Annotated in this window: 48 protein-coding genes, 3 tRNA genes, 1 other RNA gene and 1 pseudogene; 36 read left to right on the top strand and 17 right to left on the bottom strand. The window is 67.5% G+C overall.

The window, feature by feature from the left end; translation table 11 throughout:
* Nucleotides 1-271: 271 nt before the first annotated feature.
* On the top strand, nt 272-757 hold the full coding sequence (locus tag M0G41_RS17560) for a hypothetical protein (protein WP_248211432.1): 486 nt from the start codon (nt 272-274) through the stop codon (nt 755-757).
* 295 nt (nt 758-1,052) lie between these two features.
* On the opposite strand, the gene M0G41_RS17555 is transcribed toward M0G41_RS17560, so the two are convergent.
* On the bottom strand, nt 1,053-2,111 hold the full coding sequence (locus M0G41_RS17555) for an IS110 family RNA-guided transposase (RefSeq protein ID WP_248211431.1): 1,059 nt from the start codon (nt 2,109-2,111) through the stop codon (nt 1,053-1,055).
* A 187-nt stretch (nt 2,112-2,298) separates the two neighbouring features.
* On the opposite strand from M0G41_RS17555, the gene M0G41_RS17550 reads away from it, so the two are divergent.
* From M0G41_RS17550 to M0G41_RS17510, 9 genes and pseudogenes are all read left to right on the top strand, one after another.
* Nucleotides 2,299-2,739, top strand: a complete 441-nt coding sequence (locus M0G41_RS17550; protein ID WP_248211428.1) for a hypothetical protein — start codon at nt 2,299-2,301, stop codon at nt 2,737-2,739.
* Nucleotides 2,740-2,854: 115 nt separating this feature from the next.
* On the top strand, nt 2,855-3,298 hold the full coding sequence (locus M0G41_RS17545) for a hypothetical protein (protein WP_248211426.1): 444 nt from the start codon (nt 2,855-2,857) through the stop codon (nt 3,296-3,298).
* 88 nt (nt 3,299-3,386) lie between these two features.
* Nucleotides 3,387-3,899, top strand: a complete 513-nt coding sequence (locus M0G41_RS17540; protein WP_248211423.1) for a DUF6438 domain-containing protein — start codon at nt 3,387-3,389, stop codon at nt 3,897-3,899.
* Between the two features lie 117 nt (nt 3,900-4,016).
* Nucleotides 4,017-4,382 (top strand): hypothetical protein, encoded by a 366-nt coding sequence (locus M0G41_RS17535; RefSeq protein WP_248211422.1) that lies wholly within the window; start codon nt 4,017-4,019, stop codon nt 4,380-4,382.
* Nucleotides 4,383-4,507: 125 nt separating this feature from the next.
* Nucleotides 4,508-4,867 carry a hypothetical protein gene (locus M0G41_RS17530; RefSeq protein ID WP_248211419.1) on the top strand — a complete coding sequence of 120 codons (360 nt, stop codon included), beginning with the start codon at nt 4,508-4,510 and terminating at the stop codon, nt 4,865-4,867.
* 368 nt (nt 4,868-5,235) lie between these two features.
* Nucleotides 5,236-5,874: pseudogene (locus tag M0G41_RS17525) on the top strand (class I SAM-dependent methyltransferase); the annotation flags it as partial.
* Between the two features lie 552 nt (nt 5,875-6,426).
* Nucleotides 6,427-6,789, top strand: coding sequence for a hypothetical protein (locus M0G41_RS17520; RefSeq protein WP_248211416.1), 363 nt, complete (start codon nt 6,427-6,429; stop codon nt 6,787-6,789).
* Between the two features lie 437 nt (nt 6,790-7,226).
* A tRNA-Thr gene (locus M0G41_RS17515) sits at nt 7,227-7,302 on the top strand.
* Between the two features lie 512 nt (nt 7,303-7,814).
* A complete protein-coding gene (locus M0G41_RS17510) occupies nt 7,815-8,267 on the top strand; it encodes a helix-turn-helix transcriptional regulator (protein ID WP_248211414.1) in 453 nt (150 codons plus the stop codon).
* A 496-nt stretch (nt 8,268-8,763) separates the two neighbouring features.
* On the opposite strand, the gene M0G41_RS17505 is transcribed toward M0G41_RS17510, so the two are convergent.
* Nucleotides 8,764-9,357: an OmpA family protein gene (locus M0G41_RS17505; RefSeq protein ID WP_248211411.1), complete on the bottom strand. Its 594-nt coding sequence runs from the start codon at nt 9,355-9,357 to the stop codon at nt 8,764-8,766.
* Between the two features lie 342 nt (nt 9,358-9,699).
* Here M0G41_RS17505 and M0G41_RS17500 point away from each other — a divergent pair, with 342 nt between their 5' ends.
* Genes M0G41_RS17500 through M0G41_RS17490 form a run of 3 tightly spaced genes read left to right on the top strand, consistent with a single transcriptional unit; the run spans nt 9,700 to nt 10,898 of the window.
* Nucleotides 9,700-9,840, top strand: coding sequence for an entericidin A/B family lipoprotein (locus tag M0G41_RS17500; RefSeq protein WP_425511275.1), 141 nt, complete (start codon nt 9,700-9,702; stop codon nt 9,838-9,840).
* Between the two features lie 28 nt (nt 9,841-9,868).
* On the top strand, nt 9,869-10,327 hold the full coding sequence (locus tag M0G41_RS17495; RefSeq protein ID WP_248211410.1) for a hemerythrin domain-containing protein: 459 nt from the start codon (nt 9,869-9,871) through the stop codon (nt 10,325-10,327).
* A gap of 37 nt (nt 10,328-10,364) precedes the next feature.
* Nucleotides 10,365-10,898: a hypothetical protein gene (locus M0G41_RS17490; protein ID WP_248211407.1), complete on the top strand. Its 534-nt coding sequence runs from the start codon at nt 10,365-10,367 to the stop codon at nt 10,896-10,898.
* Nucleotides 10,899-11,237: 339 nt separating this feature from the next.
* On the opposite strand, the gene M0G41_RS17485 is transcribed toward M0G41_RS17490, so the two are convergent.
* The 5 genes from M0G41_RS17485 to dnaX all read right to left on the bottom strand — a co-directional run bounded on the left by M0G41_RS17485 (nt 11,238) and on the right by dnaX (nt 15,157).
* Nucleotides 11,238-11,831, bottom strand: a complete 594-nt coding sequence (locus tag M0G41_RS17485; RefSeq protein ID WP_425511276.1) for a GNAT family N-acetyltransferase — start codon at nt 11,829-11,831, stop codon at nt 11,238-11,240.
* Complete coding sequence (locus tag M0G41_RS17480; protein ID WP_248211402.1) at nt 11,828-12,172, bottom strand: histidine triad nucleotide-binding protein; 345 nt, start codon at nt 12,170-12,172, stop codon at nt 11,828-11,830. Before M0G41_RS17480 ends, M0G41_RS17485 begins: the two co-directional genes overlap by 4 nt.
* Nucleotides 12,173-12,201: 29 nt before the next feature.
* Nucleotides 12,202-12,804: a recombination mediator RecR gene (recR, locus tag M0G41_RS17475; RefSeq protein ID WP_248211401.1), complete on the bottom strand. Its 603-nt coding sequence runs from the start codon at nt 12,802-12,804 to the stop codon at nt 12,202-12,204.
* Between the two features lie 222 nt (nt 12,805-13,026).
* Nucleotides 13,027-13,347, bottom strand: coding sequence for a YbaB/EbfC family nucleoid-associated protein (locus tag M0G41_RS17470; RefSeq protein ID WP_248211400.1), 321 nt, complete (start codon nt 13,345-13,347; stop codon nt 13,027-13,029).
* A 28-nt stretch (nt 13,348-13,375) separates the two neighbouring features.
* Nucleotides 13,376-15,157, bottom strand: a complete 1,782-nt coding sequence (gene dnaX, locus M0G41_RS17465; protein ID WP_248211399.1) for a DNA polymerase III subunit gamma/tau — start codon at nt 15,155-15,157, stop codon at nt 13,376-13,378.
* 191 nt (nt 15,158-15,348) lie between these two features.
* Between dnaX and M0G41_RS17460 the strand changes: the two genes are divergently transcribed.
* Nucleotides 15,349-15,441 (top strand) — tRNA-Ser (locus tag M0G41_RS17460).
* Between the two features lie 41 nt (nt 15,442-15,482).
* Nucleotides 15,483-15,579: signal recognition particle sRNA small type (ffs, locus tag M0G41_RS17455), an RNA gene on the top strand.
* A gap of 540 nt (nt 15,580-16,119) precedes the next feature.
* Here ffs and M0G41_RS17450 read toward each other — a convergent pair.
* Nucleotides 16,120-17,517, bottom strand: a complete 1,398-nt coding sequence (locus tag M0G41_RS17450) for a PhoH family protein (RefSeq protein ID WP_248211439.1) — start codon at nt 17,515-17,517, stop codon at nt 16,120-16,122.
* Nucleotides 17,518-17,724: 207 nt separating this feature from the next.
* The gene (locus M0G41_RS17445; protein WP_248211398.1) at nt 17,725-18,285 is read right to left on the bottom strand and encodes a glycine cleavage system transcriptional repressor; all 561 of its coding nucleotides are present in this window, start codon (nt 18,283-18,285) and stop codon (nt 17,725-17,727) included.
* Nucleotides 18,286-18,435: 150 nt separating this feature from the next.
* Between M0G41_RS17445 and dapA the strand changes: the two genes are divergently transcribed.
* Together dapA and M0G41_RS17435 are read left to right on the top strand one after the other, a co-directional pair.
* Complete coding sequence (gene dapA, locus M0G41_RS17440) at nt 18,436-19,314, top strand: 4-hydroxy-tetrahydrodipicolinate synthase (RefSeq protein WP_248211395.1); 879 nt, start codon at nt 18,436-18,438, stop codon at nt 19,312-19,314.
* Nucleotides 19,315-19,335: 21 nt separating this feature from the next.
* The gene (locus M0G41_RS17435) at nt 19,336-19,827 is read left to right on the top strand and encodes a hypothetical protein (protein ID WP_248211394.1); all 492 of its coding nucleotides are present in this window, start codon (nt 19,336-19,338) and stop codon (nt 19,825-19,827) included.
* A gap of 164 nt (nt 19,828-19,991) precedes the next feature.
* Here M0G41_RS17435 and fdxA read toward each other — a convergent pair whose 3' ends face one another.
* Entirely contained in the window at nt 19,992-20,315 is a 324-nt protein-coding gene (gene fdxA, locus M0G41_RS17430) for a ferredoxin FdxA (RefSeq protein WP_248211393.1), read from the bottom strand.
* Between the two features lie 27 nt (nt 20,316-20,342).
* Nucleotides 20,343-20,418 (bottom strand) — tRNA-Glu (locus M0G41_RS17425).
* Between the two features lie 64 nt (nt 20,419-20,482).
* On the opposite strand from M0G41_RS17425, the gene pcnB reads away from it, so the two are divergent.
* The 6 genes from pcnB (at nt 20,483) to M0G41_RS17395 (ending at nt 26,315) form a co-directional block, all read left to right on the top strand.
* Complete coding sequence (gene pcnB, locus M0G41_RS17420; protein WP_425511274.1) at nt 20,483-21,850, top strand: polynucleotide adenylyltransferase PcnB; 1,368 nt, start codon at nt 20,483-20,485, stop codon at nt 21,848-21,850.
* A 6-nt stretch (nt 21,851-21,856) separates the two neighbouring features.
* On the top strand, nt 21,857-22,336 hold the full coding sequence (gene folK / locus M0G41_RS17415; RefSeq protein WP_248211392.1) for a 2-amino-4-hydroxy-6-hydroxymethyldihydropteridine diphosphokinase: 480 nt from the start codon (nt 21,857-21,859) through the stop codon (nt 22,334-22,336).
* A 24-nt stretch (nt 22,337-22,360) separates the two neighbouring features.
* On the top strand, nt 22,361-23,185 hold the full coding sequence (gene panB / locus M0G41_RS17410; RefSeq protein WP_248211391.1) for a 3-methyl-2-oxobutanoate hydroxymethyltransferase: 825 nt from the start codon (nt 22,361-22,363) through the stop codon (nt 23,183-23,185).
* Nucleotides 23,178-24,053, top strand: a complete 876-nt coding sequence (panC, locus tag M0G41_RS17405; RefSeq protein WP_248211390.1) for a pantoate--beta-alanine ligase — start codon at nt 23,178-23,180, stop codon at nt 24,051-24,053. Before panB ends, panC begins: the two co-directional genes overlap by 8 nt.
* Nucleotides 24,054-24,323: 270 nt before the next feature.
* A complete protein-coding gene (gene pgi, locus M0G41_RS17400; RefSeq protein WP_248211388.1) occupies nt 24,324-25,844 on the top strand; it encodes a glucose-6-phosphate isomerase in 1,521 nt (506 codons plus the stop codon).
* 177 nt (nt 25,845-26,021) lie between these two features.
* Nucleotides 26,022-26,315 (top strand): hypothetical protein, encoded by a 294-nt coding sequence (locus M0G41_RS17395; protein WP_248211386.1) that lies wholly within the window; start codon nt 26,022-26,024, stop codon nt 26,313-26,315.
* 3 nt (nt 26,316-26,318) lie between these two features.
* Here M0G41_RS17395 and queG read toward each other — a convergent pair whose 3' ends face one another.
* Nucleotides 26,319-27,428: a tRNA epoxyqueuosine(34) reductase QueG gene (queG, locus tag M0G41_RS17390; RefSeq protein WP_248211385.1), complete on the bottom strand. Its 1,110-nt coding sequence runs from the start codon at nt 27,426-27,428 to the stop codon at nt 26,319-26,321.
* On the opposite strand from queG, the gene M0G41_RS17385 reads away from it, so the two are divergent.
* The 3 genes from M0G41_RS17385 to M0G41_RS17375 all read left to right on the top strand — a co-directional run bounded on the left by M0G41_RS17385 (nt 27,427) and on the right by M0G41_RS17375 (nt 30,815).
* Nucleotides 27,427-28,905: an NAD(P)H-hydrate dehydratase gene (locus tag M0G41_RS17385; protein ID WP_248211384.1), complete on the top strand. Its 1,479-nt coding sequence runs from the start codon at nt 27,427-27,429 to the stop codon at nt 28,903-28,905. The genes queG and M0G41_RS17385 overlap by 2 nt on opposite strands.
* Complete coding sequence (gene tsaE, locus M0G41_RS17380; RefSeq protein WP_425511273.1) at nt 28,902-29,396, top strand: tRNA (adenosine(37)-N6)-threonylcarbamoyltransferase complex ATPase subunit type 1 TsaE; 495 nt, start codon at nt 28,902-28,904, stop codon at nt 29,394-29,396. Before M0G41_RS17385 ends, tsaE begins: the two co-directional genes overlap by 4 nt.
* Before the next feature lie 120 nt (nt 29,397-29,516).
* Nucleotides 29,517-30,815, top strand: coding sequence for an N-acetylmuramoyl-L-alanine amidase (locus tag M0G41_RS17375; RefSeq protein WP_248211383.1), 1,299 nt, complete (start codon nt 29,517-29,519; stop codon nt 30,813-30,815).
* A gap of 802 nt (nt 30,816-31,617) precedes the next feature.
* Here the strand turns inward: M0G41_RS17375 and M0G41_RS17370 are convergent.
* Together M0G41_RS17370 and M0G41_RS17365 are read right to left on the bottom strand one after the other, a co-directional pair.
* The gene (locus M0G41_RS17370; RefSeq protein ID WP_248211382.1) at nt 31,618-32,988 is read right to left on the bottom strand and encodes an ABC transporter permease; all 1,371 of its coding nucleotides are present in this window, start codon (nt 32,986-32,988) and stop codon (nt 31,618-31,620) included.
* On the bottom strand, nt 32,985-33,911 hold the full coding sequence (locus tag M0G41_RS17365) for an ABC transporter ATP-binding protein (RefSeq protein ID WP_248211381.1): 927 nt from the start codon (nt 33,909-33,911) through the stop codon (nt 32,985-32,987). The genes M0G41_RS17370 and M0G41_RS17365 overlap by 4 nt, the downstream gene beginning before the upstream one ends.
* 325 nt (nt 33,912-34,236) lie before the next feature.
* Here M0G41_RS17365 and M0G41_RS17360 point away from each other — a divergent pair, with 325 nt between their 5' ends.
* Nucleotides 34,237-34,932: a nitroreductase family protein gene (locus tag M0G41_RS17360; RefSeq protein WP_248211380.1), complete on the top strand. Its 696-nt coding sequence runs from the start codon at nt 34,237-34,239 to the stop codon at nt 34,930-34,932.
* 787 nt (nt 34,933-35,719) lie between these two features.
* Here the strand turns inward: M0G41_RS17360 and M0G41_RS17355 are convergent.
* Nucleotides 35,720-37,852, bottom strand: a complete 2,133-nt coding sequence (locus M0G41_RS17355; protein ID WP_248211379.1) for a TPR end-of-group domain-containing protein — start codon at nt 37,850-37,852, stop codon at nt 35,720-35,722.
* A gap of 146 nt (nt 37,853-37,998) precedes the next feature.
* Here M0G41_RS17355 and M0G41_RS17350 point away from each other — a divergent pair, with 146 nt between their 5' ends.
* The 8 genes from M0G41_RS17350 to M0G41_RS18735 all read left to right on the top strand — a co-directional run bounded on the left by M0G41_RS17350 (nt 37,999) and on the right by M0G41_RS18735 (nt 46,886).
* Nucleotides 37,999-39,747: a DUF885 domain-containing protein gene (locus tag M0G41_RS17350; RefSeq protein ID WP_248211378.1), complete on the top strand. Its 1,749-nt coding sequence runs from the start codon at nt 37,999-38,001 to the stop codon at nt 39,745-39,747.
* Nucleotides 39,744-40,289, top strand: coding sequence for a class I SAM-dependent methyltransferase (locus tag M0G41_RS17345; RefSeq protein WP_248211377.1), 546 nt, complete (start codon nt 39,744-39,746; stop codon nt 40,287-40,289). The genes M0G41_RS17350 and M0G41_RS17345 overlap by 4 nt, the downstream gene beginning before the upstream one ends.
* A gap of 132 nt (nt 40,290-40,421) precedes the next feature.
* Nucleotides 40,422-40,841 (top strand): 30S ribosomal protein S6, encoded by a 420-nt coding sequence (rpsF, locus tag M0G41_RS17340; RefSeq protein ID WP_248211376.1) that lies wholly within the window; start codon nt 40,422-40,424, stop codon nt 40,839-40,841.
* 33 nt (nt 40,842-40,874) lie between these two features.
* On the top strand, nt 40,875-41,099 hold the full coding sequence (gene rpsR / locus M0G41_RS17335; RefSeq protein WP_248211374.1) for a 30S ribosomal protein S18: 225 nt from the start codon (nt 40,875-40,877) through the stop codon (nt 41,097-41,099).
* Between the two features lie 205 nt (nt 41,100-41,304).
* Nucleotides 41,305-41,754, top strand: a complete 450-nt coding sequence (rplI, locus tag M0G41_RS17330; RefSeq protein WP_248211371.1) for a 50S ribosomal protein L9 — start codon at nt 41,305-41,307, stop codon at nt 41,752-41,754.
* Between the two features lie 295 nt (nt 41,755-42,049).
* Entirely contained in the window at nt 42,050-43,453 is a 1,404-nt protein-coding gene (locus M0G41_RS17325) for a replicative DNA helicase (protein ID WP_248211369.1), read from the top strand.
* Nucleotides 43,454-44,481: 1,028 nt separating this feature from the next.
* Complete coding sequence (gene radA / locus M0G41_RS17320) at nt 44,482-45,849, top strand: DNA repair protein RadA (protein WP_248211367.1); 1,368 nt, start codon at nt 44,482-44,484, stop codon at nt 45,847-45,849.
* 68 nt (nt 45,850-45,917) lie between these two features.
* A complete protein-coding gene (locus tag M0G41_RS18735; RefSeq protein ID WP_282453013.1) occupies nt 45,918-46,886 on the top strand; it encodes a sensor domain-containing diguanylate cyclase in 969 nt (322 codons plus the stop codon).
* A gap of 21 nt (nt 46,887-46,907) precedes the next feature.
* Here M0G41_RS18735 and M0G41_RS17305 read toward each other — a convergent pair whose 3' ends face one another.
* Both M0G41_RS17305 and ccsA read right to left on the bottom strand, forming a co-directional pair.
* On the bottom strand, nt 46,908-47,276 hold the full coding sequence (locus tag M0G41_RS17305; RefSeq protein ID WP_248211366.1) for a PilZ domain-containing protein: 369 nt from the start codon (nt 47,274-47,276) through the stop codon (nt 46,908-46,910).
* Complete coding sequence (gene ccsA, locus M0G41_RS17300; protein WP_248211365.1) at nt 47,273-48,070, bottom strand: cytochrome c biogenesis protein CcsA; 798 nt, start codon at nt 48,068-48,070, stop codon at nt 47,273-47,275. Before ccsA ends, M0G41_RS17305 begins: the two co-directional genes overlap by 4 nt.
* A gap of 95 nt (nt 48,071-48,165) precedes the next feature.
* Here ccsA and ffh point away from each other — a divergent pair, with 95 nt between their 5' ends.
* Complete coding sequence (gene ffh / locus M0G41_RS17295) at nt 48,166-49,539, top strand: signal recognition particle protein (RefSeq protein WP_248211364.1); 1,374 nt, start codon at nt 48,166-48,168, stop codon at nt 49,537-49,539.
* Nucleotides 49,540-50,152 lie beyond the last annotated feature (613 nt).

The raw sequence follows: 50,152 nt of genomic DNA, 5'->3' as shown, positions 1-50,152 counted from the left end.
CCTTGGCAAGATCGATGGCGACAGTAGTAGCATTCATATCGGACTCCTCCCGTGACCGTGACTGATGGCCGAAACCTCAGTGTGGCTCAACGAAGCCGAGTGGCTCGGGGGGAGTCCATTCCAACATTCAAGCGGGCCGCGGAGAGGTTTCGATGTTTCCTGAAGCGTTGTCGCGCCGCGGCCGCTTAACGCGGCGTTAGATTCATCTATTGGAAACTGTGGCGTGACTGAAAGAACATCAATACTTCCATACCTATTGACCGCAGAGCGTTTGGCTGACTACGACCTAGATCCCGACAACCCACCCATTCAGGGTGAATGGTTCGGTCTTACTGTCGTGTACGTTTGGAACGACCCCAACGGGTTCTCGTTTGTTTCGGTCGAGGATGCAGCGGAATTGGGAGTTTCGGAAGTCCAGTTGCGCGAGATGAGTGTGAATGACCTCGGCTTGCATGCCCACGGTAATCTTCAGTTCGAACCGAGGGGGGCAATAGTTGGCGCTTTTATGGGGGGAGACTTCGAAGCTAGCTTTGTTCTCCTTGATAGGCTTTGGGATGAAATGCTTCGTGACCGCTTTCCGAACGGTTATGCGGTTGCAGTTCCCGCAAACGACATGTTGGCATTCTGCGACGCCAGTTCTGCTGAGGGAGTGAAGGAGCTTCGCGAGGTGGTTTCCCGCACATTCGATGGAGGTGAAGACCTTTTGATTCCCAGCATATTTTCTAGAGTAGGCGGCAAGTGGTTCGTGGTTCCCTAGCCAAGCTGAATCTAACTATCCGTGTATGGATTCCCCCGTCAACTAGCCCCAAGCGCTCGTAGTTCAATAGCAGACCGGATCGGCTGCAATCGTGTATTCGGCCTTTGGGTGGATCGTCTTGATCCTGGCCATCATGGAGTACGCGGGGCGGGGCCAAACGTTCAATCGAGCGGTGTGCTGCTCAGCATAGTTACCGGCCTTGCCGCCCCGGGTACCGAACCGCTGCCATGAACTCGAAGCTCGGTGCAACCGGTGAAGCGAAACGTCTTGTTGCGTGAAGTGATTTCGGCTGGGGTCAGTGCGCCGCAGGACGCTGGCTGACGTGGTTGGGGTCAAAGGACGCGCGGTGGTGCTCGGCGGCCCATAGCCTGCGTGCCAGCTTGTTGGCCACGGCGCAGGCGGCCTTGCTGTGACCGACGCGGTCGCTGAGCTGGATGGCCCAGGCCGATAGTCTGTCCAGTTCCTTCCCATGCCTACGACGTATCGCTGCAGACTGCAGCAGCGATCGCGCGCCGTGGATCAGCAGCTGTCTGAGATAGACGTCACCTCGGCGGGTGAGCTTGCCCAGCCGACGGCTGTTGCCCGAGGAGAACTCCCTGGGCGTCAGGCCCAGACTCGATGCGAAGTGCCGACCGCTGGGAAAGCGATCCAACTCGCCCTGTCCGGCGCTGAGCGCGGTGGCGGTGATCAGGCCCACGCCGGTCGCGGTCTGGTAGCGCTGGCTGCGTACGTCGCGCGCGGCGAACTCGGCGAGCGCGCCCTCGACGCGGGCCATGGCGGCTGAGTGGGTGTCGATCTGCTGCAGCAGTTCGTAGAGCGCGTGGCGCAGGGCCATGGGCAGGTCGTTTTCGCCGTCCTCCAGGGCGGCCAGGGCCGCCGAGCGGACCTTGTGGGAACCGGCCGCGATCACCAGGCCGAACTCGCGCAGCAGTCCACGAAGGATATTGATCGATGCCGTGCGCTGGTGCTTGTGGTGCTCGCGGATGCGATGCAGGCCCTGGATGCCCTGTTGTTCTGCGGTCTTGATCGGAACGGGCCGAATGTCACCCACGGTGAAGGCGGTCAGCAGGCCGGCGACGTCAGAGCGATCGGTCTTGTTGCCGCGGACGAAGGGCTTGGCGTGCTGGGCAGGCAGCAGCAGCGGCCGATGCCCCATGGCGGCCAGGCGCCTCGCCCAGTAATGCGAGCTGCTGCAGGCCTCCATCACCACGGTCATCGGCGGTCGGTTGTGGAACTCCGCAGCGAGCCGGGCCCGCGACAGGCGCTTGCGCTGGACGATTCGCGCATCCGAGTCGGCGAAAGCCAGTTCGAACACGTCCTTGGCAAGATCGATGGCGACAGTAGTAGCATTCATATCGGACTCCTCCCGTGACCGTGACCGTGACTGATGGCCGAAACCTCAGTGTGGCTCAACGAAGCCGAGTGGCTCGGGGGGAGTCCATTCCAACATTCAAGCGGACCGGAGAGATGCTTTGATCTTTCCTGATACGTGGTCGTGCCGCGGCCGCTTAACGCGGCGTTAGCTTTCACTTGGAGAGGTTATGGCGTCTCGAAAGAAGGATCGGTCCTCTAAACGCAAATTGGCGGAGAATGAGGGCACGCTTTGGCTGGAGATTGAGGATGACAAGAGCGCTCTAGGTGGAAAGGGGCCCTATGACATCCTTGATGAGATTGTCGCACTGGCCAAGAAGTCACGAATTGGCAAGTATGATGGGAGAAGCTATGGGTCCGGTGCATTCGACGTCTCGTTCAAAGTGAAGAACCGTGAGGCAGGCGCGGTGATCCTCAGAAAGATCATGCGCGAAACATTCCCAACGCTAGCCTTTTCCCTGAGCGATGAGTATGAAAGCATGTTCCATCGAGAACCAGAGGCTGAAACAATTATTCAACAGCTAGAGCGGCTCGAAATGACAGCTGCCTACTTCGCTTCTGCATTGACAGAGATTCGGGAACGTCTGCAAGCTTCTGAAAAGGCCGATTAGAGGTGTGCTCGCGCAGTGAAAGCTAACTACGTATTCGAGCAGACCAGCTGGGAGAGGCTTTGATGTTTACTGATACGCTTTCGGCCAGCTGCCGCTTAACGCGGCGTTATGCCCCATGATCGAAGCGGCGCTGTCAGTTGAAGTTTCGGGTAGCTCAGAGTCGTTCTGCGATTGCTGCGGTGCCGAATCTCGAAAGCTCTGGGGCGAAGTTCTCGATGGTCAGGCCACAGCTGCGGTCTACTACATTCAATGGACAGTCGGTTCACCGAATCATTTCCCCAACTTGGACCTCGTGATAGGTCAATGGGGTGAAGGGTTTGGTCCTGCTGATCGGTTCTTGGTGTCGCTACTCTACCGCCCTGATTCGGGGCAAGGTGGTTTCATGGTGGTCGATGCCGAGGGACGCTATGCCAACTATCTAGCACTGTGCGAGAAGGCCTTCGACAGGTCTGAAGTCGTTGGCACGGCGCTCGCTTCTAAAGTGTTCTCAATTGTCGACGCGATTTGGCTCGGTGACCCAAGGTTATCTGATGTGAAGTCGCTCGGAGATGTGGCATAACTGTGCGTTAGAGCGGACCTGCGGGGAGCTACTTCGAATGAACCAATCACTGTCGGCCGCAGGCCGCTCAACGCGGCGTTAGTCCGCAATGAAACGACTCTTGGTCCTGACACCCTTCATCCTTGGCTCCTGTGCGTCGGCCAGTGAGCCCCAATTCAACGCGCGGGCCGCATCTAAGCTTCCCATCACCTCCATCGTGATGGAGCAGTTCACTTGCTTCTGGGGTACATGCCCACATTACGTCGTCTCTATCAACAGCGATGGCTCAGGCACTTACGTCGGGCTTGAGGTAGCGAAGAAGCGAGGGAGTGTTGACTTGAAGCTCTCGCCAACAGCGTTCGAAGAGATTGAAGCCGAAATCCGAAGAATCAAGCTTGTTCGAATGAAGCCGCAGTACTACTCGGAAGAGCACGGCTGCAAGGAAGTCTGGTCTGACCAATCGTCTTTAACGTTCTACGTCACTTTCGGCGATAGTCAAACCAAGGTGGTCTCTCTGTATTATGGCTGTACGCTTCCGGGTGTTTCAGACAAGCTGTCCAATCTTGCCTCATTAGTTGACAGAGTCACTGAGGTCGAGCCCTTATTGGGCCGATCTCGCTAGGTTTGCGGTCTAACTACGTATTCGAGCAGACCTTTCGATGTTTCCTGATACTTTTCCGACCATCGGCCGCTTAACGCGGCGTTAAGATGCTAAAGACAACAACGAGATCCGAGTCGCATGCGAATCTTCAAGGCTGTACTTCTTGTACTACTCGTGCTTTTGAACCTCGCCGCTGGGATTCCGAAGATCTTGCAAATGCCGCAGGAGCTCGAGTTTCTTGCGCATTTGGGGCTGAGCCCAATAGCCGTATCAATACTTGGTGTTATTCAGTTTTCTGGCGGGGGGCTGCTCGTTCTTTCGAAGACCAGGGTGGTCGGGGCTGCGTCAGGGTTGATCGCGCTGGTAGTTTCGGCTATCGCACTGTTCATCGCAGGAAGCGCGGGAATGGGGCTCCTAACATTGTTGCCTGCTGCCATCGCAGCCTTTTTCGTTTTCGACGAGTTCACCAAAGGCAGCGATCCTGCTGATCGCGGCGCTGCCTGAGTACGTATTTGAGCTGACCGGCGAGGAGATGCTACGAATGAGCCGTCAGCTTTCGGCTCCGGGCCGCGCAATACGTCGTAAGATGTCCGCTTCGTCGCCTGGCGCGGCGAGTGATAGCATCGGCCGTGATTTCACTTGTCAACAAACTTTTGGGGGCGTGGGGTATGAGGATTTCTCCTCTTATGGTTGCAGTTCCGGGGTTTCTCTTGGTGTTGGGGGGGTGTGGGGGTAGCGGTGGCGGGTCGGATCAGGGTGGTCAGGGTGCTCAAGTTACGGTAGCGGAGTGCGTTCAGTTTCTGGAAAAGCAGAATGGGCTTTCTGGTCTCGATCCTGATGTGGTTGCGACGCTCAACGCGCAAGCCCAAAGCGATTGTGCGCGTTTCGACATCATTTCACGTGCCGATTTCGAATGTGCCATGAAGGCAGATAGCGAAAGCGATTTGGCTGCGTGTAACGTCGTTTTGCGTGCTGATCGAGCGCGGTGAGACGGCGCCGAGGTTTCGAGCGGGCACTGCTGAAGCGCTGCTGGCTGGGCTCGGCATTTTGGTATGCGTGTATGGATTCCTTGGATCGATGTTGATTGAAACGTTGTCGCCCGGCGGCCGTCCAGCGCGTCGTTCGCGCGCCTAAACGAGGGTTGCCGGGATGGACCATGAAGAAGTCGGCCGGTTCTGGAGTGACAATGCGGATGCATGGACATCGTTGGCGAGGGCCGGCTTCGACATCTATCGCGACCACCTCAACACTCCTGCCTTCTTTCACATGCTGCCCTCCGTAGCAGGGCTTTCGGGGCTTGATATCGGATGTGGCGATGGTCACAACACCAGACTGCTAGCGTAAGGAGGGCGCCCGCGTCACGGCCATTGATATTGCCAAGGAGTTCATTGCATTCGCGCTGGAGGCCGAGGCCAACGATCCCCTCGGAATCGACTACCGCGTTGCGAGCGCGGTCGAGTTGCCGTTCGCCGAGAATACGTTCGACTTCGCGACTGGAATGATGAGCTTGATGGACATTCCAGAAACAGCACGGGTACTTGGGGAGGTGCGGCGCGTGCTGAAGCCGGGCGCGTTCCTTCAGTTTTCTATTGCCCACCCTTGTTTCGACACTGCGCATCGCCGAAACCTCCGTGGCGCCGATGGCCAGACCTACGCGATCGAAGTGGGCGGTTACTTCGAGAATTCAGATGGCGAGGTGGATGAGTGGATCTTCAAGGCAGCGCCGGCCAGCCTGAAAGCAGCCCTGCCCAAGTTCAGGATCCCTCGGTTCAGACGAACCTTGAGCCAGTGGGTAAACCTGCTGATCGCATCAGGGTTCTCGATCGAGGAGGTAGCCGAGCCGCGGCCGACTGACGAGGCGGTGCGCGAGTGCCCCAAGATTCAAGATGCGCAGGTCGTCGCTTACTTCCTTCACATTCGAGCGAGGACAGGGCCGGACCACGCCCGATGTGGCGAACAGGTCGTTCCATACGACCGCCACTCGCGAGGTGGCTGAGTTCAAGCGTTCGCGAGGAGACTGAATGGATTGCGTGAATCTGCCGTGGCTAGCGATTGCGGGCGGCGCGGCGCTTTGAACGTTTCTGTTCTCGATTCCGCGAAGCCCGCCAGTGCGCGGCTGGAGCGAGCTCGGCATTGTCCCCGTTACTGCACTCACGCTCGGTAGGGACGGTTTGTGGCGAAGAAGTCGGACGCGCTTGATGAGGATCTCTGCACCTCGGTGAACCGGGCGGTCGATGAGATCGCTGCAGGGAAGTGCCTGACGAAGGAGCAGTGTCGCGATTTTGCGGCCGGGTGCAGCGGGGTGCGGCACTACTGGGCGCAGCTTTGACGGTCGGTTATGGAGCGTGGCCGTCGCTCTGATAGCCTGAGGCATTGCCTGGCAGACCCGGCGTTTCGGGGGGCGTTCGCGGTTTGGGCGTCGCTGAATAGACGAGGTTGGGATGTTTACCTGGTGGGAGAAGGGCCGAAGCGGGAGAGGGCAGTGCATCGCGCGCCTGTTGCCCCTGACTGCCCAGACACGGATGCGAACACTCAGGGAGTCGAGTCGATGCAGATGAGGCTGTTGTGGGCTGCTGCTGTCTTGCTGGGTGCGGCGGCGCTGTCGCTCTGTGTTTACCACTTCGCCAGCGCCAAGGTGGAAGTGCTCAATCATTCCGATGTTGCTGTGGAAGAGCTTGTGCTTGTGCTGCCGAGCAGCCGCGTCTCGATCGGGCCGGTCGAGCCCGCGGCGAGCAGTCGGGTCTACTTCTCGGCCCAGGAAGCGTCGGGCGAGGCGCGTTACCGGCTGGTGTTGGGAGATGGCGTCGAGCTGGTCGGAGGGTTCGACTACGCCGTCGAGGAGCAATGGTTCAGGACCATCCGCTTCACCGTGGAGTCTGGCGGTGTGGTGCACGTCTCCGTGTCCGGGTAGGGCGGAGGATCGGTGGCTCAACGTTTGGGTTGGACCGGCAGGGACCGCTGTGGTCCTGTAGGCATGACGGGCTGCCTCGTCGCCGAGGCGGGGGTTGTGCCAAGCGTTCTTCCTTCAACTCGGCTTGCATGAAGTGAGGTGGCGCGTGGCCTGCGTGGGGTCTGCGGCGCGCTCTCCGAGCGCGGCATCTGCTGATCGAGTCCGTCGGGCTCCTCCGTGCCTTCAAGCGGGAAGGTTGCGGGTAGGGCGATCCGATGCATGTTCGCCGAATGCCTCGGAGCTCTGCTTGGGGCGGCCCTGGGTTGGCGAGCGGGTGGCATGTCAACGTCACGGGGTGGCGGCGAGGCCTGCGGTGGGACGCTGGGCGGCTTCCTGGTGGGGGCGGGCGAGGGCAGGATTGACCCAAGCTCCTGCCGGGCCTACACTTTCTGGTTCACGCCGATGTAGCTCAGTTGGTAGAGCAACTGATTCGTAATCAGTAGGTCGGAGGTTCGACTCCTCTCATCGGCACCAGGTCAGACAGGCGCGTTGGCGCCTGTTTTCTTTTGCGGGAGTGCCCGGCCGGGTCTGGCCATTACGGCTCTGCCGCTAGGCCTGGTTCTGGCGGGGCCATCCACCGAGCTGTGAAGCCTCGCGCCGGGTGTGGCCGATTTCGTTCGCTGGCTTCTCCCAAGCAAACATGCTGCAGCGGAACGCGTCGCCGGGCCCATGAAGCGTGGGCGCCGGTGAAAGTGAGCACGCAAGTCAATGATTGTTCTGGATGCCAGGGCGCCGGTCTGCTCCGGTGCCGAGCGTGCACCCCCGCATTGGTCGACCCCTTGCAAGCCTAGTTGGATCAAAGCGACGGCAGAGGTCGTCGAGGCGGTTTCGCCCATGGCGCGCAAACGGTGGCTTGTGGGGAACCCCCCGATGGTCCGCATCGCGGGCTGTGCCTATTCTCGGGCTCGAATCTCGCCCGAGCGCCGTTTTGTGGCTGGTCCCGGCTTACCGGATCGGCTGGCCGGTGCCTTCACCAGGAACCGCATATGCCCAATCTTGCATCACTGCTCAAGTCCGAGATCAGCCGCCTTGCCCGCCGCGAGGCGAACAGCCTGGTCGAGCCCCTGCGCGGGCAGGTCACGCGCCTGCGCAAGGAAGTGTCGGCCCTGCGCAAGCAGCTCTCCGATATGGAGCGGGTGAGCAAGCGCGCCGAACAGGCGACGCCGGTGGTGGAAGCGGTGCAGAAGGTGGATGAGGACGACAAGCCGCGTCGTTTCTCAGCCAAGCGGCTGAAGGGCTTCCGCGAGAAGTCCGGGCTGTCGGCGCCGGATCTGGCCCTGCTGCTGGGCGTGTCGGCGCAGTCGATCTACAACTGGGAGAACGGCGCGGTACGTCCTTCGGACGACACCATCGTCGCGTTGGCCCGCCTGAAAGAGTCTGGCAAGCGCAACCTGCGCGCTGCGCTGGAGCAGATCAAGCTGCAGCAGGGCGCTGCCTGAGGATCCCCTGCGTGGTGGTTCAGAGCGGCTGAACCGATTGTTTCGCTCGGTTAGTGGGGCCGCGCGTCTGATCTGGATGGGCGGGCCCTGTGTGCGCGCGCAGATGGCCGCGACGGTAGGGATTCGCTCTGGCCGAAGTCAGCGGTAGCAAGCCAGGCTGCGGTCGCGCCCAAGGGCGCTCCCACAGTTGGGAGTTTCTGCGAGGCGCAGAGTTCTCGAAGGCGCCTGCTCCAAAGACGCGGGAAAACGGCTCGGCCTGGGTATTCCCACTCGAGGCGCACCCTGTTTGCATGCGCTAGGGCGCGGGGAGCGGCCGGAAGGTGCCCACAGTGCGGGCACCTGCGTCCCCCTTCCAATCCTGCGCCCCGTTCCGACTTAGACTGCCGGTGGGAGTGGGCTTGCCCGCGAGCATAGCGCCGCGGGGCTGCCGCAGACCGCGGCCGGGGAGAAAGGCCGCGGCCGCGCGCAAGCCAGCCCGTTGGGTGCCAGGCCGGGATCAGCTCGCCGGGGGCAGGTCGACCACAAGGGTGACGCGCCGATTGGCCAGTCCGCCGTCGCCCCAGGCGCCCGGGCTGAGCTGCCGGTCCTTGGCTTCGCCATAGCTGACCGCGCGAAGTTTGTCGGCGGCGAGACCCGCGGCGAGCAGATGATCCTTGACGGCTTCGGCACGACGTTGGCCCAGCTGCTTGTTGTAGGTGGGATCGCCAGCCGCATCGGTGAAGCCTTCGACGGTGACCGAAGCCTGCGGATGATGCTCGCGAATCACCTTGGCGAAGCTGTCGAGCGCGGGCTTGTCGACCTCGCGCAGGGTGGCGTCGTCGTAGGCGAAGTGGACGTTCATGTCGACATGCAGGCGTCCGGTCAGCTCGGTCAGCTTGGCATCGTGATCGGCGAGGCGCTTCTCCATGGACTGGCGCAGGCTCTCGATCGCGCTGCGGTTGGCATCCACCTGGGACTTCAAGGCGGCGTGTTCGCTGCGCAGCTCGCCGAGCGTGCGGTCGAAGTCCTCTTTCTTCACGTAGCTGGTGCAGGCGCCGAGTGCGAGGGCGCAGGCGGTGGCTAGGGTGGCGTGGGTCATGCTGGGTCGCATGGCGTTCTCCTTTTCGCTTGGCGTCTTGTCATGGCGCCTGGGCAGCGTGGGCTGCGGGATGTTGCCTTAGAAACCGTAACGCTTTGGCCTCGGGCACGCAAAAACGCCGTTCAGATTGCCTGCTTGCCAGTGCCGGTCCGCGCCCGGTGCGTCGGTGAAGCCATGTGTTGCAGGCCCGCGTATTGCAATGCGCAAGGGGCGACGAAAAGCGGTTTTGCAGATTGCCTGACGGGCGCCCGGAATGGCGATGCAAGTCTCTGATTGGAAAGGGTGGGCGGGGTTGGCACGCAAGCTGCTCTGACCGGGTACGTCCACACCCAACCCCACTCAGGAGTGCCACCCATGCGTACCAAGATCCTGTTCCGAGTTCTGGCGGCCGCCCTGGCCATGTTTGCCCTGTCGGCCTGCAACACCATCCATGGCGCCGGCAAGGACATCGAGCGCGCTGGCGAAGAGATCCAGGAAGAAGCCCGCGGCGATTGATCCCCTGTCCAGCGAACGGAGGAGTTCGATGAGCGAGACCATCTTCGAGGCGCTTCGCGAGGACCACGACCGTCAGCGCCGGCTGATCGAACAGCTGGCGCAGACGGAAGGGGATAGCGAAGAAAGAAGAAGCCTTTTCGACGCGCTGAAGTCGGAGCTGGCCCACCACGCCGCAGCCGAGGAGCGGCACTTCTACGTGCCGCTGATCGACAGCGACCTGACCCAGGAGAAGGCCCGCCACAGCATTGCCGAGCACCATGAGATCGATGAGCTGGTCGACGAGCTCGAATCGATGGATATGGCGAATGGCGGCTGGCTGAAGCGGGCGCGGCATCTCTTCGAACGGGTCGAACATCACCTCGAGGAGGAGGAACACGAGGTTTTCCAGCTGGCCGGCAAGGCCCTGACGGAAGCCCAGAAGCGCCGCCTCGCCACCGATTACACCGCAGCCATGAAGGATGCCCGCGCCGATGCGGCGCATGACTAAGCGTATCCAAGCCCCCAACCCCACAAGGAGAACGACGATGAACCAGAAGCGCCCCACCCTAACCGCCCTGTCGCTTGCACTGACCATGGCCCTTGGCCTCAGCGCCTGTGCCGAGTCCCCGCGGGAAACCGCCGAGGACGTGGCCGAGGCCTCGCGCGAGCGTGCCGAGGACGTCTCCGAAGCGCGCCGCGACCTGAGCAAGGCCGTGGCCAAGAGCGATGAGGAGATGCGCAAGGCGGCTGCCGAAGGCACCCACGACATCACCGAGGCGATGATCGACCCCGACTCGGATGGCGAGGAGGTGGCCGAGGCCAAGGCCGACGCCCAGGAGAACCTCGACGAAGCCAGCGGTGATGCGCTGGAGCGCAACGCCAAGGCGGCCTATGACCTGGCCATGGCCAAGGCCGAGGGCAACTACGAGGTGGCCAAGGAGCAGTGTGATGCCCTCGACACCCTGTCGCAGCGCAACCTGTGCAAGGACAAGGCCGAGACCACCTATGAGTCGATGAAGGCGCGCGCCGAGGCCGAGCTGGAGAAGGCCGAGCAGATCGCCAAGAACTACAAGGACTAATCCCCCAGTCCTCGCCCAGCGGGCCCTCGCCCCCGGATGGTCGGCTACCTGCCGGTCCTCCGGGGGCGCTTCTTTTCTGGGCGCCGCGGCGGGTTCGTGGCCCGGGTGTCCATAGGGTGCGTCTTGACGCACCGGCTCGGGGTCTTTTGGGGTACGTACGGTGCGCCCAAGGCGCACCCTATGCCAGGTGTTTGGCGCAGCGGATCGACGTGCGAGTAGCACCTGCGGGGCGGCTGGCGCGTGCCTGATGCAGACGCTGCATCCGGTGCGTCTTGACGCACCGGCTCGGGATCTTTTGGGGTACGTACGGTGCGCCCAAGGCGCACCCTATGGGTGGGGTCAGGGCGTTCCGCGGAGCCAGAAGGTCAGGCGGTGGGTGCAGTCGCCGCGGCCGGGTTCGGGCCAGTCGAGTTCGCAGTGCATGCCGGGCTGACGCCGGTAGCCGCGTCGGGTCCAGAACACATCGTTGCCGCGATGATCGGGCGGGCGGCGCGGATCGTCGGGGTCGCGGTCGACGGCGCAGAAGGCGGTGATCGGCAGTCCAAGACCCTGCGCCTCGGCCTCGCGATGGTCGAAGAAGGCGTGGCCGGCGCCCTGGCCGCGGAAGGCGCGCCGCAGGACCGATTCGCCGCAGTAGAAGACCCGCGCCGGATCGATGCCGCGCTCGATGAAGGGACGCTGGAAGCCGGCGTTGTCGTCGAGGAGGGGCACGCCGGTGGAGACGCCAACGATCTCGTCGCCCTCGCGGGCCAGCACGCAGAGTGCCCGCGGGCAGTCCAGGTAGCGGGCGAGGTAGCGGCGCTCGTAGTCGACATCGCCCTCGTACAGGTAGGGCCAGTCGGCAAAGACTTCGCAGCGCAGCGCAGCGATGGCGTCGAGATGGGGCGCGGCTTCGTTGCCGCGGTGCAGGCTGAAGCGCAGCACCGCGCTCAGCCCGGGGGCCAGCTCAGCTTGCGTCCGGCGAGCAGGTGCAGATGGATGTGGAACACGCTCTGGCCGGCGTCCTCGTTGCAGTTGAACACCGTGCGGTAGCCGCTCTCGGCATAGCCTTCCTTGCGGGCGAAGGCGGCGGCGGCGAGCACCAGGCGGCCGACCAGTTCGGCGTGGCCGGGCTCGAGGTCGTTGAGCGTGGCGACCGGCTGCTTGGGGATGAACAGCACGTGCAGCGGCGCTTGTGGGTTGATGTCGCGGAAGCCCAGCACGTGATCGTCCTCGAAGACGATGTCGGCGGGAATCTCGCGGCGGATGATTTTGCTGAACAGGGTTTCTGCCATGGTGTTGCCCTCCTGCGGGAACAATGCGTTCAGTCGGTGATCTCGCTGCGCATGCCGAAGGCATGGGCGAGGGTGCCGCGGTCGATGTATTCCAGTTCGCCGCCGAGCGGCACGCCGTGGGCCAGACGCGACGGCCGGATGCCGCGGCCGCGGGCCAGCTGGGCCAGATAGTGGGCAGTGGCCTCGCCCTCGACGGTGGGATTGGTGGCGATGATCATCTCGCGGACCTCGCCGGCATCGAGGCGCCGGGCGAGCTCGTCGAGGCCCAACTCGCGCGGGCCCAGTCCGTCCAGCGGCGAGAGTCGGCCGTGCATGACGAAGTAGCGCCCACGGTAGCCGGTCGCCGTCTCGATCGCAGCAAGGTCGGAGGGCGTCTCGACCACGCAGAGCAGGGCGTCGTCGCGTTGTCCGCTGCGGCAGATCGCGCATTCCGGATCCTCGGTCAGCGTGCGGCAGCGGCCGCAGTGGCCGATGCGCTCCACCGCCTCACCGAGCACCCGCGCCAGCCGCCGCCCGCCCTCGCGATTGCGCTCCAGCACCTGCAGGGCCATCCGCTGCGCGGTCTTCTGCCCTACCCCGGGCAGGCAGCGCAGGGCGTCGATCAGCTGGTCGAGGAGCGGGACTTGGGTCATTTCAGAGCAGGGCTCAGGGACTAGGGGCTAGGGCTCAGGGTTTGAGAGCAGGGCTCAGGGCTCAGAGCCCAGGGCTCAGGTCGGGCATTGAGCGGGCGGGGTTCGCTTCGCTCGGGTGGGGCGCGGGGAACTGGGAGTCGGGCGTCGGGAGACCAGAAGCGAAGAAGCGCACCGCCCCCCGCTCTCCTGAGCCCTGAGCCCTGAGCCCTAGTCTCTAGGCCCTCAGAAAGGCAACTTCATCCCCGGGGGCAGCGGCATGCCGGCGGTGGCTTCGGACATGCGTGCCTGGGAGGCTTCGTTGGCCTTGTTGACGGCGTCGTTGAAGGCGGCGGCGACGAGGTCCTCGAGCATCTCGGCGTCGTCAAGGGCGGAGGGCTCGATGCGCACCTTGCGGCACTCCATGCGGCCGGTCAGGGTGACCTGGACCATGCCGCCGCCGGACTGGCCGGTGACCTCCAGATTCGCCAGCTCTTCCTGTGCCTTCTTGAGGTTTTCCTGCATGCGCTGCGCTTGCTGCATCAGGTTGCCAAGCGGTCCCTTCATGGGTGTCTCCGTGTTCGTGGTGTGGGGTTCAGACATCCAGCGGGCGGATCGAGTCGGGCACGATGCGAGCGCCGTACTCGGTGACCAGCCGCTGGACATGGGGGTCGGCGGCGAACTCGGCCTCGGCACGCAGCTGGCGGGCGTCGCGCTCGCGGCTGTGGCGCTGGCTGAGCGTCTCGCGGGCCTCGCGGGGTGCACCAAAGGCCAGCTTTGGCACGCCACCGAGGGCGTCGGCCAGGGCATTGCAGAAGCGGTCGAGCAGGGGCGGCGACTTCAGGTGCTCGTGAACCTCGGGCAGGCCCAGGCGCAGCACATCGCCATCGTCGCCGAGGAACTGTGCATGCGCCGCGAGCTGGCCGGCGGGGCCGCCGAGGCTGATGCCGGACAGCAGGGCGAGCCAGTCCTCGTTGTCGAGGACGATTCGGCGGTCGGCCTGGGCGGCGGGCGCAGCGGGCTCCGGAGCCGATGCTGCTGCAGCGGCGCGGGGCGCCTCGATCGGCGCCGACATCGATGGCGGCGACGGTGCGCGCGACGTCGGGGTCGCACGGACGGGGGACGGCATGCTGCGCGGCTCAGCGGCGGGCGCGGCCGGGGGCGGCGCGGCGACTGCAGCGGGCGGCGTTGTTGGCGCGCCGAGTTTGGCGATGGCTTCGGCGGCTGCGGCACGACCGCCTCCGCTGCCCTCGCCGCGGGCGCCGCCTTCGCTGCCTGGCGTGCCGCCCGGGGCGGCCTCGGCCAGACCCTGGAAGGCAAGCATGCGCAGCATGACCATCTCGAAGCCGATCCGCGGGCTGGGCGCGAGCTCGATCTCGCGGCGCCCCTGCACGGCCATCTGGTACCAGAGCTGGACCTGCTCGGGGGCGAGCGCGGCGGCCGCGTGGATGGCTTCGTCGTCGTCGGCATGGGCCGCGGCCGGGATGAGCTGGCGAAGCTGGGCGCGGTGCAGGGCCGAAGCGACCGCCTCGAGCAGGCGGCCGTAGTCCGGTGAGTAGCCGGACAGATGGACAATGGCGGCGTGCAGGGCGGCGCCGTCGCCGGCCACGAGGGCGCCAAGCAGGGGCGCTATGTCGGCGGCTTCGACGCTGCCGAGCATGGCGGCGACATCCTCGCCGCGCAGCGTGCCCGAGCCGTAGGCAATCGCCTGGTCGAGCAGCGACAGCCCGTCACGCAGGCTGCCGTCGGCGCCGCGGGCCAGCAGCTGGATCGACTTGCCGTCGAAGCCGATGCCCTCGGCAGCGAGGATGCGCTCGATCTGCGCGCTGATCTGCTCCTCGCTCAGGCGCTTGAGGTTGAACTGCAGGCAGCGCGAGAGCACGGTGACCGGCAGCTTCTGCGGGTCGGTGGTGGCGAGCAGGAACTTCACATGCTCCGGCGGCTCCTCCAGCGTCTTCAACAGGGCGTTGAAGGCGTTGCGCGAGAGCATGTGCACCTCGTCGACCAGATAGACCTTGTAGCGTCCGCGGGTCGGCAGGTACTGGGCGTTCTCGATCACCTCGCGGACGTCATCGACGCCGGTATTGCTGGCGGCATCGATCTCGATCAGGTCGACGAAGCGGCCGGCATCGACCGCGGTGCACACCGCGCACTCGCCGCAGGGCTCGGCGCCGACGCCAGTCTCGCAGTTCAGGCTCTTGGCGAAGATCCGCGCGATGGTGGTCTTGCCGACCCCGCGGGTGCCGGTGAACAGGAAGGCGTGGTGGACCCGACCGCTGTCCAGCGCATGGCTCAGCGCGCGGACGACGTGCTCTTGCCCGACCAGTTCGGAGAAGCGTTTCGGCCGCCACTTTCGGGCGAGGACAAGGTAGGACATCGGCTGCCATCGGCTGCGGCGAGGGGATCCGCATTGTGCCCTTCGCGCCGGGGCAGACCAAGTTGGGTGGCAATCTGAACGCGCCCCGCCTTGTCGCCGCCCCCGGCTGCCGGTATCCTTCGCGGCTTGCCTGTGCCGGGCTGCGGGATGCGCCCGTCACGGCGGGCAGCGAGCCGGCGGTACCGATCTGCGGAGAGGTGTCCGAGTGGTTTAAGGAGCACGCCTGGAAAGTGTGTGTACGGCCTCAAACCGTACCGAGGGTTCGAATCCCTCCCTCTCCGCCACCGCTGTCCCCTCCAACATCCCGACGCTTCCATGGCGGCCCCGTTGGCGCCTCCGCGACGATAGGTTGAAAACCCCGCCAGGCCCGGAAGGGAGCAACGGTATCGACTGATTCGGGCGCCGGAGATACGTCGGCGGGGCCGTCACCCATTTCGGACGTTCAGATTGTTTGGTGCCGCGCCGAAGATGTCGCGAGCGCGCGCGTTTCGTGCGTCAGAGCAAACTACGGGCGCGATCCGGACCTTGCAATGCCGTTGGATGTAGCCGGCTTGCTGGCGATCCGTCCCATCCGGGGCGCCTATCGCCAGCAAGCTGGCTCCTACACTCGGGTTTTGCGGAAGGACTGCTCTAGCGCGTCTACATCCCGCCCCTTCGACCGCATTCTCGCCCTTCAACGAGACCCGACTGTGGGAGCGCCCCTGGGCGCGACCGCGGCGCTACGGATTCACCACAGGCCGTGGCCAGAGCGGAACTCCGCGGTCGCGCCCAAGGGCGCTCCCACAAAGAAGCTTCCTCGTCCGAGGGATCCTGGCCCATGCGAACCTCGCGGCCGGTTCTCGCATCGGCGTACGGATACGGCGATGGGTTCCGAAGGGCGCTCCCGGTGCCGCCAACCGCGATCCATGCCGGCCTGGTCCCGGCCCACAGCGCCGCCCGCGGACGGGCGGCGCTGGATGCGATCAGAGCGCTTCGGAGGCGAAATCGGCCAGGCGCGAGCGCTCGCCGCGGCGCAGGGTGACGTGGGCCGAGTGTCCCCACTGCTTGAAGCGGTCGACCGCATAGGTCAGGCCCGAGGTGGTCTCGGTGAGATAGGGCGTGTCGATCTGCTCGACGTTGCCAAGGCAGACCATCTTGGTGCCGGGGCCCGCACGGGTCAGCAGGGTCTTCATCTGCTTCGGCGTCAGATTCTGCGCCTCGTCGATGATCACCCAACGGTTGAGGAAGGTGCGTCCGCGCATGAAGTTCATCGCCCGGATCTTGATCCGCGAGGCAAGCAGGTCATTGGTGGCCTGGCGGCCCCAGGCGCCACCTTCCTGATTGTGGGTGAGCACCTCGAGGTTGTCGGTCAGCGCGCCCATCCACGGGGTCATCTTTTCTTCCTCGGTGCCGGGCAGGAAGCCGATGTCCTCGCCGACCGAGACCGTGGCCCGGGTCATGATGATCTCGCGGTAGCGCTGCTGGTCCATGGTCTGGGCCATGCCGGCGGCCAGCGCCAGCAGGGTCTTGCCGGTGCCCGCCGTGCCGAGCAGGGTGACGAAATCGATGTCGGGGTTCATCAGCGCGTTGATCGCGAAGTTCTGTTCGCGGTTGCGCGCGGTCACGCCCCAGACCGCGTGCTGGTTGTGGCGGAAATCGTCGACGATGCGCAGCACGACGCGCTCGCCATCGAGTTTCACCACCTGCAGTTCGATCTCGTCCTCGCCGCGGAAGTAGAGGAACTGGTTCGGATGCCAGGCCTCGCCCTCGCCGCGGGTCAGTTCGTAGTATGTATGGCCGCGCTCGGTCCAGGAGCGCAGGTCGCTCTCATGTCGGTCCCAGAAGTCCTCGCCCAGCTCGGTGGCGCCGGTGTAGAGCAGGGAGAAGTCGTCGAGGGCGCGGTCGTTCTCGTAATCCTCGGCGTTCACGCCGCAGATCGAGGCCTTGATCCGTAGGTTGATGTCCTTGGACACCAGCACGACGGATTCGGCGGGCTGGGTTTCGCGCAGGGCGAGGATGGCGCCGAGGATCTGGTTGTCGGGCAGCACCGTGCCGAAGCGCTGCCCCTGGGCCACCGGGGTGGTCTGGAAGAGCAGCCGGCCGATGTCCTTGCCGGCCTTGAGCTGCAGCCCCTGTGGCCGGTTGAGCTTGAGCCCTTCCTCGATCTTCGCGTCGCCGTGGGCCTCGATCAGCTCATTGATGAAGCGGCTGACCTGGCGGGCGTTGCGGCTGGCCTCGGAGTGGCCCTTCTTGGCGGCATCGAGTTCTTCCAGGACCATCATCGGCAGGAACACGTCGTGCTCTTCGAACTTGAACAGCGCGGTCGGGTCGTGCATCAGCACGTTGGTATCCAGCACGTAGGTCCGCTTGCTGCGCGTCATCATGGGCGGGGCGCACTCCTTGGGGCAGGGGACAACGGCCGGCAGCGCGAGGGCACTGCCGGGGAGAGGAATCGGGCGGGGAGTCTCATGCGCGGGCCGGGCTCCGGCGGTGCGGCCCGGGCGGCGCGGCGACAGTTCCTGCGGCCGCGTTCAGACAGGCCGCGGAGGTGGGGGGGTGCTGCGGGCGGGTTCGCCGTGTCCCCATGTTCAGAACTTCATCGGATCCATGATCGCGTCGAGGTTCAGATGGTCGCAGAATTCGAGGAAGTCGTCGCGCAGGGCGGCGATGTGCATGTTCGAAGGGATGCCGATGGTGATCTGCGCCGAGAACATGTCGGCGCCGGTCTGCATGGCCCGGTAGCGCGAGCTGTGAAGGTTCTCGATGGTGATGCCCTGGCGGTCGAAGAAGTCGGCCAGCTGGAACAGGATGCCCGGCTTGTCTGCCGCCACCACCTCGACGATGTAGGGCAACAGATTGCTTTGCAGCGGCTTGGCGCCGGTACGGTAGAACACCAGGCGCGCGCCCTCCTCACGCTCGACGCGAGAGAGGGCCGACTCCAGCTTGGCGACCGCATCCCAGGAGCCCATCGCCAGCGCCAGCACCGAAACATCCCGGCCAACCGTGTTCAGCCGTGCGTCGACGAGGTTGCAGCCGGCATCCGCGATGCGCCGGGAGATGTTGAGCAGGGGCGAATCCGGATGGGTAGCGAACGCGCTTATCAGCAGGTAGTTTTCGTTGGTATTGGGGCGTTGCGCGGAATCGGTCAAAGGAGCGTACCGTCGGTTCTGTAGGGCGCGTCCACGCGCCGTGCCGGGCGAATGAACTCCGCCCAACGTCCGTCGCAGAATACTTGCCGCTGCTGACAGGCCGCAAGTAACATCGCCCCCTTCCTTTTTCAGCCTCCCGGGTCCTTCGCCTTGCAGCTTGCCGGATGCATCACCGCGCTGGTCACGCCGTTCGACGCCGACGGCGGGCTGGATTGGAACGCATTCGGCCGCCTGCTCGACGACCAGCTCGCCGGAGGCATCCAGGGACTCGTGGTGGCGGGCAGCACCGGCGAGGCCGCGATGCTGGAAGGCGACGAGTACGAGCGGCTGATCCGCTTTGCCCGCGAGCGCCTCGGCGGCCGGGTGCCGCTGTTGGCCGGCACCGGACTTTCCGCCACCCGCGCGACCATCGAACAGACCCGGCGTGCCGCGGCGGCCGGGGCTGATGCGGCCCTTGTGGTGACGCCGCCCTACGTGCGGCCCACGCAGCACGGGCTGTTCGAGCATTTCCGCGCGGTGGCCGGGGAGGGCGGGCTTCCGGTGGTTCTCTACAACGTGCCCGGGCGCACCGGATGTGACATGCAGCCGGCGACCGTCGAGCGCCTGCGCGAGGTTCCCGGCGTCATCGGCATCAAGGAGGCGGTGTCCGATGCCGAGCGTATCCGCGCGGTCTGCGCGCTGCGTCGCGAGGGTTTCGCGGTGCTGAGCGGCGATGATCCGACCGCCGTCGAGGCCATGGAGCAAGGGGCCGACGGCCTGATCTCGGTGGTGTCCAATGCGCTGCCGCGGCTGATGCGCAGCGCGCTGGAGCGCCGCAGCGTCGCCCCCGAACTCAGGGCGCTGATCGATTTCAGCGGCGTCGAGCCCAACCCGATCCCGATCAAGGCGGTCGTCTCCGGCCTCGGCCTGGTCGAGAATCGCCTGCGTGCGCCCCTGGTCGAGCTATCCTCACCGCACCGGGCCGCACTCGAGGCCTTGCTGCCGCGCATCGCCGCGGCGGAACGCTCCGCCCGCGGCGGGGCACACTGATTTCTTCTGGAGAATGCTGTGATGTCGATGTATCCCGTTGTGAAGTCCGGCCTGCGCCTTGCGGTCCTTGCCTGCCTGGTGGCCAGCGTTGCCGGCTGCAGCTGGTTCCGCGGCAAGTCCGGCTACGAGCTGGCCCCCGAGAGCCGGCCGCTGGCCATCCCGCCCGACCTCGACACCCCGCCGCAGGACCCGACCCTGTCGATCCCCGAGCCCTCGGGCGTCGCTCCGCGCGCCCCGGTGGCGCCGTCGGCGGCCTTCACCGTGGCCGACAGCCGTGACAGCGCGCTGCGCCGCCTCGGCCTCGCGCTCGAGCGTCTGGAGGGCGTCGAGGTGACCGGCAGCGCCCAGGCCCTCGGGGCCTACAACGTCCGCTTCGAAGGCGAGGACTTCCTGGTCCGCGTGGTCGAGTCCGGCGGCAGCACCCGCATCGAGGCGGTCGGGGCCAACGGCGCCGTGATCAATACCGGCCCGGCCGGCAAGCTGCTCGGCCTGCTGCGGCAGCGTCTGGGCTGATCAGCCCCTGCGTCCGGCGCACCGGCGCCGGACGCGCGCTGCCCGAGTCGTGATGACGGCTGCGGGCAGGCAATAGAAAGGGCCGCGACAGGCATGCCGTCGCGGCCTTCGTTCCACCATGGGTTCGACGCGGCGTGCCGGCTTCGGCGGCCGCTCGCGGCAACTCAGCGTTCGAGCAGGGGCAGCTTGCCCGGCTTGCCGTCCCAGTCGGCGGCGTCTGCGGCCGGCTCCTTGCGCGTGGTGATCACCGGCCAGTCGCGCGACAGCTCGGCGTTCAGCGCGACGAAGCCTTCCTGGCCCGCGGGAACGTCGTCCTCGGGAAAGATCGCATTGGCCGGACATTCCGGCTCGCAGAGGGTGCAGTCGATGCACTCGTCCGGATCGATCACCAGGAAGTTCGGGCCTTCGTGGAAGCAGTCGACCGGGCAGACTTCCACGCAGTCGGTGTACTTGCACTTGATGCAGTTCTCGGTGACGACGAAGGGCATCTAGGAAGGCAGTCCTGGGGAAAGAAGTGGCGCTCCCTAGGGGGTTCGAACCCCTGTTCTCGCCGTGAGAGGGCGATGTCCTAGGCCGCTAGACGAAGGGAGCGCGTTGATCTGCGCGAAGCAGAGGCGATAGGATAGCGGGCTGATCTGAAAGGCGCAACGCCGAAATGACGGTTATTTGCCGTCCCGTCCATCCGGACCAGCCCGTGACCCAGAATTCAATGCCAGCAGCGGCCGTCGAGCCGCGCAGTTTCGCCCGCGACCAGCACTCGATTTCGCGCAAGCACATCAGTGCGAATGCGCTGCGCGTGCTTTATCGACTGCGAGAAGCCGGCTTCTCCGGCTACCTGGTCGGGGGCGCGGTGCGCGACCTGCTGATCGGGCGCGAGCCCAAGGACTTTGACGTCGCCACCGATGCCACGCCCGAGCAGTGTCGTCAGCTGTTCCGCAACTGCCGGCTCATCGGCCGCCGCTTCCGCCTTGCCCACGTGATGTTCGGGCCGGAGATCATCGAGGTCGCCACCTTCCGCGCCAACGCGGCCGGCGACCCCGAGGAGGACTCCGAGCACGTAAGCGAGAGCGGTCGCATCCTGCGTGACAATGTCTACGGCAGCATCGAGGATGACGCGGTCCGCCGCGACTTCACCTGTAACGCGCTCTACTACACCATCGAGGACTTCTCGGTCCGCGATTTCGTCGGTGGTTTCGAGGACTGCCGCGACCGGGTGCTGCGCCTGATCGGCGACCCCGAGACCCGCTATCGCGAGGATCCGGTGCGCATGCTGCGCGCCGCGCGCCTGTCGGCCAAGCTCGACTTCAGCATCGAGCCGGGCTCGGAGGCGCCGATCCGCAGCCTCGGACACCTGCTCGGCGAGGCCTCGAACGCGCGCCTCTTCGATGAGTCGCAGAAGCTGTTCCTGAGCGGCCACGGCCAGGCCAGCCTCGCCGCACTGCAGCGCCTCGGCCTGCTCGCGGTGATCATGCCGGATGTGCATGCCGCGCTGACCTCGGATACCAGCGGCCTGTGCCAGCAGATGCTGGAGCGGGCGATGGCCAACACCGACCAGCGGGTCGCCGAAGGCAAGCCGGTGACGCCGGCCTATCTGTTCGCGGCGCTGCTCTGGCCGGTGTATGCGGCGGGCGTGCAGGCGATGATCGCTGAAGGCCACGCCCTGGCCGTCGCCGAGCAGCGCGCTGCCGATCGCGCCATCCTGCGCCAGTGCCAGCACATCGCCATCCCGCGGCGCTTCAGCCAGCAGATGGAGGAGATCTGGTTCATGCAGACCCGCATGCAGCATCGCCAGCGCAAGCGGGTGATGCGCCTGCTGGCCCATCCGCGTTTCCGCGCCGCCTACGACTTCCTCGAGCTGCGCGCCTCGATCGTGCCGCAGCTGGCCGATGAGCTGGCCTTCTGGGAGTCGATGCAGGGCGAGCAGCGCGATGTGGTGCTCGATGCCTCGGGCGCGCCCTCGGGCGATGGCCCGCGCAAGCCGCGCCGGCGCCGCCGCAAGCGCACGGCCGCTTCCGGCGGCTGATCGACGATGGCGCTGGCCTGGGTGGGCCTGGGCAGCAATCTCGACGACCCGCCCGCGCGCCTGCGCGAGGCGCTTGAACATATTGCTGCGCTTGAGGGGGTTTTTGCGTTGCGCAGTTCGCCGTTCTACCGCGCTCCCCCCTGGGGGCCGGTGGCCCAGCCGGACTTCGTCAATGCGGTGGCCGAGTTTGACGCCAGGCTTGCTCCCGAGCCCCTGCTCGAAGCGCTGCTGTCGATCGAGCGCCGGATGGGCCGCGAGCGCCGCGAGCGCTGGGGCCCGCGGCGCATCGATCTCGACCTGCTGCACATGGAGGGCGAGTCGCGCGCCGGCGACCGCCTCGAGCTGCCGCATCCGCGCATCGCCGAGCGCGCCTTCGTGCTCTGCCCCTGGCGCGATCTGGCGCCCACTCTGGAGCTGCCCGGGCTGGGGCGGATCGAGGCGCTGGCAAAAAAGGTGGATTGCTCCAATGTGCAGCCGCTACCCTAGCGAGCTCACCCCGCGAAGCCTGCCATGTATAACGCCCGCCCCGGAGAGACCGAGTCGCCCGTGACCGTGCCCTCGCTGCGTCAGCGCAAGGCGCGCGGCGAGAAGCTGTCGATGCTCACCTGCTATGACGCCAGTTTCGCGGCGCGCCTGGAGAGCGGCGGCGTCGAGCTGATCCTGGTCGGCGACTCGCTGGGCATGGTCGTGCAGGGGCACCGCCACACCCTGGGTGTCAGCGTCGACGACATGGTCTATCACTGTGCGGCCGTCTCGCGTGGCGCGCGGCGTCCGCTGCTGGTGGCCGACATGCCGTTCCAGACCGCGGCCAGCCGCGAGCGGGCGCTGGATGCCGCGGTGCGCCTCCAGGCCGAGGGCAATGCGGCGATGGTCAAGCTGGAGGGGGCCGGCCACGTGCTGGACGCCATCCGCTATCTGGTCGAGCGCGACATTCCGGTCTGTGCCCACCTCGGGCTGACTCCGCAGTCGGTGCACAAGTTCGGCGGATTCCGCCTGCAGGGCCGCGAGGCTTCGGCGGCCGAGGCCCTGCGCGAACAGGCCCGCGCCGTGCAGGACGCAGGCGCCGAGCTGCTGGTGCTGGAATGCGTGCCTTCGCCGCTGGCCGCCGAGATCACCGCCGAGCTGGCCATCCCGACCATCGGCATCGGCGCCGGCCCCGGCTGCGACGGCCAGGTGCTGGTCCTGCACGACGTGCTCGGAGTCACCCCCGGCCGCCGCCCGCGCTTCGTCCGCGATTTCCTGCAGGAGGGCGGCTCGGTCGAGGGCGCGGTGCGCGCCTATGTCGCCGCGGTGCGTGACGGCAGCTTCCCCGACGCGGAGCACAGCTTTGCCTAGCCCCCTGAAGCAGGTGTCCGATGCCGCCGGCCTGCGTGCCGAGGTCGCCGCATGGCGCGGCGCCGGACAGCGCATCGCCTTCGTGCCCACCATGGGCAACCTGCACGCCGGCCACTACGGCCTGGTCGAGATCGCCCGCCGGAACGCCGACCGCGTCGTCGCCAGCATCTTCGTCAATCCGACCCAGTTCGGTCCCAACGAGGACTTCGCCCGCTATCCGCGCACCCCGGCGCAGGATGCCGAGGGCCTGGCCGCCGCCGGCTGCGACCTGCTCTTCCTGCCCGAGGTGGACACGCTCTACCCCCTGGGCATCGGCCACAGCGTGCGGATCGAGGTGCCGGATCTGGCCGATGTGCTCTGCGGCGCCCACCGTCCGGGGCACTTCTCGGGAGTGGCCACCGTGGTGGCCCGCCTGCTCAACCTGGTCCAGCCGGACGTCGCCATCTTTGGCCGCAAGGACCTGCAGCAGCTGCAGCTGATCCGGCACCTGGTTGCCGATCTGGCCTTTCCGGTGGAGATCATCGGCGCCCCGACCCGGCGCGAGCCCGACGGCCTGGCGCTCAGCTCGCGCAACCAGTACCTGGACGCCGACCAGCGCGCCCGGGCGGCGGGTCTGAACGTGGCGCTTCGCGCGGCCCTCAAGGCGGTCCGTGACGGCCGCTCCGTGGCCGAGGCCGAAGCCCTGGGTGGCCAACGTCTGCGCGAGGGCGGATTCGAGGTCGACTACCTTGTCCTGCGCCGCGAATCGCGCCTGGACAGCCTCGATGTTGCGTGGCCGCAACACCCGGACCTGGTCGCGCTGGGTGCTGTAAGGCTCGGATCCACAAGGCTTATTGACAATATCGCGATGTCCGAGCTGGGCGATTGATGGCCGATTGTTGAAAAAAGCCACAGAGGTGTTGCAAAGCGCATACAGCTCGGCTAATCTAGCTCTGCCTCCGGAGCCCCCGCGCAACGCGCGACCCCGGCGGCAGCAGGGCGCATTGTTTGGTAATCGTCACTCCGATTCATCCCCGGGTCTCATCCCGGGGTTTTTTTTGCCTGATCGACGCGTTCTGCCTCCCTGCGGCGACGCAGCATGGCGTGGCTATACTCCGGATCCCCCGCGCAGCGAGCGCCCGAGCCGAACCGGAGCCCCATGCAGACCCAGGACTGGCTGAATACTCTGGCCCCCGAGGCCGCGCGCCTGATCGATACCCCGCTGCCCCGCCTGTTGGCCGCCGATCCGGAGCGTGCGCAGCGCGACGCCCTGCGCTGCGGCCCCCTGTTTGCCTCCTTCGCCCGCCAGCGACTGGACGGTGCCGCCTGGGACACCCTGTTCCGGCTGGCCGGGGCCCGTGGCCTGCTGGGCCAGCTGCGCCGGCAGCTCGACGGCGAGCCGGTGAATACCTCGGAGTCGCGTCCTGCCCTGCACACCGCCCTGCGTTCGGCGCTGGGGAAGGGAACGAACGCGGAAGCTGCCCATGCCGAGGCCCGGAAAACCCTCGGTCGCTCGATAGCCATGGCCGACGCCCTGGCCGGGCAGGGCATTACCGACATCCTCAATATCGGCATCGGCGGTTCCGACCTCGGCCCGCGGCTGGTCTACGACGCGCTCGGCGCCCAGCGGCGGATGAACGTGCATTTCCTCAGCTCGCCCGACGGCCATACCCTGCAGGACCTGCTGCCGCGCCTTGACCCTGCGCGCACCGCGGTGCTTCTGGTGTCGAAGAGCTTCGGCACGGAGGAGACCCTGCTCAACGGCGAGGTGGTCCGCGAGTGGCTGGGCGGGCGCGGGAGCCTGGTCGCGGCCACCGCCAATGTCGATAAGGCGCGCGCCTTCGGCGTCGACGCCGACAACATCCTGCCGCTATGGGACTGGGTCGGCGGGCGCTACTCGCTCTGGTCAGCGGTGGGATTCGCCCTGGTCGCCGCGCTCGGCGGCGACCGCTTCGCCGAACTACTGGCCGGCGCCGCAGAGATGGACGCCCATGTCGCCTCGGCCGCCGAGCGCGACAATCTCGCCCTGCGCCACGCCCTGGTGGCGATCTGGAACCGCAATGCGCTGGGTTACGCCTCGCAGGCGGTACTGCCCTACGACCAGCGCCTGCGACTGCTGCCGAACTATCTGCAGCAGCTGGTCATGGAAAGCCTCGGCAAGTCCGTGCTGGCCGATGGCTCGGCCTCGGTGGCCTGCTCGACGGTGCCGGTACTCTGGGGCGGCAGCGGCACCGACTGCCAGCACAGCTTCTTCCAGGCGCTGCACCAGGGCACCGACACGGTGCCCGCGGAGTTCGTCGGGGTGGCCCGCCCCGACCACGGGTACGAGGCCATGCACCGCATGCTGATGGCCAACCTGCTGGCGCAGAGTGAGGCGCTGGCCAATGGCGTCGACCATGTCGATCCGCACCGACAGTACCGCGGCAGCCGGCCGAGCACGGTCATCCTGCTCGATGCGCTGACACCGCGCAGCCTCGGTGCCCTGATCGCCCTGCACGAGCATTCGGTGTTCCTGCAATCGGCGATGTGGGGAATCAATGCGTTCGACCAGTGGGGCGTCGAGCTCGGCAAGCAGACCGCCCGCACCTTGGCCCCGGCAGTTGCCAACCCGGAGGCCAGGGTCTCGGATCCGGTCAGTGCCGCCCTTATCCAGGAGTTTCATCGCGTCGCGAGGGGCTGAGCCCCGACGCTGAATCAACCCTGACCCGACAGGAAATTGCGCCCCCCATTGTCACGCGGCGCGAGGTGGGCATTTGCGGGAGTCTGTCCCTGCAGCGCGGCCATGCTTGCGCTGCAGGCGGAACGACCGCCAGCGGGACCTTCGTCCCGACACGCCACCGCATTCCTGGAGAAGGTCATGAAAAAGAAAATCCTGTTCGGCGCGCTGTTCGCGATGGCCAGTCTGCCCGCGTTCGCCCAGGGCGACGTCCTGACACTCGACGAGATCGTCGACGCCACCGGCATGAAGAAGGCCGAAGTGCTGCTGATGCTGGGCGCCAAGTCCAACAACCACTACTACCTGACCTCCGAGTTCCGCGTGAGCCAGGAGTTCAAGAAGGCGATCAAGGAAGCGGGCCTGGTCCTTGAGCAGCGCCGTGACGAGAGCGGTCGCCTGGTCACCGTGGTCCTGCGTCAGAACCATCACGCCTGAACCTCAGTCGTGGCCGGCCTGCCGCGAAAGGGCCCAGTCGACGTGCTCGCGGACGACTGGGGAAGGATGGTCGCGGCGTGATACAAGCGCCGCGACCACGGACTCGGAGCGGGGCGCATTGCCCAGCGCCACCGCGATGTTGCGCAGCCAGCGCTCCCAGCCGATCCGGCGGATCGCCGAGCCCTCGGTACGGGCGAGGAAGGTCTCCTCGTCCCAGCTGAACAGGTCGATCAGCTGCGGGGCGTCGAGTCCGTGGCGGACCTCGAAGTCGACGAGCGCCGCCGGTCGGGTGAACTTGTTCCACGGGCAGACCAGCTGGCAGTCGTCGCAGCCATAGATCCGATTGCCCATCGGCGCGCGCAGGGGCTCCGGGATGCTGCCGGGGTGCTCGATGGTGAGGTAGCTGATGCAGCGCCGCGCATCGACCTGGTAAGGCGCGACGATGGCGCCGGTCGGGCAGGCCGACAGGCAGCGGGTGCAGGTTCCGCAGTGGTCGCTGGCCGCGGCGTCGACCGGCAGGGCGAGATCGGTGTAGATCTCGCCAAGGAAGAAATAGGAGCCGCTGCGGCGATCGATCAGGTTGCTGTGCTTGCCGATCCAGCCGAGTCCGGCGTTGCGCGCCAGCGGCTTTTCCAGCACCGGTGCCGAATCGGTGAACACGCGGTAGCCGAACTCGCCGACTCGCTCGGCTAGCCAGTCACACAGTTTCTGCAGGCGCTGCCGCAGCACCTTGTGGTAGTCGCGGCCCAGCGCATAGCGCGAAACATAGCCCAGCGTTCCATCATCGATCACGCTCCATGGCTCGCGTGCCGCTTCGGGCCAGTAGTCCATGCGCGCCGAGATCACCCGCAGCGTGCCGGGCACCAGTTCGGCCGGGCGGGCGCGCCGGGTGCCGTGCCTTGCCATGTAGTCCATCTCGCCGTGGTAGCCGCGCTGCAGCCAGTCCAGCAGGCGCCGCTCGTCCTCGGCCAGCTCGATACCCGAGATCCCCAGGGCCTGGAAGCCGAGTTCGGCGGCGGCTGCGCGCAGGGCCTCGACCAGGGCGCCGGGATCGGCCAAGGCGGCGCCGGGGGCATCGGTTTCCGGGCTCATCGGCCAGTAGAATCGCGGCATGAAATCAGGGACGCCACTGTACTCCAGCGCTGCCGTACGCCGGCTGGACGCCGCCGCCATCGCCGCCGGCACGCCGGGCCTCGAGCTGATGCGCCGTGCCGGCCGCGTCGCCTTCGACGCCCTGCGCCAACGCTGGCCGCAGGCACGACGGCTTCTGGTGCTCTGCGGCGCCGGCAACAATGGCGGCGACGGCTACGTGGTGGCGAGCCTCGCCCGTCAAGCCGGCCTTGAGGTGAGCGTGCTCGCCCTGGAGGGCCGCGAGCCCGCCAGCGAAGAGGCGCGAACGGTCTGCGCCGAATGGCGCCGGCTCGGCGAGGTTGCGCCCTGGCGGCCCGGGGATGCGCTGCCCCGCGTCGACCTGATCGTCGACGCCCTGTTCGGCACCGGCCTGTCGCGGCCGCTGGAGGGGGCGGCGGCGGCCCTGGTCGAGGCGGTCAACGACGCCGGGGCGCCGGTGCTGGCGCTCGACGTGCCCTCGGGCATCGATGCCGATCGCGGCCACGCTCCGGGCCCGGCGCTGCGCGCGGCGCTGACGGTCAGCTTTGTCGGCCGCAAGCTCGGCCTGTACACCGGCGCTGGACGGGCGCATGCAGGCGATCGTCACTTTGATGATCTGGGCGCCAGCGCGGGCGCCGGCGGCGAGCCGCCTGAGGCCTGCCTGCTTGCCCTTGACGACTGCCTCGGCTGGCTGGCGCCGCGGCGCGATGACGACCACAAGGGCCGTTTCGGCCATGTGCTGGTCGTCGGGGGCGACCATGGAATGGGCGGGGCGGTCCGCCTGTGCGCCGAGGCGGCCCTGCGCTGCGGTTCGGGGCTGGTCTCGGTGCTCACCCGTCCCGAACATGCCGTTCCACTTCTGGGCGGCCGGCCGGAACTGATGGTGGCCCCGGCGGACGGCGCTACGTGGCCCGAGGCAGCCGGCCGCGCCAGCGTGCTGGCGGTCGGGCCGGGCCTGGGCCGCGGCGAATGGGGCCGGCAGCAGCTGGAGCAGGCCTTGCGGCGCGCGGCCGGGCAGGATCTGCCCTGCGTGCTGGATGCAGACGGGCTCTGGCATCTTGAGGCGGGCCGGGAGCTGCCGGGCAGGCTGGTGCTGACCCCGCATCCCGGCGAGGCCGCGCGCCTGCTCGGCACCGATACCGCGGGGATCCAGTCCGACCGCCCGGCCGCGGCGCGCGAGCTGGCCCGGCGCTACCGTGCCTGTGTGGTGCTGAAGGGCAATGGCAGCCTGGTGGCCGACCCCAAGGGCCGCCTCGGCGTGGTCGACGCCGGCAATCCGGGCATGGCCAGCGGCGGCATGGGCGACGTGCTGACCGGGGTGGTCGCGGCCCTGCTGGCGCAGGGACTTGGTCCCTGGCAGGCCGCCGCGCTCGGCGCGGTGGCCCACGCCACGGCCGGTGACCGTGCCGCCGACGGCCAGCCACGCGGCCTGATCGCCAGCGATCTGTTTCCCGCCCTGCGCCGGGTGCTCAATCCGTGAGGGCTCACCAGGAGCTGTGCCTGGCCGACGAATCGGCGAGCGTCGCGCTCGGCGAGGCGCTTTCCCGTTCTCTGCCGCGCCAGCGGCCGGCCCTGGTCGTGGCCCTGCACGGCGACCTTGGCGCCGGCAAGAGCACCCTGGCCCGTGCCCTGCTGCGCGGCCTCGGGGTCGAGGGGGCGGTGCGCAGCCCGACCTACACCCTGGTCGAGCCCTACGCCACGGCGGTCGGCCACTGCCTGCACCTTGACCTCTACCGCCTGGCCGATCCCTCCGAGCTGGACTACCTCGGCCTCGAGGAGCAGTACACCGACACGGCGCTGTGGCTGGTCGAATGGCCCGAACGCGGCGGCGACCGTCTGCCGCCGGTCGACCTGCGCATCGACCTTGCCCGCGCCGGCGCTGGGCGGCTCGCGCGGCTGCAGGCGTTGAGCCTGCGTGGAGAGGCCTGGCTGGGCGCCTTGCGCTCCGATGCGAGTTGCACTGCTTTCTGAATAGCTGGTCGAGATAACTCGCGCAGCTCTATGGAATAAAAGGGAAAAGTCTTGCGTTCCTCCGGCGTCTGGGGTTCAATCGGCGGCATGAACCGGGGAACCCGCCGCTGGCTACTGCCTGTGATTGGCCTCTTGCTGGCCGGTCCGGTCTCGTCTGCCGAATTGCGGGGCCTGCGCCTGGCCGAGGAAGACGGCCGCACCCGCGCCGTGTTCGATCTCTCTGGTCCCATTGATTACAAGCTGTTCGGCCTGGCCGGCCCCGACCGCCTGGTGCTCGACATCAAGGGCAGCCGGCTGGGCAGCGGCTTCTCGGCCGGCGAGGGCACCGGCGTGGTTCGTGGCGTGCGCACCGGCCTTCTGGGCAAGACCGACCTGCGCGTGGTGCTCGACCTCAGCGGTGAGGTGAAGCCGGCCAGTTTCGTCCTGCCGCCCGGTGACGGCCACGGCCACCGCCTGGTGGTCGATCTCGAGGGCCGCGCTGCGACCCCCGCGGAGCCGGTCGCGGTGAAGACCGTCGCCACCGCGGTCGAAGACCTGCAGCGCCCGGTCATCGTTGCCATCGACGCCGGCCACGGCGGCCAGGATCCCGGCGCCATCGGCCCCAAGGGCTCGCGCGAGAAGAACCTGACCCTGGCCATGGCCCGCGAGATGGCCCGGCTGGTTGATGCCGAGCCCGGCATGAAGGCCTTCCTGGTCCGCGACGGTGACTACTTCATCCCGCTGGAAGAGCGCTACCGCAGGGCGCGCAAGGCTCAGGCCGACCTGTTCATCTCGGTCCACGCCGACGCCTTCCACAAGCCGACGCCCTCCGGCGCCTCGGTCTACATGCTGTCCCAGCGGGGCGCCTCGAGCGAGGCCGCGCGCTGGCTGGCGCGCACCGAGAACGCCGCTGACCTGGTCGGTGGGGTGAAGCTCGACGACAAGGACAATACCCTCGCCGCGGTGCTTCTGGACCTTGCGCAAAGCGCCACGCTCAAGGCCTCGGGCGACGTCGCCAACAGCGTGCTCAGCGGGCTCAAGCGGGTCGGCAAGACGCACAAGCAGCAGGTCGAACGGGCCAACTTCGTGGTCCTGCGCTCGCCGGACGTGCCCTCGATCCTGGTCGAGACCGGTTTCATCAGCAATCCCAGCGACGAGCGCAAGCTCAACGACGCCGATTACCGTCGCCGGCTTTCGATGGCGATCATTGATGGCATGCGCGACTACTTCTACTCGCAGCCGCCGCCGGGCACCTGGATCGCCGCCAACGTCGACGTCCGCGCCCGCGAGCACGTGGTCAGTCGCGGCGAGACCCTCAGCCAGATCGCCGCCCGCCACGGTGTCCCGCTCAGCAGCCTGCGCACCGCGAACCAGATTCGCGGCGACATGGTCAAAGTCGGCGACCGCCTGCGCATCCCCAGCGGGGTCGGCCCGGGCTGAGCCGGCGGCAGGTTCGGGCGCATATTTGCCGTTCGCTCTGGCCGGCGAAATGGGCCTTTCGGGCGAAGCCAGATCAAGAACCGGATCAAGAGCTTTCAGACCGACCTTCGGTCGGCCCGAGTCACTTTCTCTTGATCGGCAAGAGAAAGTAACCAAAGAGAAGCCGACCCCACTTCCGCGCCGCCACTGCTCCGCAGCGTCGGTGCCCTGCGCTACTCGCCGGCTTCGGGCCGGCGCGAACTCGCGCATCCCTGCGCTCGAACATGCGCGCCTTTCCCCCGAAGCCGGCTGCGTTGCTCGGCGCTGCAGACGGGACCCAAGATCAAGAGCGAACCCCCTCCCGACCTCCCCCTCCGCCGCTGCGCGGCGCAAGGGGAGGAGACAAGCGGGGCGCAGCGTAGAGCCTTAGCGCCTTGACGATTCAAGGCGTCACGGACTCCCGGCTGTGCGGCCAGGATGGCCGATAACGGGGCCCCTGTCTGGCGGCGGGCGGGTGGAGGATCAGCCCAAAGGGACGCGCGCACGATGCGCGCGTGTTTTTCGCCAGGACAAGGACGTGCTGTCGAAAAACCCCGGAACCCGACCGCGTACCTGGAGGGCAGGAAGCCCGGAAGGCGCCTGACCGGGGTGCCCTTTCTCTTGGTTACTTCTCTTTGGGCACGCAAAGAGAAGTGACTCGGGCCGGCCGAAGGACGGTTCGAAACGCCCTTGATGTTGATCTTTGATCTGGCTCTGGGTCCAGAACAAAGGCCCCATTCGCCGGCCAGGGCGAACGGCAAAAATGCGCCCCAACCGGCCGCTCTCAGGCCATCCGTACCCAGCGCCACAGGGTGCGCAGATTGGGCGGCTTGCCGTGCATCAGCAGGCCGATGCGGAAGACCTTGCCGGCGAACCAGATGGCGGCGAACACCGAGCCGATGCCGATGGCGATCGACAGCCAGACCTGCCATGCAGGCGGGGGCACGCTCGAGGTCATGCGCAGGATCATCACGAACGGGTTCACCGGCGGCAGCATTGACAGCACGGTGGCGAAGGTCGAGTTCGGATCGCGGCTGATCGGCATCCACAGCATCATCGGCAGCATGACGACCAGGATCACCGGGGTCAGCAGGGCCTGGGCCTCGCGCAGCTCGTTGACCGCGGCGCCGATGGCCGCCATCAGCGCGGCCAGCACGACGCAGGCGATCAGGAAGAACACCACCAGATAGAACAGCATCCAGGCGTCGATCAGGCCCAGCGCGGCAAAGCTCGCGAGGGCAACCAGGCCGAGCCCGCCATACAGGATCAGGGTCAGGCTGCCCACCGCCAGCTGGCCGAGGATCTTGCCGGCCATCAGCTGGGTCGGCGACACCGCGGCCAGCAGCAGTTCGACCACCCGCGATGACTTCTCTTCGATGGTCGAGGTCATCAGCTGTTGGCCCGCGGTCATCACAGAGATCAGGATCAGTATCATGAAGGCCATCGGCAGCAGGCGGGAGGCGATCTCGTTCGAGCTTTTCTCGCCCTCGGCACCGACCTTGACCGCGCTGACCCGGGGCACCCGGGTGAGCGCGCGGATCTCGGCGGCGTCCAGAGCCCGCGCGGCCAGCCGCGCCTCGACGATCGCGCTTTTCGCCGCCTCGCGCAGCTCGTCGAGCAGGCGGTCATCCAGACGGTCGCGGATGAACAGGTCGTAGTGCCCCAGCTCGCCGCCGGCCGCGGCCCGCACCGCGTTCTCGTGGACCACTACGACGGCCAGCGCGGAGTCCTCGTCCGCCAGCCTGGCCCGGGCGGCATCCAGCGCCTCGCGATCGGTGATCCGTTCGATATGCAGCTGAGGCACTTCGCCCAGGGCCTGGTCCATCGCGTCGCGCATCGCCCCACTGCCCGTCTGGCCGGAGAGCTCGCGCACCGAGCCCGGCATCACCGCATCGATACGCCGCTGCAGGGCGACGCGCCGCTCGGCGAAGGCCGCCGGGGCCAGCTGGGCACGCAGGCCCTCGATGACCTGGCCGCCGGCGTCGAAGACCACCACCCGGCCTTCGACCCGGGGCGCGCGGTCCTGGATCAGCAGGGGCAGCAGCAGGATCATCGCGCCGATCAGCAGCGGCGTGATCAGGATGCCGAACAGGAAGCCCTTGGTCATCACCGTGGCCAGGAACTCGCGAAGGGCGATCTGCAGGATCTTGTTCATGCCTCGACCTCCGTGGTGGCCGGGCGGCCGGCGATGCCGATGAAGATGTCCTCGAGGGTAGGCTGGATCAGTTCCAGTCGTGCCGGTGGCAGCGTCGCTGCCGCTTGCGGCAGGACTGTCGCGGGATCAGCCTGTTCGGACAGGTCGACGCGCCAGCCGCGTCCGGACTCCGCAACGGCCTGCACGCCGGGCAGGGCCTGCAGGCGCGCAGCGGCGTCGTCGATCGCAGCCAACGGCTCGATCAGGAAGGCGCGCGGCGCATGACGATCACGGATGCCGGCCAGGGAATCGTCCAGCACCTTTCGCCCGTCGTGGATCATCACGATGTGCTCGCAGAGCTGTTCGGCCTGGAACATGACATGGGTCGAGAACAGCACGGTGGTGCCGCGCCGGTGCTGCTCGAGGATCAGGTCGCGGAGCAGGCGCATGGCGACCGGGTCGAGGCCGGAGAATGGCTCGTCGAGGATCAACAGCTCGGGCTCGTGGATCACCGAGGCGATGAACTGCACCTTCTGCTGCATGCCCTTGGACAGCTCCTCGCATTTCTTGCGGGCGACGTCGGCCAGCGCCACCCGCTCCAGCCAGTGGCCGATCCGCCGCGCGCAGTCGCCCCGCGGCACGCCCTTGAGCTGTGCCATGTGACGCAGGAAGTCGCCAACGCTCATCTTGCGGTAGACGCCGCGCTCCTCCGGCAGGTAGCCGATTCGGTCCTTGGCCGCCAGCGCCGAGCGGCAGCCCAGCACCTCGATCTCCCCGGCGTCGGGGAACAGGATGGAGAGAATCATCCGCAGGGTGGTGCTCTTGCCCGCCCCGTTCGGACCGATGATTCCGTACAGCGCTCCCCGAGGCACCTCGAGATCGATACCGCGGACGGCCTGCTTGGGGCCGAAGGACTTGTGCAGGTCGGTGAGTCGAATCGCCATGTTCATCAATCAAGTGGAGCACGGATACGCAGAGCGGAACAGGCTTGACGGCGTTGGTGCAACGGTGTGACCGCTCGGGTCGCGCCCGCTCCCGGGCGGTCGAGGAAGCTGCGTGACGGATCGCCTCGGGCAGGTTTGGGCGCGAGGTGCGCATTCGCCTCGGTCCCGCTGTAGGAGCCAGCTTGCTGGCGATAGGCGCCACGGATGGGACGATCGCCAGCAAGCTGGCTCCTACATTCGGGTTTTGCGGAAGGTCTGCTTGGCGCCCTCTGGCGACCCTCCCCCGAGGGCCGTCGGGAGCCTGTGCGAAGATGCGGCGTCTCCAATGATCACGCTCATGCCGATGACCCAGAGCTACGACGCCACCACCGTTCCCCTCCCTCCGCGCGAAGCGATGGATGAGGCCGAGCGGGTGGCGCGCACCCGCCTGCTGGCCGAGCGACTCGGCACCCGGCGCACGGTGCGCGACTTCGCGGCGACGCCGGTGCCGCGCGCGCTGATCGAGGCCGCGCTGCGTGCCGCGGGGACGGCGCCCAGTGGTGCGAACCAGCAGCCCTGGCGCTTCGTGGCGGTGCAGGATCCGGAGATCAAGCGACGCATCCGCGAGGCGGCCGAGGAAGAAGAGCGCCAGTTCTACAGCCAGCGCGCGCCACAGGAGTGGCTGGACGCCCTGGCCCCGCTCGGAACCGATGCGCACAAGCCCTTCCTCGAAACCGCGCCCTGGCTGATCGGGGTGTTCTACGAGCGCTTCGGCCTCGACGCCGAGGGCAACAAGCACAAGCGCTATTACCCGCACGAGTCGGTCGGCATTGCCTGCGGCATGCTGATCGCCGCCCTCCATCTGGCCGGGCTCGCCACCCTGACCCATACGCCGAGCCCGATGGGCTTCCTCAACGAGATCCTCGGCCGGCCCAAGAACGAGATGCCCTACCTGCTGCTGGTGGTTGGCCATCCCGCCGAGGGCTGCCGCGTCCCGGCCATCAGCCGCCTGCCGCTGGAGGACTACGTCCGGTTTCTTTGATCAGGGTGGATTCGGGCGCGAAGCGGACGTTCGCCTTTCCGCCCCGCCAACACCGCACGTAGAGGCTCAGCTCGCCTGCGACCCGATGGGGTCGCCATATCGCGACGCCCAGGCGAGCAGAGCCTCTACGGGGCCTCGTTGCGCGTCGGCGAAGCCCTATAGGGTGTGCGTTGGGCGCATCGGTACGGGCCTTCGGACCGTATGCCCGGTGCGGCCAGCCGCACCCAATGCGCGTTGACCCGCGCCGTTGCAGCGCGCCCGTGGGAGTGCCCTCGGGCACGACCGCGGAGACCCGCCGCTGCCGCGGCCCATCGCCGTTCCGCGACGCCGCGGTCCGCTGCACGTAACGCGGCAGCCCGGAAGCCTCGGCCTGCCTTCGCGTCTTGTGTCCTTCGCGGATCGTTCCTGCTCGTGATCGTGATTCCCGCCGCCGTGCCGCGACGGCAACGCCGTTCGAACGCTGCGTGCGGTGCGGCCAGCCGCACCCTATGCGTTGTCGGCGCCGTTGCAGCGCGCCTGTGGGAGTGCCCTCGGGCGCGACCGCGGAGACTGGCCGTTGCCGGGGTGCATGGCAGTCCTGCGACGCCGCGGTGCGCGGTGCGCGCGCCCAATCCGAACACCCTCCGGCCCCTTCGCGATCTTCGCGTCCTTCGCGGGCCGCCTTCGCTCTTGATCGAGAGACTCGTCCGACACCCCGCCGCGACGGACTGCCACGGCAACGCCGTTAACACGGTACGTTCGGTGCGGCCAGCCGCACCCTATGGAGTGGGGCACCCGATGGTTCGGACTACAGTCCCGCCTGCTCGCGCTCGGCCGCGACGCGCTCGCGCATCTGCGCCAGCAGCTCGGCGAAACGGGGTGTTTTTCGCAGGGCAGCGAAGCGCGGGTCGGCGGCGGCCTGGCGGGCATCGCTGAAGCCCGCCGCTACCGCGCGCTCCAAAGCCAGCATGGCCGGGTCGGACTCACCGCACAGCGAGAGCGCGGCCGCAGCCGCGACCTGGCCCTTGGTCGAGCCGCTGCCGAGCTGCTGCCAGCGCGCAGCTTCCTCGCACCAGCGTGCGCTGTCACTGGCGCCGTCGCCGCCGAGGGCGGCCAGCAGGGACGTGATTTCGAAGTGCTGTGGATCGGCGCCGCCCGGCTGGTCGGCCAGGCCCTGCAGTTGTCGCCGCGCCGCCTCGCGCTCGCCGCTGACCAGCGCCGCCCAGGCCGACAGCAGGCGCAGGAAGCGGGCTTCCTCGCCGCGTTCGGCCTCGAGCCCGGCCAGGCCTTCGCGTACTTCGGGGAGCCATCGGGGCGGATCGGCATAGAGGGCGGTCCACTGGCGGGCGGCCAGCCGCCGCAGGCTGCCCTGGGGCAGGGCCGCCAGCAGCTGTTCGGCCCGATCCGCGGCGCCCAGCAGGAGCAGCACATGGATCCGGGTCTCGAGCGTGGCCGGCGCGCCCGGATCGCTGGCTTCGGCGCGCTCGGCCAGCTCCCAGGCGCGGGCCAGCTGGCCGCGCTGCAGGGCGATATCTGCGGCGGTGCGCAGCAGGGGCGTGCTCTCGGGGGTCACTGCCAGCAGCCGCTGCAGCACGGCCTCGGCCTCTTCGAAGCGTCCGTGCAGGGCCAGCGACTGGGCCAGGTTGCCGCCGATGATCGGCTCCAGCGGATTCAGCGCCTGGGCCTGGCGCAGCACGTCGAGCTGGGCGTCGAAGCGGCCGCCCCTGCCGAGCACGTCGGCCAGCCACATCGGTGCCATCTCGTAGCGCGGGTCGAGGCGCATGGCCTCGCGCAGGCTGCGCTCGGCGGCCTCGAGCTGGCCAGCGATGCTGCGCAGCAGGCCGAGGCTGGCCCAGGCCTCGCCCAGGTCCGGGGCCAGGCTGACCGCGCGCACCGCTGCCGGCTCGGCCAGGGCCAGGGCCTCCTGCACCGGGCGGAATCCGTAGTTGGCCTGCAGCAGATAGGCATCGGCCAGGCCCGACCAGGCCCGGGCGAACTCCGCATCGCGTTCCACCGCCTCGCGGAACAGCTCGATCGCCGCGGCAAGACCTGCCGCGGTGCGCAGCCGCCACTGCTGCCGACCGGCGAGAAAGGCCTGCAGCGCCGCGGGATCGCTCGACAGGGCGCGCGAATCCTCCACTGCCGCCAAGGCTTCTCCACCGATCAGCCCGTTGAGCGTGGCGGCGATCGCCTCGCTGACCTCGTCCTGCAGGGCGAACAGATCGCCATCATCGCGCTCGTAGGTCTGCGACCACTGGTGGAATCCGCTGCGCGTATCGATCAGCTGGGCGGTGATCCGCAGGCGGCTGCCGGCCTTGCGCACCGAGCCCTCCAGCAGCCAGCGCACGCCGAGGGTCTCGCCCATCTGTCGCGCGTCGAGGCCCTGCGCGCGCAGGGCGAACGAGCTGGTGCGCGCGGCCACGCGCAGGGCGCGGTTCTGGGCGAGGCGGTCGAGCAGCTCCTCGGCGATGCCCTCGGCCAGATAGCTCTGGTCGCGCTCGGCGCTCATGTCGTCGAAGGGCAGCACGGCGACCGAGTTGTCCGGGGCGTCGTGGGCGGCGGTGGATGCGGCGGCGCCGGCGTCCTCGCGCTCGTAGATGCCGACCAGCCACAGGCCGAGCCCGGCGGTGGTCAACAGCACCAGCAGCATGGCGAACACCGCGCCGGCGCGCTGGGCGCGGTTGCGGTCGCGGGTCATCCCGCGGGGCCCCAGGTCGAAGTACCAGGACACCACCAGGACCAGCGGAAAGCCGAGGATGGCGGCGAGGATGGTCCAGGTCAGTGCGCGCGGTGGCAGGCCGAGCGGCTCGAAGGTGATCTCGGCCAGCTGCAGGACGACGAAGGCGGTGACCGCATAGGCGCCCGCCGCCCGGACTACCTTGCGCCGACGCAGCTCGGTCCAGGCATCGCTGAGCAGGGAAGGAGAGGCTGGCCGGTTCACGCGAGGTCGATCGGGGAGTGCGCGCCTACCTTACCCGTGGGCCGGAAAGCTGCCCAGCGCCAGAAGGCAGGGTGTCCGCGACCTGTGCCGGCCGTGCCCGGGCGGGCTCGGGGTAGACTCCTGGCTCCCCCCGCCCGGAGCCTGTCATGTCGCGACTGCTGGTTTTGTTGTGCCTGATCGCCCCTGTCCTGGTGCAGGCGGAGACGCCCACCGAGGTCCTCAAACGGCTGTTTGCCGATGAATGGGAGCGTGGCCTGCGCGAGGACCCGCTGTCAGCCTCCTACTACGGGGACAAGCGCTTCGCCGATCAGCTGCCGGACCTCAGTCCCGACGCCATCGCCGCCAGTCAGGCGGTCGACCGCGCCGCGCTGGCCAGGCTGGAGGCCATCGACGCCTCCGAGCTGTCCGATGCCGATCGCCTGAACCACGAGGTGTTCGGCTGGCAGCTGCGCCAGCAGATCGCCGGCCAGCGCTTCCGTCGCCACCTCGCGCCGATCAACCAGCGCGGCGGCATCCAGACCTTCGTCAACATCCTGGAGCAGATCCCGCCACGCACCGTGCAGGACTACGAGAACTGGATCGCCCGGCTGCGCGCCTTCGATACCTATGCCGCGCAGACCCAGGCGCTGATGGCCGAGGGCATCCGGGAAAAGGTCACCCCGCCGCGGGTGGTGATGCAGCGCGTCTCCGGCCAACTCAAGGCGCAGGCGGTCCACAAGGTCGAGGACTCGTCCTTCTGGAAGGTTTTCGCCGGGATGCCCGAGTCGATTCCCGAGGCCGATCGCCAGCGCCTGCGCGCCGCCGGCCGCCAGGCCATCGCCGAATCGGTGCTGCCTGCCTACCGCAGGCTGAGCAGCTTCTTCGACGAGCAGTACCTGCCGGCCTGCAGCGAGAGCATCGCCGCCACCGACCAGCCCCAGGGCGAGGACTACTACGCCTGGGTGGCCGGTTTCTTCACCACCACCGAGCTGAGCCCCGATGCGATCCATGCCATCGGCCTGAAGGAGGTCGCGCGGATCCGCGCCGAGATGGAGCAGGTGAAACAGGAGGTGAAGTTCGAGGGCGACCTCGGCGCCTTCTTCGAGCACCTGCGCAGCGATCCCAAGTTCTACTACGAAAGCCCCGAGGCCCTGCTGGAAGGCTATCGGGCGATCTCCAAGCGGATCGATCCGGAGCTGGTCAAGGTGTTCCGGAAGCTGCCGCGCATGCCCTACGGCGTGCGTCCGATCCCCGACAACATCGCCCCGGACACCACCACCGCCTACTACCAGCCGGGCGCCACCGACGGCTCGCGGGCCGGCTTCTACTACGTGAACCTGTATAAGCCCGAGGTGCGGCCGAAGTGGGAGATGATGGCCCTGTCCCTGCACGAGGCGGTGCCCGGCCATCACTTCCAGTTCGCCCTGGGCCTTGAGCTGCCCGAGCAGCCGATGTTCCGCAAGGTCGCCTACATCGTTGCCTACGGCGAGGGCTGGGCGCTCTACGCCGAGCGCCTCGGCTACGAGATGGGCCTCTACGGCGACCCCTACGACCGCATGGGCCAGCTGGCCTATGACATGTGGCGCGCGGTGCGCCTGGTGGTCGACACCGGCATGCATGCCAAGGGCTGGAGCCGGCAGCAGGCGATCGACTATTTCCTCGCCAACGCGCCCAAGACCCGCCAGGACGTGATCAACGAGATCGATCGTTACATCGCCTGGCCGGGCCAGGCCCTGGCCTACAAGATCGGCCAGCTGCGCATCTCCGAGCTGCGCGCCCGCGCCGAGAAGGCGCTGGGCGAGAAGTTCGACCTGCGCGACTTCAATGACGCCGTGCTGGCCACCGGTTCGGTGCCGCTGGCCGTGCTCGAGCAGCATATGGAGCGCTGGATCGCCCGCCAGCAGGGGGGGGAATGAAGCTCAGCATCGGTGCCGGCGAGCGGCGTATCGAGGGCTTCCTCAGCGTCGACATCGATGCCGCCCTCCATCCCGATATCGTCGCCGATATCGGCCGGCCCCTGGACCTGCCCGATGCCAGCGTCGAATGCCTGTTCTGCGAGGAGGTGATCTCTCAGATCGCCCCCGAGGCCTGCCTCGGCTTCTTTCGCGAGTGCCGGCGCATCCTGCAGCCGGGCGGGGTGGTGCGCATCCTGACCCCGGACCTTGCGCGCTTCACCCGCGCCTACCTCGAACGCCCCGACTGGCTGCGCGAGATCTGGCACCGTCACGTCGGCCTGCCCCTGCTCTGCGACACCGCCGCCGAGGTCCTGAACCTCGGCCTGCGCGGGGTCGGCCCCTTCGTCTACGACCGCGCCACCCTGCGCTGCCTGGCCAACAGCGCCGGACTCGTCCTGCATGAGTCGGCCTTCAACGAGTCCCTGCATCCGGCGATGCGCGGTCTCGACATGCGCGGCCCGGAGGAGACCCTGACCATGTACCTGGAGCTGACCGTCGCCTGAGCCCCGGCTTGCGGCAGCGGCCGCGGGCGCGTACCATTTCGCGCCCCGCGTCCTGCGGGTCACTTGCCTTACCGCATCCCGCGGAAGGCTGCCGGTTCCGGAAACGGCCCGGTATCCACAAGGAGAGAAGCAATGCGTCATTACGAAGTCGTGTTCATGGTCCATCCGGACCAGAGCGAGCAGGTCCCCGCCATGATCGAGCGCTACAAGTCGCTGATCGAGGGCGGCGAGGGCGTGATCCACCGTCTGGAAGACTGGGGCCGCCGCCAGCTGGCCTATCCGATCCAGAACCTGGTCAAGGCCCATTACGTGATGTTCAACATCGAGTGCCCCCAGGCCGTGCTGAACGAGCTGGTCTCCGGCTTCCGCTTCAACGACGCGGTGCTGCGCCACATGGTGATCAGCTGCGACGAGGCGGTCACCGAGATGAGCCACATCATGAAGGCCAAGGACGAGAAGCCGGAGCGTCGCCGTCGTGACGACGACAGCAGCAGCGACTCCAGCGACAGCAACGACAGCAGCAGCAACAGCAGCAACGACGAAGCTGCCTGAGTCCTGTCCGACCGCTCACTCTAGGAAACCGACATGTCCAAGTTCTTCCGCCGCCGCAAGTTCTGCAAGTTCACCGCCGAGGGCGTGACCGAGATCGACTACAAGGATCTCAACACCCTCCGCCAGTACGTGACCGAGACCGGCAAGATCGTCCCGAGCCGCATCACCGGCACCAAGTCGAAGTACCAGCGCCAGCTCGCGACCGCCATCAAGCGCGCCCGCTACCTGGCCCTGCTGCCGTACTGCGACAATCACTGAGTAGGGCCTAGGGACTAGAGGCTAGGGCTCAGGAAAGCAGGGCGAGGCGAACGCAAGGCCTTGCTGTCATGCCCCAAGCTGCATTCTGAGCCCTGAGCCCTGAGCCCTGAGCCCTGAGCCCTGAGCCCTCATCCCCAAACATCCCGTCCGTTCGGACAGCACCCGTTGCGGCGCACAGCGTCGCTAACGAACCGGAGTACATGAAATGGAACTGATCCTTCTGCAGAAGGTGACCAACCTCGGTGGCCTCGGCGACAAGGTCAAGGTCAAGCCCGGCTACGGCCGTAACTTCCTGGTCCCGCAGGGCAAGGCCGTGCCGGCCACCGCCGCCAACGTCGAGGCTTTCGAGCAGCGCCGCGCCGAGTACGAGGCCAAGGCCAAGGCCCAGCTGGACGGGGCCGAAGGCCGCAAGGCGCGCCTGGAAGGCCAGATGGTGACCATCGCCGCCAACGCTTCGACCGAAGGCAAGCTGTTCGGCTCGGTCGGCCCGCGCGACATCGCCGAGGCCTTCACCGCCGCCGGCTTCGAGCTGAACAAGAGCGAAGTCGTCATGGGCGAGGGCCCGATCCGCAAGACCGGCGAGTTCGAGGTGCTGATCCACCTGCACGCCGACGTCGAGCTGACCGTCAAGGTCGAGGTCGTCCCGGAGTCCTGATCTCGCCTCTCCGGCGTGATCCACGAGGGCGCCTTCGGGCGCCTTCGTCGTTCCAGGGGACGGTACCGGCCGGATGCCGGCGGCGTCTCAGCCGCTGAGACGGCAAGGGCGTAGGACTTGCCTCCATCCCGAACAGCGAGGGGCCGCGTGTCACGGCGCGAGCGTCCGGCGATCCCCCGAGCCCGGCGCGACTTTCCACCACCTATCCACAGACTTGTGCGCAACGCATGGGGGCCTCGCGGCGCTAGGATGATCGACTTCGTCGTTGCCTCCCCCCCAAGGAGTTCCACCGCACATGGCAGCCGTCTTTCCCTCCAAGCCCCGTCCCGAGCGCGACGCCCGCATCGATGCGCTGCGCGTGCCGCCGAACTCGGTGGAGGCGGAGCAGGCTGTGCTGGGCGGGCTGATGCTCAACGAGCGGGCCTGGGACCAGATCGCCGACAAGCTGGTCGAGGAGGACTTCTACCGTCGCGACCACCAGCTGATCTTCCGCGCCATCGGCACCCTCGCCGGTGACCAGCAGCCCTGCGATGCGGTGACCCTCGGCGAGTACTTCGACCGCCACGGACTGTCCGAGCAGGTCGGCGGGGCCGGCTACATCATCGAGCTGGCCAGCACCACGCCGAGCGCGGCAAACATCGTCGCCTACGCCGAGATCGTCCGCGAGAAGTCGGTGCTTCGCCAGCTGATCGACGTCGGCACGCAGATCGCCAACGACGGCTTCCAGCCCGAAGGCCGTGCCTCGCGCGAGCTGCTGGAGTCGGCCGAGAAGTCGGTGTTCGAGATCGCCGAAGCCGGCGCCCGCGGCAAGAAGCAGTTCGTGGCGATGAAGAGTGCGGTGAAGGACGCCTTCCGCATCCTCCAGGAGCGCTACGAGAACCAGGGACAGGTCACCGGCGTGCCGACCGGCTTCAACGACTTCGACGCCCGCACCACCGGGCTGCAGCCCTCCGACCTGATCATCCTTGCCGCGCGCCCCTCGATGGGCAAGACCGCGCTGGCGTTGAACATGGCCGAATTCGCCGCGCTCAAGACCAAGCGCGCGGTGGCCGTCTTCTCGATGGAAATGTCCGCCTCGCAGCTGGCCTTCCGCCTGATCTCCTCGCTCGGCCGGGTCAACGCGCAGTCGCTGCGCACCGGCCAGCTGGAGGACGAGGACTGGTCGCGGGTCAGCCACGCCATCACCCTCTTGGCCGAGGCGAAGATATTCATCGATGACACCCCGGCCCTGTCGCCCACCGAGCTGCGCTCGCGCGCGCGCCGTCTGGCCCGTGAGCACGGCGGCTTGTCGCTGATCGTGATCGACTACCTGCAGCTGATGCAGGTCCCCGGCAACAAGGAGAACCGCGCCACCGAGATCGCCGAGATCTCGCGCTCGCTGAAGGCGCTGGCCAAGGAGCTGAGCTGCCCGGTCATCGCCCTGTCCCAGCTCAACCGCTCGCTGGAGCAGCGCACCGACAAGCGTCCGGTGATGTCGGATCTCCGCGAGTCGGGCGGTATCGAGCAGGACGCCGACGTCATCGTCTTCATCTACCGCGACGAGTACTACAACCAGGACTCGCCCGACAAGGGCCTGGCCGAGATCATTATCGGCAAGCAGCGTAACGGCCCTACCGGGACCATCAAGCTGGTCTTCAATGGCCAGTTCACCCGCTTCGACAACTACGCCTCCGAGTCCTACAGCGGCAGTTTCGAGTAGCCCTGCCTCGGCCGGAGGAGCCGCTGGATCGGGCGCTGCGCAGTCCGGCTGCGGCAGGCACCCAGCGCGAAGACGCGGTCGCCAGGGATGGGGGTCGCGGACACCGACCGCTCGCAGTCCAATGATGGGGCGACAGGCAGGGGTCGACCCAGAACGTGCGTTCGGTGGTGTGTAGTTTGGGGGCAAAGTTCGCATTCGCCCCGGTCCCGCTGTAGGAGCCAGCTTGCTGGCGATAGGCGCCCCGGATGGGACGATCGCCAGCAAGCTGGCTCCTACAGCAACGGTGCTGCCAGGTCCGGTTTGTGCCGCGAAGCAGCCCTTACCGCAGTCAAATTGTGGGAGTGCCCTCGGGCGCGACCGCGGAGACCCGCTCTGGCCGCAGTCTGTGGTGAATCTGGAGCGCTGCGGTGGCGCCCAAGGGCACTCCCACAGTCGGGCACCGTTGGGGGTCGGCGAAGGCCTATAGGGTGTGCCTTGGCGCACCGATACGGGCGTTCGGACGGTACGCCCGGTGCGGCAAGCCGCACCCTATGAATGTCTGCTTCGCGCCCGGAGTTCGCCTCTGCGAACGCGCGCTCGCGGCCGGAATCGTTCCCTCCGACGTGCGGATCCGCCAACTGGGGGCAGAGCGAGAGCACCACCGATGTCCACGGCGTCGGCAAAGGGGTGTCCACCCCTCGCCGCAGCCGTTGGCCAACAGCGACCGTAAAGGGGGGCACGTTCAAGCGTGATCCGCAGGGCGCAAACCGGCCGCTCATGGGCGGCGGCTTGGCCACATCGGGCGTGCCGTCCGAATAACCGTATCGCTGCGCCCGAGGCGCACCCTGCGCGGCAATCACCGAATGACCGATGTGTGCCCTGTACGCGGGTTGCTCCTTCGTCCAGGACGATCGAGAGGAAGTCCCGTCGCCGGGCTGCGTGCGGTGCCTTGCCTTGGCGGATGGGGTAGGCGGTTTGGCGCAGGGCGGCGGGGGGCCTACACTCTCGCGCCCCCGGCCGGCCCGGGCGGATGACAGGATGCGCAGGCCATGGCCAAGACGAAGACGACTTATTACTGCAGCGAATGCGGGGCCAGCGCCACGAAGTGGGCGGGGCAGTGCGGCGAGTGCGGGGCCTGGAACAGCCTGACCGAGGCGCCGGCCGAGCGCGGCGGCGCTGGCGGGCGGAGCGTGGGTTGGGCAGGCGCCGCATCGAGCGCCGAAGTCACGCCGCTGGCCAGCGTTTCACAGGCCGAAGAAGTGCGCATGGGCGTCGGTATCGCGGAGCTGGACCGCGTGCTCGGCGGTGGGCTGGTACAGGGCTCGGTGGTCCTGGTCGGAGGAGACCCCGGGATCGGCAAGTCGACCCTGTTGCTGCAGGCGCTGGCCATGCTGGCGCCGACCTGCCCGGGTCTCTACGTCACCGGCGAGGAGAGCCTGGGCCAGGTCGCCGGACGTGCGACGCGCCTGGGGCTGCCACTGGACGGTCTGCAGGCACTGGCCGAGACCTGCATCGAACGCATTCTCGACAAGGCCTCGCGGGTGCGGCCGCGGGTGATCATCGCCGACTCCATCCAGACCCTGTGGAGCGAGCAGCTGCAGGCGGCGCCCGGCTCGGTGAGCCAGGTCCGCGAGAGCGCGGCGCGGCTGGTGCGCTTTGCCAAGGAGACCGGAACCAGCGTGTTCCTGGTCGGCCACGTGACGAAGGAAGGCGGCATCGCCGGCCCGCGCGTGCTGGAACACATGGTGGACGCGGTGCTCTATTTCGAGGGCGAGTCGGGCAGTCGCTTCCGCGTCCTGCGGGCGTTCAAGAACCGCTTCGGCGCGGTCAATGAGCTGGGCGTGTTCGCGATGTCGGACAAGGGCCTGCGCGAGGTGCCCAATCCCTCGGCGATCTTCCTGTCGGGCTCCAGCCATGGCCCCGGCAGCGCGATCATGGTGACCCGCGAGGGCACCCGTCCCCTGCTGGTCGAGGTCCAGGCCCTGGTCGACCAGAGCCCGCTGTCCAACCCCCGCCGGGTAACCCTTGGCCTGGAGTCCAATCGCCTCGCCATGCTGCTGGCCGTGCTGCATCGCCACGGCGGCGTCGGCGTGTTCGACCAGGACGTGTTCTGCAACGTGGTCGGCGGCATCCGCGTGCAGGAGACCGCGGCCGACCTGCCGGTGCTGCTCGCTGTGGTCTCCTCGCTTCGCGACCGCGCGCTCTCCGGCAAGACGGTGTGCTTTGGAGAGGTCGGGCTGTCCGGCGAGATCCGCCCGGTCCCCAACGGCGAGGACCGCCTCAAGGAGGCTGCCACCCACGGCTTCGAGCGGGCCATCGTTCCGCGCGGCAATGCCGCCAAGGGCTCGCTGTCCAAGTCGATCGAGGTGATCGCGGTGGGGCGCATCGAGGAGGCGTTGGAGGCGGCCTCGGACTGAGCCATCACGCCGCAGCGGCCGGCCCGCCCGCTACAATCGGGGCGCCTGCCCCTCCCGCACCCGAGAACATGGCCCAGCGTTCCCTCTCGCCCCTGCGCCAACGCGCCGCCTTTCTCGAGGGCGTGCTTCAGTCCCTGGTCGATCCGGTCTTCGTGCTCGACCATGAAGGCCGCTACCTTGACGTCTTCGGCGCCAACGAGCGTGCCCAGTACGACAGCCCGCACTATCTGATCGGCAAGACGCTGCACGAGGTGATGCCCAAGGCGCTGGCTGACGGATTCCTCGCTGACATCCGTGGTGTGCTCGACAGTGGCGAGCCCCGTAGCAGCGAGTATCCGCTGTCTGCGCTCGACTGCGACGGAAACCCGATGGATGGTCCCGAGGGGCCGCAGTGGTTCATCGGCCGGATCGCTCCGCTGCAGGACGATGGCAACGGCCTGCGCGCCGTGACCTGGGTGGTGGTGAACATCTCCGAACGCAAGCGTCTGGAGTCCGAACTGCATCGCCTCGCCAACTGCGATGACCTCACCGGCATGGCCAACCGGCGCCAGTTCCTGATCTGGCTGGGCGAGGTGCTGAGCGCCCGCGATGCCGGCCGGCCGGGCGGCAGTTGGCAGGTCGCCATGCTCGACCTCGACCATTTCAAGCGGATCAACGACCGCTACGGACACCTGGTCGGCGACGAGCTGCTGCGGCATGTCGCCGGCGAGCTCGAGAGGCAGCTGGGTGAAGGCGCCCGGGCGGCGCGATTCGGCGGTGAGGAGTTCGCCGTACTGTTCGAGAACACGGGCCTGGATGAGGCGGTGGCAAGGCTTGACCGGCTCCGTCGCAGGCTGGGCGAGTCGCCGATGAAGCTCGGCAGCGAGCAGATTCCCTGCGACTTCAGCGCCGGCGTGTGCAGCGTCGGCGACGAGGATCGACACGCAGTCGACCTGCTGCGTCGCGTGGATTCGCTGCTCTACGAGGCCAAGGAGGCAGGACGCGGTCGCGTGCTCCAGCCGGGCTGGCGCGAGCGCCGGGGGCGAGCGCCGGCTTGAACCGGCGCAAGGCTGCACGCCTCAGCGGCTGAGCAGGACGGTCAGCTCGCGGTTCAGTACCTCGGCGTTTCCCACATTGAGTTCCACCAGCCGCTTGAGCCGGGTGAAGCTGTCGAGGTCGATCTTCTGGCAGGAGAAGGCGAGGTCGTGCTCGCGGATGCGCACCAGCTCGACGCCCATGCCGATGACCAGGCCGCCTTCCATGCGCACGTCGAGGCGGAAGCGGGTGCCGGGCTGACCGGCCCAGCCCTCGGGGATGCTGACCAGCACGCCGCGCAGGGACAGGTCGATCAGCTCGGTCTGCCACATCTGGGTACCCGAGTAGAGCCGCACGCTTCCGGCGATGGGGAAGCGCCGGAAGCGTCGACGCTCGTTGCCGTTGCCGTTCAAGCGCCGCGCCCCAGAACCAGCTCAAGAACAAACTTGCTGCCGAAGAAGGCGAGCAGCAGCAGGGCCATGGCGGCCAGCGTCAGGCGCACCGCGCGGCGGCCGCGCCAGCCCCAGCGCATGCGTCCGAAGAGCAGGGCGCCGAACACCGTCCAGGACAGTACGCTGAGCACGGTCTTGTGCACCAGGTGCTGGGCGAACAGGTCCTCGACGAAGACCGCGCCGATGGTCAGCGCCAGCGTCAGCAACAGGAAGCCGGCGGCCAGGGTGCGGAACATCAGGGCCTCGAGCTCGGTCAGCGGCGGCAGCAGCTGCAGCAGGGGATGGTCGAGCCGGCGTCGGCGCAGCAGGTGCTCCTGGCCGGCCAGCAGCACGGCCAGTGCGGCGGTGACCGCCAGCGTGGCATAGGCGAGCAGGGCGAGCAGGGCGTGCAGCCGAAGCGGCCAGTCGAGCACGTCCGGCGCGCGCGCACTGGGCAGCAGGATGAAGGCCAGCAGGGCCAGCGCGGCGAGCGGATAGACCAGGCTGCCCAGTGCCTCAAAGCGGCGGTTCCAGGCGACTCCGGTGGACAGCGCAGCCATGCCGAGGGCTACCCAGGACAGGGCGGAGAAGAAATGCAGGGGCAGCGACTGTGAGCGGTAGGCGTCCAGCGCGTGCACCGCTGCGTGCAGCAGCACGGCCAGCAGGCCGAGGCCGAGCGGCAGCGCCGCCGAGTGCTCGGGAGCGGCACGCCCCAGGCGCCACGAGGCCAGGCCATACAGGGCGATCGCGGCAATGGCGGGCAGCAGGAGCGTCATTGGCGCGGAGTGTCGCATACGCGTATGCCACCGTGCACCGGTCGGGTGGGCATCCTGCGCTATAATTTCGCGCTTCTTTTCAAGGCCCTGCAGCCATGTTCGAGTCACTGAGCCAACGTTTGTCCACCACCGTCCAGCGCCTACGCGGTCGCGGTCGCCTGACCGAAGAGAATATCCGCGAGGCCCTGCGCGAGGTGCGCGTGGCCCTGCTCGAGGCCGACGTCGCCCTGCCGGTGGTCAAGGCCCTGGTCGAGCGGATCAAGGTCCGCGCCGTCGGCCAGGAGGTGCTGAAGAGCCTGACCCCGGGCCAGGCCCTGGTGAAGGTCGTCCGCGACGAGCTGACCGCGCTGATGGGCTCGGCGGCCAGCGAGCTGAATCTCAACGTGCCGGCCCCGGCGGTGATCCTGATGGCCGGCCTGCAGGGCGCCGGCAAGACCACCACGGTCGGCAAGCTGGCCAAGCTGCTGCGCGAGCGGCGCAAGAAGAAAGTCATGGTGGTCAGCTGCGACGTCTACCGTCCCGCGGCGATCGCCCAGCTGGAGACCCTGGCCGGCCAGGTCGAGGTCCTGTTCCACCCGAGCCAGCCCGACCAGTCGCCGGTAGACATCGCCCGGGGCGCCATCGAGTCCGCCCGCAAGCAGTTCGTCGATGTGCTGCTGGTCGATACCGCCGGACGCACGACCATCGATCAGGCGATGATGGACGAGATCCGGGCCCTGCACGCGGCGATCAATCCGGTCGAGACGCTGTTCGTGGTCGACTCGATGACCGGCCAGGATGCCGCGACCACGGCGCGGGCCTTTGCTGATGCGCTGCCGCTGACCGGCGTCGTGCTGACCAAGACCGATGGCGACGCCCGCGGCGGCGCCGCGCTGTCGGTGCGCTACGTGACCGGGCGGCCGATCAAGTTCATCGGCACCGCGGAGAAGATGGATGGCCTCGACGTCTTCCACCCGGACCGCATCGCCAGCCGCATCCTCGACATGGGCGACGTGCTGTCCCTGGTCGAGGAAGTGGAGCGCAAGGTCGATCAGGAGAAGGCCGCCAAGCTCGCCGAGAAGGTGGTCAAGGGCAAGAAGTTCGACCTCAACGACATGCGCGACCAGCTCGAGCAGATGCAGAACATGGGCGGACTGAACTCCCTGCTCGACAAGCTGCCCGGCATCGGCCAGATTCCGCAGCACCTGAAGGACAAGGTCAACGACAGGGAGATCGTCCGCTCGATCGCCATCATCGGTTCGATGACCAAGAAGGAACGCCGCTTCCCCGCCACCCTCAACGGCTCCCGCCGCGCCCGCATCGCCCGCGGCTCCGGCACCACGCCGGCCGACGTCAACCGCCTGCTCAAGCAGTTCCAGCAGATGGAAAAGATGATGTCCAAGCTCAGCGGCGGCGGCATCAAGGGGATGATGCGCGGCATGAAGGGCATGCTCGGCCGCCAGGGCCCCGGTGGATTTCCGATGGGGTGAGCCGCCGCGCTTGCGGACCGCAGGTCCGCGCGGCGGCGAACGCCCGTCGCCATGCAGGGCGACGGGCCGGGCCCTACGAAGCGGTGAAACAGGAAGATTTCCTACTGGTCAGCGCTTCAGGTTTGCCTCGGTAAGTGGCGCGCGGACGAACGCCCGTCGCCATGCAGGGCGACGGGCCGGGCCCTACGAAGCGGTGAAACAGGAAGGTTTCCTACTGGTCAGCGCTTCAGGTTTGCCTCGGTAAGTGGCGCGCGGGCGAACGCCGGTCGCCATGCAGGGCGACCGGCCGGGTGCTTCGAGTAGGTGACCGCGCGGCGGCGAACCCCCGTCGCCATGCACGGCGAAAAATGCCGCGAGACGCAAAGGTGGAGTCTGGCCTGCTCGGCTGAAGCACCGGGGACCGCGGCTGGGCGGGGGGCTCAGCGCAGCAAGCTGCGCTGTACGGGAAGCGCTCGTCGCATCCGCCGCGGACCCGTAGCCCCGCTGCTGTTGTAGACACTCTGTTCCCTGTCAAGCGATTTCTTGGCTCGGGAACAGCCTGCTCCCGTCGTACTTTTCTGGGCTTTTGACGAGGGTCCAGGCAGCGGTGAGCAGCTTTCTCATGACCGCCACG

The sequence above is a fragment of the Pseudomarimonas salicorniae genome (assembly GCF_023156535.1).
Taxonomy (GTDB): domain Bacteria; phylum Pseudomonadota; class Gammaproteobacteria; order Xanthomonadales; family Xanthomonadaceae; genus Pseudomarimonas; species Pseudomarimonas salicorniae.
This window is presented reverse-complemented; position numbering and strand designations above follow the sequence as displayed.

What these genes read in the sequence shown, in the direction of transcription:
- M0G41_RS17555 (WP_248211431.1), bottom strand. Translation starts at nt 2,111, where the DNA reads ATGAATGCTACTACTGTCGCCATCGATCTTGCCAAGGACGTGTTCGAA.
- M0G41_RS17550 (WP_248211428.1), top strand. Translation starts at nt 2,299, where the DNA reads ATGGCGTCTCGAAAGAAGGATCGGTCCTCTAAACGCAAATTGGCGGAG.
- M0G41_RS17545 (WP_248211426.1), top strand. Translation starts at nt 2,855, where the DNA reads ATGATCGAAGCGGCGCTGTCAGTTGAAGTTTCGGGTAGCTCAGAGTCG.
- M0G41_RS17540 (WP_248211423.1), top strand. Translation starts at nt 3,387, where the DNA reads ATGAAACGACTCTTGGTCCTGACACCCTTCATCCTTGGCTCCTGTGCG.
- M0G41_RS17535 (WP_248211422.1), top strand. Translation starts at nt 4,017, where the DNA reads ATGCGAATCTTCAAGGCTGTACTTCTTGTACTACTCGTGCTTTTGAAC.
- M0G41_RS17520 (WP_248211416.1), top strand. Translation starts at nt 6,427, where the DNA reads ATGCAGATGAGGCTGTTGTGGGCTGCTGCTGTCTTGCTGGGTGCGGCG.
- M0G41_RS17510 (WP_248211414.1), top strand. Translation starts at nt 7,815, where the DNA reads ATGCCCAATCTTGCATCACTGCTCAAGTCCGAGATCAGCCGCCTTGCC.
- M0G41_RS17505 (WP_248211411.1), bottom strand. Translation starts at nt 9,357, where the DNA reads ATGCGACCCAGCATGACCCACGCCACCCTAGCCACCGCCTGCGCCCTC.
- M0G41_RS17500 (WP_425511275.1), top strand. Translation starts at nt 9,700, where the DNA reads ATGCGTACCAAGATCCTGTTCCGAGTTCTGGCGGCCGCCCTGGCCATG.
- M0G41_RS17495 (WP_248211410.1), top strand. Translation starts at nt 9,869, where the DNA reads ATGAGCGAGACCATCTTCGAGGCGCTTCGCGAGGACCACGACCGTCAG.
- M0G41_RS17490 (WP_248211407.1), top strand. Translation starts at nt 10,365, where the DNA reads ATGAACCAGAAGCGCCCCACCCTAACCGCCCTGTCGCTTGCACTGACC.
- M0G41_RS17480 (WP_248211402.1), bottom strand. Translation starts at nt 12,172, where the DNA reads ATGGCAGAAACCCTGTTCAGCAAAATCATCCGCCGCGAGATTCCCGCC.
- recR (WP_248211401.1), bottom strand. Translation starts at nt 12,804, where the DNA reads ATGACCCAAGTCCCGCTCCTCGACCAGCTGATCGACGCCCTGCGCTGC.
- M0G41_RS17470 (WP_248211400.1), bottom strand. Translation starts at nt 13,347, where the DNA reads ATGAAGGGACCGCTTGGCAACCTGATGCAGCAAGCGCAGCGCATGCAG.
- dnaX (WP_248211399.1), bottom strand. Translation starts at nt 15,157, where the DNA reads ATGTCCTACCTTGTCCTCGCCCGAAAGTGGCGGCCGAAACGCTTCTCC.
- M0G41_RS17450 (WP_248211439.1), bottom strand. Translation starts at nt 17,517, where the DNA reads ATGACGCGCAGCAAGCGGACCTACGTGCTGGATACCAACGTGCTGATG.
- M0G41_RS17435 (WP_248211394.1), top strand. Translation starts at nt 19,336, where the DNA reads ATGTCGATGTATCCCGTTGTGAAGTCCGGCCTGCGCCTTGCGGTCCTT.
- fdxA (WP_248211393.1), bottom strand. Translation starts at nt 20,315, where the DNA reads ATGCCCTTCGTCGTCACCGAGAACTGCATCAAGTGCAAGTACACCGAC.
- pcnB (WP_425511274.1), top strand. Translation starts at nt 20,483, where the DNA reads ATGACGGTTATTTGCCGTCCCGTCCATCCGGACCAGCCCGTGACCCAG.
- folK (WP_248211392.1), top strand. Translation starts at nt 21,857, where the DNA reads ATGGCGCTGGCCTGGGTGGGCCTGGGCAGCAATCTCGACGACCCGCCC.
- panB (WP_248211391.1), top strand. Translation starts at nt 22,361, where the DNA reads ATGTATAACGCCCGCCCCGGAGAGACCGAGTCGCCCGTGACCGTGCCC.
- pgi (WP_248211388.1), top strand. Translation starts at nt 24,324, where the DNA reads ATGCAGACCCAGGACTGGCTGAATACTCTGGCCCCCGAGGCCGCGCGC.
- M0G41_RS17395 (WP_248211386.1), top strand. Translation starts at nt 26,022, where the DNA reads ATGAAAAAGAAAATCCTGTTCGGCGCGCTGTTCGCGATGGCCAGTCTG.
- M0G41_RS17385 (WP_248211384.1), top strand. Translation starts at nt 27,427, where the DNA reads ATGAAATCAGGGACGCCACTGTACTCCAGCGCTGCCGTACGCCGGCTG.
- queG (WP_248211385.1), bottom strand. Translation starts at nt 27,428, where the DNA reads ATGCCGCGATTCTACTGGCCGATGAGCCCGGAAACCGATGCCCCCGGC.
- M0G41_RS17370 (WP_248211382.1), bottom strand. Translation starts at nt 32,988, where the DNA reads ATGAACAAGATCCTGCAGATCGCCCTTCGCGAGTTCCTGGCCACGGTG.
- M0G41_RS17365 (WP_248211381.1), bottom strand. Translation starts at nt 33,911, where the DNA reads ATGGCGATTCGACTCACCGACCTGCACAAGTCCTTCGGCCCCAAGCAG.
- M0G41_RS17360 (WP_248211380.1), top strand. Translation starts at nt 34,237, where the DNA reads ATGATCACGCTCATGCCGATGACCCAGAGCTACGACGCCACCACCGTT.
- M0G41_RS17350 (WP_248211378.1), top strand. Translation starts at nt 37,999, where the DNA reads ATGTCGCGACTGCTGGTTTTGTTGTGCCTGATCGCCCCTGTCCTGGTG.
- M0G41_RS17345 (WP_248211377.1), top strand. Translation starts at nt 39,744, where the DNA reads ATGAAGCTCAGCATCGGTGCCGGCGAGCGGCGTATCGAGGGCTTCCTC.
- rpsF (WP_248211376.1), top strand. Translation starts at nt 40,422, where the DNA reads ATGCGTCATTACGAAGTCGTGTTCATGGTCCATCCGGACCAGAGCGAG.
- rpsR (WP_248211374.1), top strand. Translation starts at nt 40,875, where the DNA reads ATGTCCAAGTTCTTCCGCCGCCGCAAGTTCTGCAAGTTCACCGCCGAG.
- rplI (WP_248211371.1), top strand. Translation starts at nt 41,305, where the DNA reads ATGGAACTGATCCTTCTGCAGAAGGTGACCAACCTCGGTGGCCTCGGC.
- M0G41_RS17325 (WP_248211369.1), top strand. Translation starts at nt 42,050, where the DNA reads ATGGCAGCCGTCTTTCCCTCCAAGCCCCGTCCCGAGCGCGACGCCCGC.
- radA (WP_248211367.1), top strand. Translation starts at nt 44,482, where the DNA reads ATGGCCAAGACGAAGACGACTTATTACTGCAGCGAATGCGGGGCCAGC.
- M0G41_RS18735 (WP_282453013.1), top strand. Translation starts at nt 45,918, where the DNA reads ATGGCCCAGCGTTCCCTCTCGCCCCTGCGCCAACGCGCCGCCTTTCTC.
- ccsA (WP_248211365.1), bottom strand. Translation starts at nt 48,070, where the DNA reads ATGACGCTCCTGCTGCCCGCCATTGCCGCGATCGCCCTGTATGGCCTG.
- ffh (WP_248211364.1), top strand. Translation starts at nt 48,166, where the DNA reads ATGTTCGAGTCACTGAGCCAACGTTTGTCCACCACCGTCCAGCGCCTA.